Source organism: Planosporangium mesophilum, assembly GCF_016863255.1.
GTDB classification, from domain to species: Bacteria; Actinomycetota; Actinomycetes; order Mycobacteriales; family Micromonosporaceae; genus Planosporangium; species Planosporangium mesophilum.
Genome location: NZ_BOON01000039.1, coordinates 1 through 56,807 on the forward strand (window position 1 = coordinate 1; position 56,807 = coordinate 56,807).

General features: G+C 71.3%; 55 protein-coding genes (1 of these 55 running past the window's edge). 26 read left to right on the forward strand and 29 right to left on the reverse strand.

What is annotated here, in order from left to right:
- Positions 1-392 precede the first annotated feature (392 nt).
- From flgN to csrA, 5 genes are read left to right on the forward strand one after another with little or no spacing between them, the layout of a single operon-like run.
- The gene (gene flgN / locus Pme01_RS20420) at positions 393-875 is read left to right on the forward strand and encodes a flagellar export chaperone FlgN (RefSeq protein WP_168117059.1); all 483 of its coding nucleotides are present in this window, start codon (positions 393-395) and stop codon (positions 873-875) included.
- Positions 876-2,294, forward strand: coding sequence for a flagellar hook-associated protein FlgK (flgK, locus tag Pme01_RS20425; RefSeq protein WP_168117058.1), 1,419 nt, complete (start codon positions 876-878; stop codon positions 2,292-2,294).
- Between the two features lie 9 nt (positions 2,295-2,303).
- Positions 2,304-3,194, forward strand: coding sequence for a flagellar hook-associated protein FlgL (gene flgL, locus Pme01_RS20430; RefSeq protein ID WP_168117057.1), 891 nt, complete (start codon positions 2,304-2,306; stop codon positions 3,192-3,194).
- An 18-nt stretch (positions 3,195-3,212) separates the two neighbouring features.
- Positions 3,213-3,641, forward strand: coding sequence for a flagellar assembly protein FliW (gene fliW, locus Pme01_RS20435; protein WP_168117056.1), 429 nt, complete (start codon positions 3,213-3,215; stop codon positions 3,639-3,641).
- Between the two features lie 51 nt (positions 3,642-3,692).
- Positions 3,693-3,956 carry a carbon storage regulator CsrA gene (gene csrA, locus Pme01_RS20440; RefSeq protein ID WP_168117055.1) on the forward strand — a complete coding sequence of 88 codons (264 nt, stop codon included), beginning with the start codon at positions 3,693-3,695 and terminating at the stop codon, positions 3,954-3,956.
- Here csrA and Pme01_RS20445 read toward each other — a convergent pair.
- The 14 genes from Pme01_RS20445 to Pme01_RS20510 all read right to left on the reverse strand — a co-directional run bounded on the left by Pme01_RS20445 (position 3,910) and on the right by Pme01_RS20510 (position 16,947).
- The gene (locus Pme01_RS20445) at positions 3,910-5,103 is read right to left on the reverse strand and encodes an alpha/beta hydrolase (protein WP_168117054.1); all 1,194 of its coding nucleotides are present in this window, start codon (positions 5,101-5,103) and stop codon (positions 3,910-3,912) included. The two genes, csrA and Pme01_RS20445, sit on opposite strands and share 47 nt — an antisense overlap.
- On the reverse strand, positions 5,100-6,053 hold the full coding sequence (locus Pme01_RS20450; RefSeq protein WP_168117053.1) for a hypothetical protein: 954 nt from the start codon (positions 6,051-6,053) through the stop codon (positions 5,100-5,102). The genes Pme01_RS20445 and Pme01_RS20450 overlap by 4 nt, the downstream gene beginning before the upstream one ends.
- 152 nt (positions 6,054-6,205) lie before the next feature.
- On the reverse strand, positions 6,206-7,225 hold the full coding sequence (locus Pme01_RS20455; protein ID WP_168117052.1) for a ricin-type beta-trefoil lectin domain protein: 1,020 nt from the start codon (positions 7,223-7,225) through the stop codon (positions 6,206-6,208).
- A gap of 1 nt (position 7,226) precedes the next feature.
- Positions 7,227-7,826 carry a prepilin-type N-terminal cleavage/methylation domain-containing protein gene (locus Pme01_RS20460; protein WP_168117051.1) on the reverse strand — a complete coding sequence of 200 codons (600 nt, stop codon included), beginning with the start codon at positions 7,824-7,826 and terminating at the stop codon, positions 7,227-7,229.
- Positions 7,823-8,389: a type IV pilus modification PilV family protein gene (locus tag Pme01_RS20465; protein WP_168117050.1), complete on the reverse strand. Its 567-nt coding sequence runs from the start codon at positions 8,387-8,389 to the stop codon at positions 7,823-7,825. Before Pme01_RS20465 ends, Pme01_RS20460 begins: the two co-directional genes overlap by 4 nt.
- A 2-nt stretch (positions 8,390-8,391) precedes the next feature.
- A complete protein-coding gene (locus Pme01_RS20470) occupies positions 8,392-8,955 on the reverse strand; it encodes a type IV pilus inner membrane component PilO (protein WP_168117049.1) in 564 nt (187 codons plus the stop codon).
- Positions 8,955-9,662 carry a PilN family protein gene (locus Pme01_RS20475; RefSeq protein ID WP_168117048.1) on the reverse strand — a complete coding sequence of 236 codons (708 nt, stop codon included), beginning with the start codon at positions 9,660-9,662 and terminating at the stop codon, positions 8,955-8,957. The genes Pme01_RS20470 and Pme01_RS20475 overlap by 1 nt, the downstream gene beginning before the upstream one ends.
- Positions 9,662-10,684 carry a type IV pilus assembly protein PilM gene (gene pilM, locus Pme01_RS20480; protein WP_168117047.1) on the reverse strand — a complete coding sequence of 341 codons (1,023 nt, stop codon included), beginning with the start codon at positions 10,682-10,684 and terminating at the stop codon, positions 9,662-9,664. The genes Pme01_RS20475 and pilM overlap by 1 nt, the downstream gene beginning before the upstream one ends.
- Positions 10,685-10,704: 20 nt before the next feature.
- Positions 10,705-11,493, reverse strand: a complete 789-nt coding sequence (locus Pme01_RS20485; RefSeq protein ID WP_168117046.1) for a prepilin peptidase — start codon at positions 11,491-11,493, stop codon at positions 10,705-10,707.
- A gap of 71 nt (positions 11,494-11,564) precedes the next feature.
- Positions 11,565-12,035, reverse strand: a complete 471-nt coding sequence (locus tag Pme01_RS31675; RefSeq protein ID WP_168117045.1) for a prepilin-type N-terminal cleavage/methylation domain-containing protein — start codon at positions 12,033-12,035, stop codon at positions 11,565-11,567.
- A gap of 98 nt (positions 12,036-12,133) precedes the next feature.
- Complete coding sequence (locus tag Pme01_RS20495; protein ID WP_168117044.1) at positions 12,134-13,369, reverse strand: type II secretion system F family protein; 1,236 nt, start codon at positions 13,367-13,369, stop codon at positions 12,134-12,136.
- Between the two features lie 5 nt (positions 13,370-13,374).
- Positions 13,375-14,496 carry a type IV pilus twitching motility protein PilT gene (locus tag Pme01_RS20500; RefSeq protein ID WP_239088359.1) on the reverse strand — a complete coding sequence of 374 codons (1,122 nt, stop codon included), beginning with the start codon at positions 14,494-14,496 and terminating at the stop codon, positions 13,375-13,377.
- A gap of 126 nt (positions 14,497-14,622) precedes the next feature.
- Positions 14,623-16,293: a GspE/PulE family protein gene (locus Pme01_RS20505; RefSeq protein WP_168117043.1), complete on the reverse strand. Its 1,671-nt coding sequence runs from the start codon at positions 16,291-16,293 to the stop codon at positions 14,623-14,625.
- Positions 16,294-16,308: 15 nt separating this feature from the next.
- Complete coding sequence (locus Pme01_RS20510) at positions 16,309-16,947, reverse strand: response regulator (RefSeq protein ID WP_168117042.1); 639 nt, start codon at positions 16,945-16,947, stop codon at positions 16,309-16,311.
- 204 nt (positions 16,948-17,151) lie between these two features.
- Between Pme01_RS20510 and Pme01_RS20515 the strand changes: the two genes are divergently transcribed.
- Complete coding sequence (locus Pme01_RS20515) at positions 17,152-17,784, forward strand: LysE family translocator (protein WP_168117041.1); 633 nt, start codon at positions 17,152-17,154, stop codon at positions 17,782-17,784.
- A 34-nt stretch (positions 17,785-17,818) separates the two neighbouring features.
- Here Pme01_RS20515 and Pme01_RS20520 read toward each other — a convergent pair whose 3' ends face one another.
- Positions 17,819-18,661, reverse strand: a complete 843-nt coding sequence (locus tag Pme01_RS20520; RefSeq protein ID WP_168117040.1) for a peptidoglycan DD-metalloendopeptidase family protein — start codon at positions 18,659-18,661, stop codon at positions 17,819-17,821.
- A 159-nt stretch (positions 18,662-18,820) separates the two neighbouring features.
- Positions 18,821-20,743, reverse strand: a complete 1,923-nt coding sequence (locus Pme01_RS20525; protein ID WP_275408546.1) for a PAS domain S-box protein — start codon at positions 20,741-20,743, stop codon at positions 18,821-18,823.
- A gap of 209 nt (positions 20,744-20,952) precedes the next feature.
- Here Pme01_RS20525 and Pme01_RS20530 point away from each other — a divergent pair, with 209 nt between their 5' ends.
- The 4 genes from Pme01_RS20530 (at position 20,953) to Pme01_RS20545 (ending at position 24,738) form a co-directional block, all read left to right on the forward strand.
- Entirely contained in the window at positions 20,953-22,449 is a 1,497-nt protein-coding gene (locus Pme01_RS20530) for a PAS domain-containing sensor histidine kinase (protein ID WP_168117038.1), read from the forward strand.
- Entirely contained in the window at positions 22,427-23,131 is a 705-nt protein-coding gene (locus Pme01_RS20535) for a response regulator transcription factor (RefSeq protein WP_168117037.1), read from the forward strand. Before Pme01_RS20530 ends, Pme01_RS20535 begins: the two co-directional genes overlap by 23 nt.
- A gap of 191 nt (positions 23,132-23,322) precedes the next feature.
- A complete protein-coding gene (locus tag Pme01_RS20540) occupies positions 23,323-24,042 on the forward strand; it encodes a hydrolase (protein ID WP_168117036.1) in 720 nt (239 codons plus the stop codon).
- 156 nt (positions 24,043-24,198) lie between these two features.
- Entirely contained in the window at positions 24,199-24,738 is a 540-nt protein-coding gene (locus Pme01_RS20545; protein WP_168117035.1) for a prolipoprotein diacylglyceryl transferase, read from the forward strand.
- A gap of 91 nt (positions 24,739-24,829) precedes the next feature.
- Here the strand turns inward: Pme01_RS20545 and Pme01_RS20550 are convergent, their stop codons facing one another.
- The 5 genes from Pme01_RS20550 to Pme01_RS20570 all read right to left on the reverse strand — a co-directional run bounded on the left by Pme01_RS20550 (position 24,830) and on the right by Pme01_RS20570 (position 31,927).
- Positions 24,830-26,701, reverse strand: coding sequence for a sensor histidine kinase (locus Pme01_RS20550; RefSeq protein ID WP_203935762.1), 1,872 nt, complete (start codon positions 26,699-26,701; stop codon positions 24,830-24,832).
- Entirely contained in the window at positions 26,701-28,137 is a 1,437-nt protein-coding gene (locus tag Pme01_RS20555) for a glycosyltransferase family 2 protein (RefSeq protein WP_168117033.1), read from the reverse strand. Before Pme01_RS20555 ends, Pme01_RS20550 begins: the two co-directional genes overlap by 1 nt.
- 14 nt (positions 28,138-28,151) lie before the next feature.
- A complete protein-coding gene (locus Pme01_RS20560; RefSeq protein ID WP_168117032.1) occupies positions 28,152-29,315 on the reverse strand; it encodes a HEAT repeat domain-containing protein in 1,164 nt (387 codons plus the stop codon).
- A 2-nt stretch (positions 29,316-29,317) separates the two neighbouring features.
- Positions 29,318-29,692: a response regulator transcription factor gene (locus Pme01_RS20565; RefSeq protein ID WP_168117031.1), complete on the reverse strand. Its 375-nt coding sequence runs from the start codon at positions 29,690-29,692 to the stop codon at positions 29,318-29,320.
- 540 nt (positions 29,693-30,232) lie between these two features.
- A complete protein-coding gene (locus Pme01_RS20570; RefSeq protein ID WP_239088360.1) occupies positions 30,233-31,927 on the reverse strand; it encodes a CBM96 family carbohydrate-binding protein in 1,695 nt (564 codons plus the stop codon).
- A 295-nt stretch (positions 31,928-32,222) separates the two neighbouring features.
- Between Pme01_RS20570 and Pme01_RS20575 the strand changes: the two genes are divergently transcribed.
- Positions 32,223-32,483, forward strand: a complete 261-nt coding sequence (locus tag Pme01_RS20575; RefSeq protein ID WP_168117030.1) for a DUF7455 domain-containing protein — start codon at positions 32,223-32,225, stop codon at positions 32,481-32,483.
- A 100-nt stretch (positions 32,484-32,583) separates the two neighbouring features.
- On the forward strand, positions 32,584-34,119 hold the full coding sequence (locus Pme01_RS20580; RefSeq protein ID WP_168117029.1) for an ATP-dependent DNA ligase: 1,536 nt from the start codon (positions 32,584-32,586) through the stop codon (positions 34,117-34,119).
- A gap of 22 nt (positions 34,120-34,141) precedes the next feature.
- On the opposite strand, the gene Pme01_RS20585 is transcribed toward Pme01_RS20580, so the two are convergent.
- Together Pme01_RS20585 and Pme01_RS20590 are read right to left on the reverse strand one after the other, a co-directional pair.
- On the reverse strand, positions 34,142-34,588 hold the full coding sequence (locus Pme01_RS20585; protein WP_168117028.1) for a hypothetical protein: 447 nt from the start codon (positions 34,586-34,588) through the stop codon (positions 34,142-34,144).
- A complete protein-coding gene (locus Pme01_RS20590; protein WP_168117027.1) occupies positions 34,585-35,352 on the reverse strand; it encodes an SURF1 family cytochrome oxidase biogenesis protein in 768 nt (255 codons plus the stop codon). Before Pme01_RS20590 ends, Pme01_RS20585 begins: the two co-directional genes overlap by 4 nt.
- Before the next feature lie 115 nt (positions 35,353-35,467).
- Between Pme01_RS20590 and Pme01_RS20595 the strand changes: the two genes are divergently transcribed.
- On the forward strand, positions 35,468-36,058 hold the full coding sequence (locus tag Pme01_RS20595) for a GNAT family N-acetyltransferase (protein WP_168117026.1): 591 nt from the start codon (positions 35,468-35,470) through the stop codon (positions 36,056-36,058).
- Between the two features lie 3 nt (positions 36,059-36,061).
- Here the strand turns inward: Pme01_RS20595 and Pme01_RS20600 are convergent, their stop codons facing one another.
- Positions 36,062-38,305 (reverse strand): transglycosylase domain-containing protein, encoded by a 2,244-nt coding sequence (locus Pme01_RS20600; RefSeq protein WP_168117025.1) that lies wholly within the window; start codon positions 38,303-38,305, stop codon positions 36,062-36,064.
- A gap of 79 nt (positions 38,306-38,384) precedes the next feature.
- Here Pme01_RS20600 and cobC point away from each other — a divergent pair, with 79 nt between their 5' ends.
- Entirely contained in the window at positions 38,385-39,434 is a 1,050-nt protein-coding gene (cobC, locus tag Pme01_RS20605; protein ID WP_168117024.1) for an Rv2231c family histidinol phosphate aminotransferase CobC, read from the forward strand.
- Between the two features lie 49 nt (positions 39,435-39,483).
- Positions 39,484-40,695, forward strand: a complete 1,212-nt coding sequence (gene cobA, locus Pme01_RS20610) for a uroporphyrinogen-III C-methyltransferase (protein WP_168117023.1) — start codon at positions 39,484-39,486, stop codon at positions 40,693-40,695.
- 66 nt (positions 40,696-40,761) lie between these two features.
- Here cobA and otsB read toward each other — a convergent pair whose 3' ends face one another.
- Together otsB and Pme01_RS20620 are read right to left on the reverse strand one after the other, a co-directional pair.
- On the reverse strand, positions 40,762-43,413 hold the full coding sequence (gene otsB / locus Pme01_RS20615; RefSeq protein WP_168117022.1) for a trehalose-phosphatase: 2,652 nt from the start codon (positions 43,411-43,413) through the stop codon (positions 40,762-40,764).
- Positions 43,410-44,849, reverse strand: coding sequence for an alpha,alpha-trehalose-phosphate synthase (UDP-forming) (locus tag Pme01_RS20620; RefSeq protein ID WP_168117021.1), 1,440 nt, complete (start codon positions 44,847-44,849; stop codon positions 43,410-43,412). Before Pme01_RS20620 ends, otsB begins: the two co-directional genes overlap by 4 nt.
- 265 nt (positions 44,850-45,114) lie before the next feature.
- Here Pme01_RS20620 and ettA point away from each other — a divergent pair, with 265 nt between their 5' ends.
- The 8 genes from ettA (at position 45,115) to Pme01_RS20660 (ending at position 51,972) form a co-directional block, all read left to right on the forward strand.
- The gene (gene ettA / locus Pme01_RS20625) at positions 45,115-46,791 is read left to right on the forward strand and encodes an energy-dependent translational throttle protein EttA (RefSeq protein WP_168117020.1); all 1,677 of its coding nucleotides are present in this window, start codon (positions 45,115-45,117) and stop codon (positions 46,789-46,791) included.
- Positions 46,784-47,245 (forward strand): acyl-CoA thioesterase, encoded by a 462-nt coding sequence (locus Pme01_RS20630; RefSeq protein ID WP_168117019.1) that lies wholly within the window; start codon positions 46,784-46,786, stop codon positions 47,243-47,245. The genes ettA and Pme01_RS20630 overlap by 8 nt, the downstream gene beginning before the upstream one ends.
- Positions 47,246-47,248: 3 nt before the next feature.
- The gene (locus tag Pme01_RS20635) at positions 47,249-47,656 is read left to right on the forward strand and encodes an acyl-CoA thioesterase (protein ID WP_168117018.1); all 408 of its coding nucleotides are present in this window, start codon (positions 47,249-47,251) and stop codon (positions 47,654-47,656) included.
- Positions 47,653-48,318, forward strand: coding sequence for a DUF8185 domain-containing protein (locus Pme01_RS20640; RefSeq protein WP_168117017.1), 666 nt, complete (start codon positions 47,653-47,655; stop codon positions 48,316-48,318). Before Pme01_RS20635 ends, Pme01_RS20640 begins: the two co-directional genes overlap by 4 nt.
- Before the next feature lie 251 nt (positions 48,319-48,569).
- A complete protein-coding gene (locus Pme01_RS20645) occupies positions 48,570-49,091 on the forward strand; it encodes a type III secretion system chaperone family protein (RefSeq protein WP_168117016.1) in 522 nt (173 codons plus the stop codon).
- 179 nt (positions 49,092-49,270) lie between these two features.
- Positions 49,271-51,139, forward strand: a complete 1,869-nt coding sequence (lepA, locus tag Pme01_RS20650; RefSeq protein WP_168117015.1) for a translation elongation factor 4 — start codon at positions 49,271-49,273, stop codon at positions 51,137-51,139.
- Positions 51,140-51,216: 77 nt separating this feature from the next.
- Positions 51,217-51,636, forward strand: coding sequence for an NUDIX hydrolase (locus Pme01_RS20655; RefSeq protein WP_275408548.1), 420 nt, complete (start codon positions 51,217-51,219; stop codon positions 51,634-51,636).
- A 60-nt stretch (positions 51,637-51,696) separates the two neighbouring features.
- Positions 51,697-51,972 (forward strand): GlsB/YeaQ/YmgE family stress response membrane protein, encoded by a 276-nt coding sequence (locus Pme01_RS20660; protein WP_168117013.1) that lies wholly within the window; start codon positions 51,697-51,699, stop codon positions 51,970-51,972.
- 65 nt (positions 51,973-52,037) lie between these two features.
- Here Pme01_RS20660 and Pme01_RS20665 read toward each other — a convergent pair whose 3' ends face one another.
- Positions 52,038-52,913, reverse strand: coding sequence for a hypothetical protein (locus tag Pme01_RS20665; protein WP_168117012.1), 876 nt, complete (start codon positions 52,911-52,913; stop codon positions 52,038-52,040).
- 60 nt (positions 52,914-52,973) lie between these two features.
- The gene (locus tag Pme01_RS20670) at positions 52,974-53,756 is read right to left on the reverse strand and encodes an enoyl-CoA hydratase-related protein (protein ID WP_168117011.1); all 783 of its coding nucleotides are present in this window, start codon (positions 53,754-53,756) and stop codon (positions 52,974-52,976) included.
- 18 nt (positions 53,757-53,774) lie between these two features.
- Here Pme01_RS20670 and hemW point away from each other — a divergent pair, with 18 nt between their 5' ends.
- Positions 53,775-54,983, forward strand: coding sequence for a radical SAM family heme chaperone HemW (gene hemW / locus Pme01_RS20675; protein WP_168117010.1), 1,209 nt, complete (start codon positions 53,775-53,777; stop codon positions 54,981-54,983).
- A gap of 21 nt (positions 54,984-55,004) precedes the next feature.
- Here hemW and Pme01_RS20680 read toward each other — a convergent pair whose 3' ends face one another.
- A complete protein-coding gene (locus Pme01_RS20680) occupies positions 55,005-55,499 on the reverse strand; it encodes a DUF4870 domain-containing protein (RefSeq protein WP_168117009.1) in 495 nt (164 codons plus the stop codon).
- Positions 55,500-55,719: 220 nt separating this feature from the next.
- Here Pme01_RS20680 and hrcA point away from each other — a divergent pair, with 220 nt between their 5' ends.
- Together hrcA and dnaJ are read left to right on the forward strand one after the other, a co-directional pair.
- A complete protein-coding gene (gene hrcA / locus Pme01_RS20685; protein WP_168117008.1) occupies positions 55,720-56,739 on the forward strand; it encodes a heat-inducible transcriptional repressor HrcA in 1,020 nt (339 codons plus the stop codon).
- Between the two features lie 39 nt (positions 56,740-56,778).
- Positions 56,779-56,807, forward strand: the beginning of a protein-coding gene (gene dnaJ / locus Pme01_RS20690; protein ID WP_168117007.1) for a molecular chaperone DnaJ. Its footprint extends 1,102 nt past the window's final position; the window shows 29 of its 1,131 coding nt (coding positions 1-29); it begins with the start codon at positions 56,779-56,781; its stop codon lies beyond the right edge, outside the window.

Genomic DNA, 56,807 nt, shown 5'->3' on the forward strand with positions numbered 1-56,807 from the left:
TGGCTGGCGGTGGTGACAGACACGGTGACCTCTTCGTGGCGACTGTTGATCCGGTTGCACCCCGGTCGACCTGCCGGTACGGCCGGGCAGGAGTAACAGTCGGTTGCCTGGGGTGTATGAACCGGTCACGAAGAGTTGCGATGTGGTTGCCGTGAGAACCGCCACGACGGGTTGTCCTCAACTCTGCGGGAAGCTGCCGATCCCACCTGTTCCGATCGGCCGTAGCCGATGCCGGGGCGGTTCGTCGCCGACCGGTGGCGGGCCGGGTGCGAGAAAGTTGCCGCCACGCCGTCCCGATCCCACGAAAGTCCTCAGGCCCCCGGCCAACCTGCCGACGTGTCGGGTACCAGGCGCGCTGAGAGGAGCGGGCCGACGGCGGAAGGGCGACGAGGATGGGCCTGGCGGACCTGTCGAGCATCCTGTGGCGGGAGCGCGAGATGCTCGAACTGCTTCTCTTCAAGCTGGAAGAGGAGCAGCTGGTGCTTGCCGCGGGCCGCACTCGCTGGCTGGCGCATGCGACCCGGGAGGTCGAGATGGTTCTCGACCAGATCCGCAGCACCGAGGTCCTGCGCGCGGCCGAGGTCGCGGCCATCGGCGTCGAACTGGGCCTCGGGCCCAACCCGAGCCTCGCGCAGCTGTCCGACCTGGTCGAGGCGCCGTGGTCGGACCTGCTCCGGGACCACCGCAAGACCTTCCTGGCGCTCACCGCCGAGATCAGCGCACTGGCCGAGGCCAATCGGGACCTGCTGACCACCGGCCAGCGCGCCGTCCGCGAGACCATGCTGGCCGTCGCCGGCTCGGTCGAGACCTATGGCCGCCGCGGCGAGACCGTCGGGGCCGCGCCACGAGCCCGACTGATAGATGAGGCAATGTAGATGAGTACCTTTTCCGGCCTGTCTGGCGCCCTCAGCTCGCTGTACGCCCAGCGGCGCGGGATGGACGTCACCGGGCAGAACATCGCGAACGCGAACACCGAGGGGTACTCGCGGCAGCGCATCGACATGCAGGCGGTGGGCGGCTCAGCGGTTCCCGCGATGTACTCGGTCTCCGACGGCACGAGCGGCGGCGTGACCGTCTCCGCCGTGGCGCGGGTACAGGACACGTTCCTGGAGACGCGCGGGCGGATCGAGCACGCGCAGAACAGCTACCTCGCAGACCAGAACCTCGTCTACACCAAGGTGCAGCAGGCGTTCGGTGCGCTGAGCACGACCGGCCTGCAGACGCAGATGTCCGAGATGTGGTCGTCCTGGCACGACCTCGCCAACCATCCGGGTGACGGGGCCACGCGCGCCCAGGTGCTCGCCCGCTCGGCGACGGTCGCCGACACCCTGCACATGACCCACGACGCGCTCGGTTCGCTGTTCACGACGAGCCGGGAGCAGCTGGACGCGATCGCCACGGACATCAACAGCACCGCGGCGCAGGTGGCTCAGCTCAACCAGGCGGTCGTCCGGGGTACCCAGGCCGGCCTCCCGGTCAACGAGCTCGCCGACCAGCGCGACCGGCTGGTCATGCACCTGACGGAGCTGACCGGTGCGACCGCGCAGCTGCGCGAGAACGGCTCGCTGGACGTTACCCTCGGCGGGTCCGGTCTGGTCAACGGCGACGTGGCGCGCCAGCTGACGGTGGGCGGCGCGCGCCGTCTCGAGGACGTGGCGGGCGCTCCGGTGACGCTGACCTGGACCGACAACAACGCGCAGGTGATCGTGCCGAGCGGCCAGGTCGCGTCGTCGCTGGAGGCGCTGAACAGCATCATCCCCGACTACTCCGCCCGGCTCGACGGCGTGGCGAAGACGCTCGCCGACACGGTCAACGCGCTGCACGTCGGGCCGCCCGCCGGCACCGCCCAGGCATACGACCGAAGCGGCGCAGCCGGCGGCGCGTTCTTCGGCGCGCCCAGCGGCGCCACGGTGACCGCCTCGAACATCAGCGTCCTGATCACCGACCCGAACAAGGTCGCGGCCTCCGGGACGACCGCCACCGGGGGAACGCTGGACGGCACCAACGCCGACCTCATCGCGGGCATCGGCGTCTCCGTCGGCAGCCCGGACAAGGCGTTCCGCAACCTGGTTTCCAACCTCGGCGTCGCCGCCCAGCGGGCCGACCGGCGGGCGGCCGTGCAGGACACCCTCACCAAGGACGTGGACTCGTCCCGGCAGGCGCAGGCCGGCGTCAACCTCGACGAGGAGATGACCAACCTGATCGCGTACCAGCGGGCCTACCAGGCCGCGTCGAAGGTGATCAGCACGCTCGACTCCACGTTCGACTCACTCATCAACATGGTCCGAGGCTGAAGGTAGATCATGACCGCGTACCGCGTCACCGAACGTTCCATCTCCACCAACATCCTCGTCGGGCTGCAGGGCAACCTGAAGCGACTGGGTGACATCCAGCAGCAGCTCGCCAGCGGTAAGCAGCTCTCGCAGCCGTCGGACTCGCCGACCGGCACCGTCGCCGCGCTGCAGTACCGCGGTGAGATCGCCACCACCAAGCAGTACTCGCGTAACGCCGACGACGCCCTGGGCTGGCTCGGCACGATCGACACCTCGGTGAGCAGCGTCATCTCACAGGTCCAGCGCACCCGCGAGCTGGTGCTGACCGGCATGTCCAACGGCGTCGGCGGGTCGTCGGACGCCCGCGCCGCGCTCGCCGCGGAGGTCGACCAGCTCCGCGCTTCGACGATCGGGATCGCCAACACCCGGTACCTCGACCGCCCGGTCTTCGGCGGCACCACCGCCGGCGGCACCGCGTTCAACTCGGCCGGCGCCTACGTCGGTGACACCGGCGTCGTTCAGCGCACCATCGGCGACAACGCCAAGGTTTCGGTGGGCACGCCGGGGACGGACTTCTTCGGTACCGGCTCCAACCAGCTCTTCGCGGTGCTCTCGGACATCTCCACGCACCTCACCACCAATCCCAGCGCACTCAGCACCGACCTGGACCGGCTCGACAAGGCGATGCAGACACTGCAGACGGCCCAGTCCACGGTGGGGGCCCGATACAACCAGGTGACGCAGATGCAGCAGGCCGCAAACAATCGGATCGACGACCTGACGGCTCAGCTGTCGGACGTCGAGGACATCGACCTGCCCAAGACGATCAGCGACATGGCCCTGCAACAGGCCGCCTACCAGGCCGCGCTCGGTGCCGCCGCCAAGGTCGTCCAGCCGTCCCTCGTTGACTTCCTGCGATAACGCGACCAGAGGAGACTCATGACCGCTCAAGTACTCGACGTCATCGCCCCCGTCGACGCCGCCGAACCGCCCGTTCTCGAGTTCGTCACCCCGCTGCCCGGCTTCCCGGACGAGCACCGCTTCGTCCTGGTCGCGGTGGACGACGCCGGGATGCTGTACTCGCTCAGGTCGGTGGACCGCCCGGAGCTGCGGTTTCTCGTGGCGCCACCGGCTCCGTTCTTCCCGGACTACTCGGTCGACGTCGACGATGCGTCGCTGGCGAAGCTCGGCTGGCCCGACCCGGAGGAGTTGCTGGTCCTGCTGGTGATCAACGCCGGCGACCGCCCCGGTGACGCCAGCGCCAACCTGATGGCGCCGATCGTGGTCGACCAGCGCAGCCTCCGCGCCGTGCAGGTGATCCTCGGCCGTACGGGACTTCCCGTGCGCGCGCCACTCTTTATCGGATAAATCGGGTATTGTGCTCTCACCGGGCCTACCGGTCATCTGAAGGAGGAGCGTGTGCTCGTTCTGACCCGCCGTCCCGGTGAGAGCGTCATGATCGGCGACGACGTCGTCATCACCGTCCTCGACGTGCGGGGCGACGTCGTACGCCTCGGCATCAAGGCACCGCGCAGCGTCCAGGTGCACCGCGAAGAGGTGTACCTGGAACTGCAGAAGGTGAACCAGGAGGCGGCGTCGCCCAGCGACGTCGCCGTGGAGGCGCTCAGCCGGATGCTCAGACCCGACGGTGAGAAGCCGCCGGCGTCGGGCGACGGTTCCTAGGCGGGAGCGGCGGGTGGACGCCGGTGGCCGGTGCCAGCCCGCTCCTGCCCTCCGCAGCCGGATTGCCGGCCGGGCCGTGGTCCGCAGGCGCGTCGACGGCCGGGCCGCCCAACTGCGCGGACAACCAGTCGAGCGCCGCCGGCGTCATCGCCTTCCAGGCCGCGCCCGTGTGGCCGCCGTCGGGTACCACCGCGGTGGTCAGCTTCAGCGGTGACCGCGCCGCCGCCGCCATCGCCTGGAGTTGGGCGAAGCCCTTCACGTCGTCGCGGGCGCAGGCGAGGTACAGCGCGAGCGCTGGTACCGGCAGGTTCTCGATCCGCCACAACGGGCTGTTCTCATCCCGCAGGCGGCTGTCGCCCCGGTACAGGTCCCCGGTCGTACCGTCGGTGATGGCGGTGAAGTAGCCGGCCATGCTGACCGCCGCCGCGTACCGGTCGGGGTGGCGCAGCGCCAGGTTTGCCGCGCAGAACCCGCCGGTCGAGAAGCCGATCAGGCCCCAGCCGGCCCTGTCGGTACGGACCCGGAAATGCGCGCCGATGTAGTCCTGCACGTCCAGGCTCAGGTACGTGGCGAACTGCGCCCCGCCGGCCGCGTCCACGCACTCGCTGTCCCGGGTGGGGCTGGCGTGCTGTACCGGGAAGACGACGACGGTGGGCGGCATCCGTCCGGCCTTGATCTCCCGCTCCACGACCTCGCGCGGATCGGCCACGTCGAACCAGGTCTGCGGGGTACCCGGGAAGCCGGCGAACGCCTCGAGTACCGGCAGCCGCGCGGTCGACGAGTCGTACGAGGGTGGCAGGTACACGTACGCGGGCAGTTCGATGCCGCTGCGGCGGCCGGTGATCGTCACCGTCACCAGCCGGCCGGCCGACGAACCGCCACCCGCGGTTTCGAAGACCGGCTGGGGGTCGGCAGGCGCGCGGTTGTCCCCGGCGAACTGCCCCCATGCGGTGTACATGTGCAGCTTGCGGTTGACCGCCACCCCCGCCACGGAGAACGCCGTCACCACACAGCACAGCAGCGCGAGGAACCGGGTCGGCCAGCGCCACCAGCCGCGCGCCCGCTCCCATCCCAACCCGGTCGCGACGGCGAGGGTGACGGCGAGAACGACCGTCGTCACCTGCAGGGACAGGCTGGTCGGGCTCATCGGGCACCTCCGGGGACCGGTGCGGTCGGATCGACCAGGGGCGGCGCGAGCGGCGGCGGGGTGTGCTGGCCGACCCAGCGCAGCGCGGCCGTCAGCCGGGTGGTGGCGTGAGGGGCGGCGGTGGAGACCAGCCCGGCCCCGGGCGGTGCCGCCGCGACGACGACCACGTTCAGGCCGACCGGCAGGTGCCGGACGCGATCGAGGAGCGGACCGGCCGGTCCGCGGTCACCGTCGTTGACCAGGGCGGCCGTCTGGTACCTCGGCGCGCGCAGCAGATCCAGCGCGAGCGGCTGGGCCGGGCCCACCCCGGTCACCGCCCAGTTGCCGGGCTGGACCCGCAGGTCGCGGTCGAGCTGTTCGGGCAGGGACGTCGAGAGTACGGGCAGCGCGCCGGCCGGGTCGTCCAGCCGGACGAACACCACGACGGCGGACCCGCCGGACCGGGCGGTCTGCAGTACCCGGTGGTCGTCCCAGCCCGCCGCCGGTGGCCCGGCGTGCCGCGGCGCGACCACCACGATGACCGGGAACCGGGCCGCGCTGTCGCGGAAGTACGCCGCCGGCACAGCGACGACCGGCGGGGTCGGTAACCGCCAGTCGGGCGCCTGGGCCGGCTTCCAGGCGAACGCCAGGCCGTTGTCGTGGCCCTGGGTGGCCTGGCCGTGCAGCCACTCCTCGAGCCCGGCGCTGGGCGCCGTGGCGGTCTTCTCGACGGTGCGGACGCCGCCCACGAGTACCGACCAGGAGGGGTAGATCTCGAGGGCCCGGTTGGCGCCGATCGCGACGGTGGTGACGGCCACGGCCTCGGTGAGCAGCAGCGCGAGCGGGCGCAGGACCGCCCGGACGACCAGCCGGTGCCGCCCGAACCGCCACCACAGCAGACCGGTCGCCACGCCGAGGAGCAGCGTCAGGACGACGCCGGTGACCAGCAGCGGCAAGCCGGTGAGCGCCACGTCCGCGATTTCCCTTCCCGATGCACGGTCCGAAGGCCCAGGGTACGACCGAGGGGCGGCCTAGCCTCGTGCGGTCGGTCACCCGTTGGGGGCGGACCTCCCTGGCCGAACGGCTCTCTTCGTGGTCGTGGAAAACTTTTCGGCGTTCGGCCCTACCGCTCGCGGATGTCCCGGAAGGGGCGGCCGTCGGGCGGTGCGTGCCAGCCCAGGGACACGCCGCCACAGGCACCGACGCTGAGGACGACGAGGCTGCCGGCCAGGTCGAAGCAGAGCCCGGTGGGTCTCAGCCCATTTGTGACGCCCTCGAAGGCGCCCTTGTCGTTGAGCGTCCACTGCTGCCCGGGGCCCGGCGGCGAGGTACACGGTTGGAAGGTGACGTTGCTTCCCGCCTGGCCGGCCGTCAGGCACATGCCGGGCGAGCCGTCCAGTCTGATGGTGAGGTCCTCGTTGTACGAGAACGTCTGCCTGGCGTTGCCCGCGGCGCAGTTTGCCATTCGCAACAGAGCACCGGGCCCCGGGGCGTTGGATGGGGCAGCCATGCACTGGGCGTTGTTGAGGACGCTGACATCGATCAGGCCACCGGAGTCGCTGTTCCGGTGAGGCGTCTCGAACATGTACGTGGCCTCCAGGGTCCGGCTGCGGCCCTGGTCGGTCCCTTGCGACTTGACCAGCGCGTAGGCGACGGAGACGGAGCTGTCCCTGGTCTTGCACCAGTCGTTCTGCTGGATCCAGGCGTCGTCGTGCCGCCGCGGATCGTCGGGGAGGTAGCGGATGGTCGCGCTGTAGGTGGCCGTGCTCCCGGGCCCCACGCTGCCCGAGACGGGGGAGCAGGGCAGCCCGTTGGGCTTGTTGAAGACCACGAGGTCGATGCCGATGCCGAGCAGGCCGACACCGATGAGGCTGCACCCGCCGACCGTGATGAGGCCGAGCAGGTTGATGATGGGCTTGCACTCGGTACGCTCGGGGACGTCGCGGATCTGCCCGAGCGCGGCCTGCAGGCCGGCGTGGGCCGCGTTGAGCGCGTTGACCCGCCGGGTGTCGAACCGGGTGGCGTTGACCTGGGTGACCACCATCGGCAGCAGCAGAGCGGCCAGCGACACCCCGACCAGTGTCAACAGCAGGGCCATGGGGAGCGAGCCCCGGTCATCGCCCCGCCGGAATCGGATCCTCATGTCACGGCCTCCCCTCGCCGCATACGTCCTCCGGATGCGGGGTCACGGTGTTCACCGCGGTGAACGTGATGTCCGACTCCGTCTTCTTGCCCCCCTGGCTGGCCACGAGGCGTAGCCGCAGGCGGTCGTACGGGGAGCCGGAGATCGGATCCAACGCGAACGGCGGCTGGTTGGCGTCCGCGCCCACCCCCGACGCGATCGGGCGCCACGTGGTCGCCTGGGCCGGCGACTCCTGCGGCCAGGTACGCATCTGGAGCTGCTGCGCCGCCGTGTTCAGGCGCAACTGGGTACAGGTCCGGCTGCCCGGACTCGTGGTCAGGTACTCGACGTAGTAACCGGCGCCGGTCGACCCCGGCCTGCTGATGGCGGTCGCGTACCGGATCTCGTCGTCCAGCCGGATGAAGACGGTGTTGAGCTGGGACGCGGCCGTGGACAGCGACTCGGTGTGGTTGGCCGAGCGGTACAGCTGCACGATACCGACGGTGAAGATGGCCATCAGAAACGACATGATCGACATCGAGACGACGACCTCGATCAGCGTGATGCCGCTGTCGTCCGTCCCGCGATATCCGGCGGTCCCACGACCGCGCCGGCCGGTCACGGCGTCCCCGGGTAGAGAGGCTCCCCGGCCGCGGTGCTGACCAGCGTCGCCGTGGTGTACGAGCACTCGCGGCCCTTGCAGTGGCTGTCAGCCCACGTCACGGCGATGATGGCGCGGAAGAACTCGACCTCGTCGGTCGAGTTGTTGCCGCAGGTGCCGTTGTTCGCGGCCTGCCAGCATTTCATCAGGTACCAGTACCGCTGGTACGTGACGCCGTTGACCTGCGGCGAGTCCGAGAGCGGCAACAGGCGCGGCTTGGTGTTCGTCGGGGCGTCCCACCTCCGATTGAGGGGCAGGGTGAGTCCGGCGTTCGGATTGCTGCACGTGGTGGCGGTGCACTGGCCGCGACCGTTCCCCAGTTCGTTGCCCTTGATGGCGCGTACCCGCTCGCTGCCGTCGGCGGCGAGCTGGACCGCGACCTGCATCGCGCGCTGTTGGTTGGTGACCGCGGTGGTCCTGATGAAGAACGCGGTCAGCGCCGTCATCACGACGCTGAGTACCGCGACCGACACCATCACCTCGATCAGGGTGAAGCCCTCCTCCCTGAGGGGACGGCGCGTCACGATCAGCCTCCCGCCGGCGGGGCGACGAAGATCTGCAGGCTGAGCCCGAGCTCGACCGCGCCGCCCTGGTCCTTGGCCGCCAGGTTCGCGTTGCCGATCAGGACCGCCCGGCGCTGCTCCTGCTGGAGCTGGGTCAGGAACCGCTCCACGTTCGCGACGGCGCCCGTCACCGTGAGCGTGACCGGCAGCGAGTACACCTTCGTGTTGGCGGCGGTGAGCTGCGTGGCGGCGCCGACCGAGAGCAGCTTCACGGACACGCCCGTGCCGTCGCCGGCGCTCTGCACCCCGCGCAGGAAGTCCGGCAGGTCCGACTCGGTGGGCAGCGCCGCGCGGTCGGTCTCCAACCGCGCCCGGTACTGCGGCAGGTCATCGTTCTGCTTGCGCAGTTCGCTCAGCCGCCGCTGCAGGACGGCCGCGCGGGTCTGGGCGGTCGCGGTCTCGTCCTGGAGGCCGGCCGTGCGGGCGTACTGCGGGCTGATGAGGAAGAACCAGCCCATGGCGAGCAGTGCGACGGCGCACAGCACGCCGCCGAGCGCCCACAGCCGGTTGACGGATCGGGTTCGCATCATCGCCCCTTCGACGCGCTGGGGGAGGGGGTGGTGTAGCGGCCACCGAGGGCGGCGGCGGTGATGTCCACCCGCAGCGTGAAGGTGACCCCTTTACCGTTCTCGGTCACCGTCTCCAGCATCGGGTTGCCCAGACCATGGACCTTCGCCAGGGCGTCGACGTACCCGGCCACCGCCGGCTTGCCCGGGGCGGAGCCGTTGAGGGTCAGGCTGCCGATCAGCTTCTGGCCCGACGTGTCGGGCAGCCGGGGCGTGCCGGCCGACGACCCGGAGGTCGTGGTCAGACCGCCGATCACCGACGTGACCTGTACCCCGGCCGGAGCCGCGCCGCGCAGGGACGACAGCAGTTGCGCCCATTGGAGGTCGTTGGCGAGCAGGGCGGAGAGCTGACCGCCGATCGCCTTCGACTCGTTCTGCGCTTTGATCAGCTCGCCGAAGGGCCGCTGCTGGCGGGTCAGCCGGTCGACGTCGCCCTGGGCGCCGCCCAGCTCGCCGCGGGCCAGCGAGGTCTGGTAGGTCGCCACCCCGAACCACCCTCCCAACAGGACGGTGAACAGGGCGACGGCGGAGATCACGATCCGCCGGACCACCCGGCCGCGGCGGGCCTCGACGATCTCCGGCGGCAGCAGGTCGGCCGCGATGGTCAGCATCCGGGGCGCGCGTTCGCCGGCCGCCGGTGGCTCGGGGGGCAGCACGGTCGTGGCCATCAGGCTGCTCCCAACGCGAGGCCGATCGAGACGGCGGCCGAGGAACGGGACGGTTCGACGGCGTCCTTGCGGGACCGGCGCCAGCCGCCGAGCCGGATCGTCGGGTCCGCGGGTACGACGTCGACGCCGAGTTGGGTGGCGAGGGTCTCGGACAGCCCGGGCAGCAGGCAGCCACCGCCGGACAGGGCCAGCCGGGTGACCCGCGCTTGCCGGTCGCCGGTGCTCAGGTACGCGAACGAGCTGCGGATCTCGTTGACGATCGGCCAGACGGCTTCCCGGATGACCTCCGCCGTACCGGGGTCGACGTCACTGCGCAGGCCGACGTGGCACTTGATCGACTCCGCTTCGGGTACGGCCACCCCGAGCCGTCCGGCGACGTGCTCGGTGATCTCGGCGCCGCCGCGGGGGATCGTACGGACGATCAGCGGCTCGCCGTCGGCGTGGATCACCACGCTGGTCGCCTGGGCGCCGATGTCGACGATCGCCTCGACCTGGCCGTCGGTCCGCGACACCGCCCGCAGCAGCGCGAACGAGGCGAGGTCCACCGAGACGACGTGCAGGCCGGCCCGCTCGATCGCGGACACCACCGTCACCACGGCGTCCTTGGGTGCGGCTATCAGCAGTCCACGCACGGTCTCGCTGCGGCCCGGCTCCTCCAGTGGGTGGAAGTCGAGCAGCGAGCGCTCAACCGGCAGCGGCAGCGAGTCGCGGACCTGGAACGGCAGCGAGGCGCGCAGTTCCCGTTCGGGCAGGTTCGCCACCGACAGTTCGCGGACCACGACCTGAGGGTTGGTCACGCCGAGGACGACCTTGCGGCTGCGGAACTTGGTGCTGGACCACAGTTGCTTGAGCGCGAGCGTGACGGCCTTGTCGTCCTGCACGATGCCGCCCCGCACCGCGCCCTGCGGCAGCGGGGTCTGGCCGAACTTCGTGACGACCGGACCGTCCTTGCCGCGACCGGTCTCGACGGCACGGATCGACATCGATCCGATGTCGAGTCCTATCGGGGCTGTGGCGGCCATGGATGCTCCTTGGTTGGGTGTCAGACGGTCGGGACGAGCAGGGAGCCGTACCAGTGCCCGACGGGACCGGCGGCGAAGACGGCGAGCAGGGCGCCGGCGAGCATGGCCGGGCCGAACGGCATGGCGGTCTTGGCGCCCGCCCGGCGGGTGACCAGGAGCGCCGCGCCGGCCAGTCCGCCGAGCAGGAAGCCGGCGAACGCGCCGACCAGTACCGAGCTCCAGCCGAGCCAGCCGAGGTAGAGGCCGAGCAGGCCGGCCAGCTTCACGTCACCGAAGCCCATCCCGCCCGGGTACAGGAACGCGATCGCGAAGTAGAACGCCCACAGGGCGGCCATGCCGATCAGGCCACGGACGGCCGCGGACCAGTCCTGGTTCGCCACCACCGTGGGTACCAGCAGCAGCGCGCCGACGAGGTACGACGGCAGCACGATCGCGTCCGGCAGGCGCCGCACGTCGAGGTCGATCATCGCCAGGGCGACCGCGACCGCCGCCAGGTACAGGTACGCGGGCAGGACCAGGCTCGGCCCGAACCGCGCGGTCACCGCGACGAACAGCGCCGCGGTGCAGAGCTCGACCAGCGGGTACCGGGCGGCGATGCGCTGCCGGCAGGCGGCGCACCGGCCGCGCAGGGCCAGCCAGCTCAGGACCGGTACGTTGTGCCGGGCTCTGATGGCTGTCTGGCAGTGCGGGCAGTGCGAGCCGGGCCGCAGCAGCGACTCGGCCCGCGGCACCCGGTGGATCACCACGTTGAGGAAAGAGCCCACGGCGAGGCCCAGCACGCCCGCGATCGCGAGCAGGGCTGTCGTCATGGGCTTCTCCTTCAGGTCCGGAGTGGACGGTGTGGCGGCACGCCCCGTGACGCGCCGCCACACCGACTCGATCAGCTACCGCTGCCGCTTGCCAGGCAGGCGGTGATGTCGCCGGCGAACTCCTTCACGGAGCCACCCTGAAGGCTGTTGTAGATGTAGACCTTGCCGCCGCTCGAGGTACCGCAGAGGACGTAGCTGGAGCCGTTGTTCTTGTACTTGAGCGTGTTGCCCGAGGACACGGGCGCCTTCTGGTCGGTGGTGCCGAGGCTGAGGGGTGCGTCGTTGGTCCCACCGGTCACGGCGCTGTCGACCGGGTACTTGTTGCCGTTCTCGGTGTAGTACTGCTCGATGGCCGAGACGGCGCCGCGCACGTCGGACTGGGCGGTCTTGTTCGCCGCGCCCTTGGTGTAGTTCAGGTACAGCGGGATCGCGATGGCGACCAGCACGCCGATGATGACGACGACCACGAGCAGTTCGATGAGGGTGAAGCCGCGGTCGTCGGTCGCACGCTTCTCCCGCATCCGGCGGAGCGTTTCCTGCATGGTGAGCCTCCTATGACTCCGAAAGGGATGGAACGGGAGCCGGGCCGGCGGCCCGACGCGTGACCCGGTGGACGCACCGGTCACTGTGGACGGCGCTTTCACTGCGCCCCCTGGATGTTCTGGTAGATCGTGAACATCGGCAGGTACAGGCAGACGACCATCGAGCCGACGACGGTCCCCATGACGACGACCATGATCGGTTCGATGGACGCGGTCAGGGACTCGGCGGCGCTGTCGACCTCGCGGTCGTAGAAGTCGGCGACCTTGTCGAGCATCTGGCTGAGCTGGCCGCTCTCCTCGCCGACCTCGATCATCTGGGTGACCATCCGCGGGAAGACGGGGTGCCGGCCCAGCGACGCGGACATCGGCTGGCCGTCGCGTACCGAGGACTGCAGGTCGGCCATGGCCGCGGTGATGACGGCGTTGCCGGTCGTCGCGCCGACGACGTCGAGGGCCTGCATCATCGGTACCCCGACGCCGAGCAGCGTGCCGAGGTTGCGGGCGAACCGGCTGACCGCGATCTTGGTGAAGAGCGGGCCGAACACCGGCATCCGCAGCTTCAGCCGGTCGAAGGCCAGCCGCACCGTGGGGCGGGTCCGCAGCGCCCGCCGCAGCGCGACGACGCCGACCACGGCGACGGCCAGCAGGAGCGGCCCGGACCAGACGAGGCTGTGGCTGGCGGTGACCAGGATGCGGGTCGGGAGGGGAAGTTCGCCTCCCAGCTTGCTGAACATCCCCTCGAAGATCGGGACGATGAAGACCAGGACACCGGTGATCATCAGCGCGGTGAACGCGAGGACGATCACCGGGTACGTGAGCGCGCTCTTGATCTTGCCGCGGAGCGTGGCGTCCTTCTCGAACGTGACGGCGAGGCGCTCGAGGGCGCTGTCGAGGAAGCCGCCGGTCTCGCCGGCGCGGATCATCGCCACCATCAGCGTGGGGAAGACGGTGTCGTGGCGGGCCATGGCCGCGGACAGCGAGACGCCGCTCTCGATGTCCGCGCGGACCTCGCCGACCGCCTTCTTCAGCGACGCCTTCGCCGCCTGGTCCTCCAGGACCGCGAGCGCGCGCAGCAGCGACATCCCGGACGCCGTCATGGTGGCGAACTGGCGGGCGAAGACGGCGAGGTCCTTGAGCGTGGTACGGCCGCTCAGGCCGGGGATCGACAGCTCCCGGTGCAGCAGCGATCCCGCCGACGAGACCGACACCGGTACCAGGCCCTGCTGGCGCAGGAGCTGGACGGCGGCCGCCTCGCTGGCGGCCTCCACCTTGCCCCTGCTGCGCTTCCCGGTGAGGTCGACGCTCTCGTAGTCGAAGGTCTGGGTGCTCGGCATCGCGATCACATCCGCCTGGCGAGGCGCTTGAACTCGTCCACCGAGTGGCACAGTTCGAGCGCGTGCTCGTACGAGACGATCTGCTGGCGGACCCGCTCGGCCAGGTGCTGGTCGAACGAGAGCATCCCCTCGTTGGCGCCCGACTGCATGAACGACGGGATCTGGTGGGTCTTGCCCTCGCGGATGAGACTGCGGATCGCCGGGGTGACGAACATGATCTCGGTGACGATCGCCCGGCCCATGCCGTCGGCCCGCGGGCAGAGCGCCTGCGTCACCACGCCCTGCAACGCCGTGGACAGCTGCGATCGGATCTGCGGCTGCTGGTGCGGCGGGAAGATGTCGATGATCCGGTCGATCGTCTGCGCCGCGCTCTGCGTGTGCATGGTCGCGAGTACGAGGTGGCCGGTCTCGGCCGCCGCGATCGCGGTGGCGGTCGTCTCCAGGTCGCGCAGCTCGCCGACCAGGATGATGTCCGGGTCCTGACGGAGCGCGTGCTTGAGCGCCGCCCCGAACGTCATCGTGTCCGCCCCGACCTCGCGCTGGTTGACGATGCAGCCGCGGTGCGAGTGCAGGAACTCGATCGGGTCCTCGATGGTGACGATGTGCGCCGACCGGCTGCGGTTGGCCAGGTCGAGCAGGGACGCCAGGGTGGTGGTCTTGCCCGAGCCGGTGGGGCCGGTCACCAGTACCAGGCCGCGCGGCAGGCCGGCGAACCTGGCCACCGACTCCGGTACGCCCAGCTCGTCGAGGGCCTTGATCTCGTGCGGGATGGCGCGGAAGACCGCGCCGTGCGAGCCGCGCTGGAGGTACAGGTTCGCGCGGAACCGCGACACCCGTTCGATGCTGTACGCCACGTCCAGCTCGTGGTCGCGCTCGAACTGGCGCCAGTGCTCGTCGCCCACGGCGGCCCGGGCCAGCGCCCAGGTGTCGACCGGGCTCATTCGGTCGTAGCCCGGTAGGGCGTACAGGCGGCCGTTGAGCCGGATCGTCGGCGGCGCGCCCACGGTCAGGTGCAGGTCGGAGCCTTGCGCCTGGACCAGGGCCACGAGCATGGCGTCCAGCGAGTCCCGGGCCCGGGCAAGGTCGACCGGCGGGGCCGTATGGTCGGGCGACTGCGCTGTCTCCACCGAGAGCCTCCTTCGCCGTTCGGGTGTCCGCTACAGGTCTGTCAAGAGTTCGGCAGGGTGTGGCTCTGGTTTAGGAAGGGTTCGCGGGAAACTGCACGAAATGCAGCTCGACGGGCGGCAGGGCGCTCAGACCGCGACGCGCAGGACCTCCGCCAGGGAGGTCTGACCGTCGGCCGCCTTGGCCAGGCCGTCCACCCGCAGCTCGCGCATGCCCTGGGCCATCGCCACCCGCTGGAGGTCGTGCGCTGACGCGCGCCGGATGGTCAGCTCCTCGATCTCCTCGGTCATGGCCATGACCTCGTGCAGCGCGATCCGCCCCCGGTAACCCGTACCCGCACACGAGCGGCACCCGGCGGGCTTCCAGAGCGCGGCCGGCGCCGGCAGCAGGTCGACGGGCCATCGCGCGGCCGCGAGTTCCGCTTCGGTGGGGGAGTACTCCCGCTTGCACCAGTCGCACAGCCGTCGCGCGAGCCGCTGCGCCAGGACGCAGTCGATGGACGAGCCGACCAGGAACGGTTCGATGCCCATCTCGACCAGTCGGGTCACCGCGCTGGGCGCGTCGTTGGTGTGCAGCGTGGAGAGGACGAGGTGACCGGTGAGCGCCGCCTCGACGGCCAACTGGGCGGTGACGCGGTCGCGGATCTCGCCGATCAGTACCACGTCCGGGTCGGAGCGCAGGATCGCCGGGAGCACCGCGGCGAACGTCAGGCCGGCCTTGTGGTCGACCTGCACCTGGTTCACGCCGGCCAGCCGGTACTCGACCGGGTCCTCGACGGTGATGATGTTGACCGTCGGCTTGCTGATCTCCGCCAGGGTCGCGTAGAGCGTGGTGGACTTGCCGGAGCCGGTCGGCCCGGTGACCAGGAGCATGCCGTGCGGCTTGGTGAACGACGCCGCGTACCGCTGGTGGTTGGCGTCCGTGAATCCCAGGGAGTCCAGCGCGAGGTTGATCCCGCTGGTGTCCAGGACCCGCAGGACGACCTTCTCGCCCCATACCGTCGGCAGCGTCGCGGTACGCAGGTCGACCGAGCGGTGGTTGACCTCGACCGTCATCCGGCCGTTCTGCGGTACCCGGCGCTCGGTGATGTCGATGTTCGACATGATCTTGATCCGGGAGACCAGCGCCGACTGTACGTGCCTGGGCACGGTGTCCACCTCGTGCAGGACGCCGTCGATGCGGCAGCGCACCCGCATGTCGTGCTCGGTCGGTTCGAGGTGCAGGTCGGACGCGCGGCTGACGATCGCCTGCTCGATCATCGAGTTCACGTACCGCACGATCGGCGCGTCGTCGTTGGCCGAGGTCAGCGCGGCCGCGGCCGGCGCCTGCTCGGTGCGCAGGCTGTCGGCGATGTCGGCGAGGTCGTTCTCCTCGCGGCGCAGCCGGTCGATGATTTTGCGCAGCTCGGTACGGGCCACCACGACCGGCCGTACCGTCAGCCCGGTCGCCGCGCGCACGTCGTCGAGGGCCACGACGTCGCCGGGGTCGGTGATGCCCACGACGATCTCGTGGTCGTTCATGGACAGACCGAGGACCCGGTGCCGCAGGACGAGCGCCAGCGGGATCTTCGCCATCGCGGCCGACTCGATCGGGTAACCGACCAGGTCGACGAACTTGATCCCGTCCGCGTCCGCGGACGCCTCGGTGAGCTGCGTCTCGGTGACGATGTGGTCGTTGATGAGAACGGCGCGGATGGACCGCCCGGTACGGGTCGCCTCCTCGGCCGCCCGCTCGAGCGCGCGCGGATCGGCGCCCCGGCGGGCCAGGGCGTCGAGGAGGGGACGGAACGTCTGGTACATGGGACCGGTGCGCGCCTACGCCGCGTCGGACGTCGGCAGCAGGCCCTGGTTGACCGCGACCATCAGCGCCTGGGCCCGGTTGTTGACGCGCAGCTTGCTGTACAGCCGCGACACGTACGTCTTGACCGTCGCCTCGGAGACCTGCAACTGGAGGGCGATCGCGGGCAGGCTGGTGCCGTCGCGCATGAGCAGGAGCACCTGGCGCTCGCGCGGGCTGAGCAGGCTGCTCTGCGCCTGCCGCCGGGTGAGCGCGGTCTGCAGCCCGGGCGCGGTGAACGAGGTGGGGGCCGCCGCGGCGTGCCGGAGCGCGGTCAGCACCGCCGACACCGGCGACGACTTCGTCACGTACGCCGACAGGCCGGCGTCCAGCGCGCGGTACAGCAGCGCGTCGTCGTTGGACGCGGTGAGCAGCACGATGCCCAGGTCCGGGCGTTTCGCCCGGAGCTTGCTGGCGGTCGTGATGCCGTCGCCGCCGGGCAGGACGAGTTCGAGCGTGACGACGTGCGGATTGGTCTCCTCGACCACGCGCTCGGCCTCGGCGGCGCTCGCCGCCTCGCCTACCAGCGCGATGTCCGACGAGCCGGCCAGGACGCTGGCGAGGCCAAGGCGTAACAGCACGTGTTCGTCGACGGCTACCAGCCTGATGCTGCTCATCGGTCCTCCATGACGGGTCCTCTCGTGCCCGCGATACACGAGGGCTCAGCCAGGTTGGCAGTGCAGTCCGGTGGGGACCGGAGCCGAAAGGGTGCGATCCGGTAGCGGACATTCCGGGCGGGATGAACCGGTGGGCGCGGCCGGCCCCGGACAGCGAACGGGACGCGGCCCGCCGGGCCCGGTGACCTGTGGCACCCTCACCTGATGCCGATCGACCACCATCTGCTCGCGGTCTTCACCGTCACCACGATCATCGCCATGGTCACTCCCGGGCCGGACATGCTGTTCGTCCTGGGGTGCGGGATGCGGGGCGGTCCGCGCGCGGGTCTGCTCGCCACGGCCGGGGTGGCGACGAGCGAGGCGGTCCACATCGCCGTGGCGGCGGCGGGACTGGTCGCCCTCTTCGCGGCGGTGCCGATCGCCTTCACGGTGGTACGGGTCGTCGGCGCCGCCTACCTGATCTACCTGGGCGTCCAGATGATCCGTCACCGCAAGGCCGATCCGGACGAGGTGCCGGCGGCAGGCGGTGGGGTTTCCTGCCGCCGGGCGTACCTCAACGGATTGCTGACCAACCTGCTGAACCCGAAGATGGTCACCTTCACGATCGCCTTCCTGCCCCAGTTCATCAACCCGCAGCTGGGCCGGGTCTGGGTACAGTTCGCGATCCTCGGCACCATCATGATCGCTTTGGAGTTCCTCGTCGACGGTACGGTCGGCGTGCTCGCGGGACGGATCGGCGGATGGCTGCGCCGCCGCCGGGCCGTACGTCGTCGGGTCGACGTCGCGACCGGCGGCATCTTCATCGGGCTCGGAGTGCGGCTCGCCGCCGAGCGCTGAGGTGCCGCTCCGCCGAGCTTGACGAGCGGGATCCCTAGCGGCGCGTGGCGGCCAGGACGCCCAGCGGCGCACCCGCCTTCTGCATGAATCCGACGGGGTCGACGGCGTTGGCGCGGGTGGCGTAGCCGGGGCCGACATGCACCTCGAAGTGCAGGTGGGGACCGCTCGAGTTACCGGACGTACCCACGTACCCGATGGTCTGTCCCATCGCGACCTGCTGGCCCTCGCTGACGAGCGGCTTGCGGACCAGGTGGCAGTACCGGGTGATCACCTGGTTCGCGTGCTGGATCTCCATGTACCAGCCGCAACCGCGCACGCTCGGGCTGCCGTCGACGTCACAGGTCGACCCCGACGTGTTGCACTCCACCGTGACGACCCGGCCCGCGCTCGCCGCGACGATCGGGGTGTTGCGGGGCTGCATGATGTCCACGCCGTCGTGGGTGGGATTGGACACCGGACGGAACAGCTGGACGGGACTGCCGGGCACCGGGATCACCCAACCGCTGTTGCTCGGGTTGGGCTGCGGGACCGTCGCGGCAGGACAGGAAGGGAGCCAGGGCCGCCGGATGTACGCGTTGGAGACGTAGTTGCCGTTGCCGGTACGGTCCCACACGTTCGTCGAGCGGACGTCACCGTTGATCCACGGGCCGGTGGTCTGGCAGGTGAGGATGACCCTGTTTCCGGTACGCAGTTGGGTGGCCACGCGCGCCGACGTGCTCGGGGCGACGCGGACGTTCAGCGGAACACCGCCGCTGAAGACCGTACCGATGGTCGTGGTGGCGGCCGCTGCGGTGGCGTTGCCGCCGACCGCCGCCGCTGCCGCGGCGCCCGCGGCGATGACCACCGCGCACAGGACCCGTGTGAGTGGTCGAGCCATGACTTCCTCCCCGAGAACGGCGCGCGGTCGGTTGACCACGCGTCCTTTCGAGGCTCGGCGGCGACGGAGGCCAGCCGGGTGCCGCGGGGATGCGGGGAGGTTGCGGTGTAATCCCTGTCGGCGCGTCGGGGGACAGGGGCCCCGGGATGTGGTGCGCGGTTACGGTCGGATCGGCAGATCGACCGTCAGCTCCACGCCGGGTTCCCGTACCGCGATCGCCAGGCCGCCACCGTGCCGGCTGGCGATCGCCCGGGCGAGCATCACGGCCAGCGCGCCGGTGCGGCGTTCGTTGACGGCGTCCGGGTGCGGCAGTCGGGTGGAGAGCAGCCGCTCGGCGGTGGCGGTGTCGGCGGCCGACGTCCTCACGGTCACCCGCCACCCGTCGGCCTTCGGCTCAGCGGAGCCGGCAGGCTCGACGCAGCCGGTCGTCTCGGCATGGACGACCGGCCCGGCGGAGACGACGACCTCGGCGCCGGGTGAGCTGCCGACGACCAGGACCCCGATCGCCGTGTCCAGGAGCTGGGCCAGCAGCCCACCGTCGCCGGTCAGCTCGGGCCCGTCGTGCAGGTCGAGCCGCAGGTCCACGTGCCGGCTCTCGCTGGCCCCGGCGGCGGCGCGGACGAGGGCGGGTACCCCCACCGTGGACTCCTCGAGGACCAGCTCCCCGGACTCCAGCTTGGCCAGCAGGATGAGGTCGGCGACGAGGCCGAGCATCCGATCGGTGTTGCGCCGGATCGCCGTCATGGCGGCCGTCCGCTCGTCGGCCGACAGCGTCTCCGCGTCCTCCTCCAGGAGGGTGGCGAACGTGTTGATCGAGGTCAGCGGCGTACGCAGCTCGTGCGAGACGACCCCGACGAACTCGGTCTTCAGCGTCGCCAGGTCGGACAGGATCCTGGCCCGCTCCTCCAGTCCGCGGCGTATCTCGGCCTGAGCGGTGATGTCCCGGAAGACCCACAGGAACCCGAGCGTCGAGCCGTCCAACATGATCGGTACGTAGTCGCGCTCGAGGACCCGCCCGTCGATCAGCGGGATCTCCTCACCGCGCAGCGCCCGCCCGCGGCGGATCGCGGCCTCGGTACGCCGCTCCACGTCCTCGGCGTCGGCGTACAGGGCGGCCAGCGGCGAACTGCTGGCCCCGCCGCCGGTGCCGCGTAGCCGCTCGGGGGTGACACCGAGCGAGAACATCTCGACGAAGGCGGCGTTGGCGAGCACGACACGCCTCTGCTCGTCCTGGAGCAGGATCGCGACGTTGAGCGACTCGATGAGCGTCATCAGCCGGGCGGCCTCGACCTGCGCCTGCCGCTCCGCGGCCCGGGCGCGGGTGATGTCGGTGACGTACAGCGCGGTCCCGTGCACGGCGGGGTGTGCCAGCAGGTTACGGGCCAGCAGGGAGACGGCCCGCCAGGAGCCGTCGGCGTTGACCCGCAGCTCGACCGCGTCGTCCAGGCCCTCGTGGACCGCGCGCCCCAACGCCGCCCGGGCCTTCTGGAGGTCGGCCGGGTGGACGATGTCGACGAGCTGGTCGGACAGGGTCCGGCCGTCGCCGGAGAACACGCCGCCGGCGTCCGAGGAGTGCCAGGTCGGTACCCCGTCGTCGTCGAGCACGGCGACGATGATCGGGGACTGCTCGACGAGCGCGCGGTAGAAGTCCGCGCGCAGGTGCAGCTCCGCCGGTACGGACGCGGGCCGGCGCAGTGGCCGGAGGCGCCCGGCGAAGGCGGGGCGTCCCTCGTGCACGGTCCGGTTGATGAACAGTTCGACCGGGATCTCGGTACCGTCATGGCACCGCGCGGGAACCTCGAACCGGTTGGCCAGCAACGGAGCCTGGCCGGTCTCCCGGTAGCGACGCAGGCCGGCCTCGTGCGCGGCGCGCAGCCGGGCCGGGATGAGGACCTCGCTCATCGGCCGGCCCAGTACCTCTTCGGGGTGATGCCCGAGGAGTTGTCGCGCCGCGTCGTTGAAGTCGACGACGACGCCGTCGATGTCCATGACGACGCAGGCGGTCCGAGGCCGCCGGGCGGTATCTCCGGCGGGCGGTTGCGCGGTGTCTGGAGCTGGCCGTGCCGTGGCCGCGTTCGTCACGGGGGAGTCGCCTTCCCCCGACGCGCGCGCAACCAAGCTCAGCCTCCGACAAAATCATGACATCTAGTACTAAAGTCAAACTTTAGCGCATAACGACTCACAATGCGTAGACTAGAGCAATACTTTCAGTAGGGACTCTCGGCCTGGTACGTCCAATGCGTACCTGCCGACCGGTGAGGAGGACCGTGCGTGGCTATACGGGCGATCGCGTGGCAGCAGAGCTGACCCCGCCCGCTGCCCGCGCCCTGGTCGCCCGTGCGGAGCGGGCGACCAGCCTGGCCGAGGTTCAGCGCCTGCTCACCGAGTTGCGTGCGATCCCAGGGGTACGCGAGGTGGCCCTGGAGACCGCCGCCGGGTCGGGACCGTCGGCCGGGATCCCGGTCGGGCCGGCGCGCTGGCGGCTCGCGCTGCGGATACGCGCCACCGACGCGCTCGCGTACAACCGGGTACTGCCGGCGGCCGAGGAGATCGCCGCGGCCGCCGGGCGCTGCCTGACCCGTCCCTGTCACGCGCTCCCGGCCGACCGGGCGATGCCGGTCGACCCGCTCGGGCGCTCGCTGATCGCGTCCGACCGGTCCGTCGTGGTCCTGGTCGACCCGCCGGCCGGCTGGGTCGCGCTGTCGGACGAGTTCACCCTGCTGCTCGGGTACGACCGGCAGTCCCCGCCGGCCGTCTCGCTGCTGGACCTGATCCACCCGGACGACCATGCCGTCGCCATCGCGTCGCTCGTGGACGCGTGCGCCGGTCGCGGCACGGACGACCCGTTCGACCTACGGGTACGCACGGCGAGCGGGAAGTGGCGCACGTTCGAGGTGGTGGCGCGGGGCCTGCTGGACGATCCGCAGGTCGGCGCCGTCGCGTACTTCGGCGTCGACGTCACCGCCCAGCGGGCGACCGAACGGGTCCTGCGCGAGGAGCTGGCGCGACTGCGGGCGAGCCGGCCCACGGAGGCGGCGGACCCCGGTGCCGCGCGGGAGTCCTCCTTCGTCCCGACCGTGGCGCACGAACTGCGCGGGCCGCTGTCGGCGGTGGTCGCGTTCGCGCACCTGCTCGGCGACGCCGGCAGCGGCAACCTCAGCGAGGAGCAGCGGACCTACCTCGACGTGATCGACCGCAACGCCAACCGGCTGCTGCGGCTCATCGAGGAGCTGTTGACGCTGTCGCGGCTGGAAGCGGGCACCCTGCCGCTGAAGATGGGGGCGGTGCGGGTGCCGGCGCTGCTGGACGAGGTGGTGACCGAGCGCCGGCTGGCGGCCGAGGCCGCCGAGATCGAACTCTGCCTCGACACCGTCGACGGGCCGGAGCTGGTGTGCGACGAGGCCCGGGTACAGCAGGTGATCGGCAACCTGCTTGCCAACGCGCTCGCGTTCACCCGGCCCGGCGGGCGGATCAGTGTCTCGGCCCGCCCCACCGAGAACGGGTGGCGGCTGGTGGTCGGCGACACCGGCATCGGGATTCCCGCGGCGGAGCAGTCGAGACTGTTCAGCCCGTTCTTCCGCGCCTCGAACGTCGGGGCGGCGGCGTGGGCGGGCACCTCTGGTGCGGGGCTCGGCCTGGTGATCAGCCGGGCCATCGTGGAACTGCATGGCGGCGTCATCGACGTCGCCAGTACGGAAGGCGTCGGTACGACCGTGACAGTGTCTCTGCCGCCGCGCCCTCGTGTCGAGAATGGAGGTTTTGAGGGTGAGCCGACTGTTGGTGGTTGAGGACGATCCGGACATCGCGCTGGCGCTACGCCTGCTGCTGACCCGGGCAGGGCACCAGGTCGCCCACGCCAAGGACGGGCGGGCAGGTCTGCGCGACGCGTACACCGACCGCCCCGAACTCGTCATCCTGGACATCGGACTGCCCGGGATGGACGGCTGGCAGGTTCTGGAGCGGCTGCGTGACGTCAGCGACGTGCCCGTCCTGCTGCTGACCGCGCACGGCCAGGAGTCGGACAAGGTGCGTGGCCTGCGTGGCGGCGCCGACGACTACCTCACCAAGCCGTTCACCAACGCGGAGCTGGTGGCGCGGGTGGAGGCGCTGCTGCGCCGCAGTGCCGGCGCGTCGCAGTGGGCCGACGAGGTGTACGACGACGGGGTGATGCGAATCGACCCGGCCGCCCGGCGCACCTACGTCGACGGCGAGGAGGTACGGCTGACGCCGACCGAGTTCCGCCTGCTCAACGTGCTCGTACGGCACGCCGGCGCGGTCCTGTCGCCGAACCAGCTGCTGGCACAGGCCTGGGACGACCCGACCGGTATCGGCCCGGAGCGGGTCAAGTTCGCCGTCCTGCGGCTGCGCCGCAAGCTGGGCTGGACCGACCCCGACGCCTCGCCGATCGAGTCGGTGCGCGGTTTCGGGTACCGCTACCGGCGGCCCGCCATGGACCGGACGCCGGAGTAGCTCATCCCGGTTCGGTTCGCCGGCTCCGCAACGGCATGACAACCGAGCCGCACCGGTGCCGCGTCGAGCGGGTCGCACGATGATGGGACGGCGCGTGGGCTCTCGAGTCCACGCACCGGGTGTCACCAGACCCACGCAGGCCAGCGGGGCTCACAAAGCCCCCGCCGGCACCCGACCCGAAGGCAGCGGCCATGCTCGACCTCACCGTGGACAGCCACGTACACACCGCGTTCTCCGCGGGGCGCGACAGCGTCAGCCTCGTCGTGGCCGCCGCCGAGCGGGCGGGCCTGACCGAGCTGGTCCTCTGCGACGAGGCCGGCCCGGCGACCAGGTGGCTGCCGTCGTACCTGGCCTCGATCCAGCGCGCACAGCAGCGCACCGACGTCGTGCTGCGCGCCGGCATCGAGGTCGAGGCGATCGGTACCGACGGCTGGCTCGCCTTCCCGTCCGACCTCAGCGGGCTCGACGTGGTGTCGGTGGCCGTGGGCGCCCTGCCCATGCCGTCCGGGCTCGCCGGGCCGGAGACCGTACGCGCCCTGATCGACACCGGCGTCCTGACCGCCGCCAACGTGGTCGAGATGCTGTTCACCGTGACCGCCCGGGCCATCGAGCGGGTCAACCGGTACGCCCCGACGCGGCTCGCCCGCCCGCTGGCGTTCCTGAGCCGGGCCGGCTTCGCCGACCCCGACATCGACGACGCGGCCGTCGCCGAGCTCGCCGCCATGTGCCGCCTCACCAACACCCAGGTCGAGGTCAGCGAGCGTCACGTGGCCCCGTCGACGCGGGTCGCCGGCCTCTTCCACGCCAACGGGGCGCGGCTGGTGGCCGCGAGCGACGCCCGCCAGGCGAGCGACGTCGGCCGGTGGCGCCACGTCGAGCGGGTGAGCGGGGATCTCGCGCTGGTCGTCTAGTCCTCTGTCGAGAGTGGACTGCAGAGGTGAAATCGGCGAAGCGTCGGGTTTAGCGGCGCCGGGGCGGGCAGTGCGGTCGCGGTCGGCCACACCACCCCTGGCGCGGTTGCCGCGTCGCGGTCAGCCGCGCCCGCGTCCTCGACAAGGAGATCCGCCTTGACGCTGAATCCCAACCGCCGCCAGCCGAGAGCAATGCACACCCTGCGACTCGTCGCGATCGCGGCCGCCGGTGTCCTGTTCGCGCCGTCCCCGCCTGCTGCTGCCGCCACGGCCGGCGCGCCGCACCCCGCACTCACCACCACCGTCGCCGCCGACGACGACACGACCCAGAACGACGAGGCGACCGACGAGGCCATGGCAGATGAGGCCACGGCCGATGAGGACGCTGCCGACGACGCCATGACCGAGGAGGAGGCGTCGGACGAGGCTACGGCCGATGAGGCTTTGTCCGATGAGGACGTGACCGACGAGGCTATGACCGATGAGGACGCGTCGGATGAGGCTACGGCCGACGAGGACGCGACCGACGAAGCCGCGACCGATGAGGACGCGACCGACGAGGCCGTCGACGAGGACTCGGAGCCTGCCGACTCCCGGGCGATGGACGAGGACAAGGCGAAGGACGAGGAGAAGGCCAAGGTGGCCGAGAAGCCCCAGCCGAACCCCGCCGAGAAGGCCAAGCCCGGCAGGAGGTGACGCGCTCCCCAGAAGCGCCCACCAAACAATGATCGCGGAAACTTCTCCGTCCAGGGAGACGGAGAAGTTTCCGCGATCATGAAAGAGGGGGTTACGAGACCAGGGCGCGCTCCCGGGGCAGCCGCACCGTCACGGTCGTACCCTCGCCCGGCTCGGACCGTACCGTCACCTCACCGTCGTGGTTGGCCACGATGTTGCGGACGATCGTCAGCCCCAGGCCGGTACCCGGAATCGAGGCGGTCCGCGCGTTGGAGGCCCGGAAGAACCGGGTGAACAGTTCCCGCTGCTCCTGCCGGGGGATGCCCATGCCGGTGTCCGACACCGACATCACCAGCTCCTCACCGTCCTCGCGGACCGACACCACGACCTCGCCGCCGTCCGGCGTGAACTTCACCGCGTTGGAGAGCAGGTTGACCAGTACCCGCTCGATCTGGCCCGGGTCCACCTCGGCCATCAACGGCTCGAGCGGGTAATCGGCGTGCACGGTGTGGTCGGTGGTGCACCGCACTGTCGCCACCGCGCGCGCCACCACCACCGACACGTCGGTGAGCTCCCGCTCGCTGCGGAAGGTGCCGTTCTCGATGTGGGACAGCGTGAGCAGATCCTCGATCATGTCGCGCAGCCGGTTGGTGTTGCGCTCCACGATCTCGAGCATGTGCCGCTGGTCGTCGCTCAGCGGCCCGGTGGCCGGGTCGGCGAGCAGCTCCACGAAGCCGCTGATGCTGGTCAGCGGCGTACGCAGCTCGTGCGACACGGTCGACACGAAGTCGTCCTTGGTCCGCTCCAACTGCCGCTGCTGCGCGTCCAGCTCCTGCTCCCGCTCGTACAGCCGGCTCTGGTGCACCCAGCGGGCCACGTCGGCGGCGACCCAGCCGGCCGCCTCGACCTCGGCGGGATCCCACGGCCGCCCACCGGCGTACCGGACGAGCGTGATGGCGCCGTCGGGCTGCGGGCCGGCACCGAACGGTACGGTCAGCGCGCTCACCGCGCCGGCCGCCAGCAGCTCGATGCGCTCGCGCTGGGGCACCCCGTTGGGCTCCCGGCGTACGTCGCCGGTGCGCCACACGTCACCGCGGGCGAGCCGGTCGGCGAGCCAGTTCACCGGCTGCCCGGCGAGCGGGCGGGCGCCGCCCCGCTCGTCCGCGGCCCACGAGGCCGTGCGCTGCCGGTCGTCGTCGGTGGGGGCCAGCCGCACGATGGCCAGGTCGGCGCGGAACTCCGGGCCGAGTACGCGGGCCGCGGCGTCCAGGACCGCCTCGACCGACACGTGGTCGCGTACCCGCTGGCCCGCCTCCCGCATCCGAAGCTGGGCGTGGGAGTGCCGCCGCTCGTCGCGGAGCATCCGGCTGATCCGGCGGGCGGTACGGACCGCGACGAGCATCGCGGCCACGATGCCGAACGTGGCCGTACCCAGCAGCGTGCCGGCCGCGACGACCTGGGCCTCGCGGGTCTGCTGGCGCAGCGCGTCGCCGCGGTGGGTGAGGGTCCGGTCGAGGTGGGCGTTGCTCGACAGGAACGCGTCGAACGCGGGGCCGCCCTGGTGGGCGAAGCACACGTCCTCGTCGCTGCCCGGCTCCACCTCCCGCTGCCGCCCGGCCACGTCGAACCAGGCGTCCGCGCGTTCGAGCTGGGCGGTGACGGCGGCCCGGTCCTCCGGCGCCGTCGCGCGCCGCAGGTTCGCCGCCGCGAACTCGTACTCCCGCTTGGAGTCCTGGTACCCGTCGTCGAACCCGGGCTCGCCGGAGAGCAGGTAGCTGCAGATGCCGCGCTGGGCCTCCATGAGGGTGAGGTACACCCGGGAGTTGGCCTGCCGCTCCGGCAGCACCTGCCCCGCGAGGGTGTCCACCGACCGGTACTGGCGCCACGCCGCCGCGGAGGCGACGGAGCCGGTGAGCAGGAGGACTCCGATGACGATGGCGAATGCGCGATACAACTGACGCGCGACGGTGACGGCCCGACTCATTACGATCGCCTCCCGACGAACCCGGTGCGAGTCATTTCGCCCCATACATGCTTGGCGCCGGTCAGTGCCGACCAGGTGCCCTGAACCCGCCAGAAGGCGGTCAACTGCCGATATCCGAGGTTCTCCACGACCGACGCGACGACCGCGGCGCCCAGGTCCCTCCAGCGCGAGTACCGGTGGAAGCTGTACTCCTCGACCGCCAGTGCGATCAGATTGATCAACATCGCGTACCCGTACGCGACGAGCAGGAAGCGCCAGGCGAACCCGAGGTCGACCGCGCCGACCGCGAGGCCGAGCGGTACGAGGACCGGCCCGGCCAGTTCGACCAGCGGGGCGAGGAACTCGAAGACCAGGTAGTAGGGGAGCGCAACCAGACCGATCCGACCGTATCGGGGGTTGCCGATCACCGCCCGGTGTTTGGCCAGGACCTCGGCGAGCCCGCGGTGCCAGCGCCGCCGCTGCCGCGCCAGCACGGCGAGACTGTCGGGGGCTTCGCTCCACGAGACGGGTTCGGCCACGAAAACGATCCGGTAGTCGCGCTTGAGATGGCGCAGGTGCCGGTGCAGCCGGACCACCAGTTCGGCGTCCTCGCCGATGGTGTCGTGGTCCAGGCCGCCGATCTCGACGAGCAGGTCGCGCCGGAAGATCCCGAAGGCGCCGGAGATGACGAGCAGTCCCCCCAGCCTCGACCAGCCGGTGCGGCCGAGCAGGAACGCGCGCAGGTACTCGACAACCTGGATGCGGGGCAGCCAGGTGCGCGGCATCCGGGTGTCGACGATGCGGCCGGCGACGACCGTACAGCCGTTGGCGATGCGGACGACGCCGCCGGCGGCCACCACCCGCAGCGGGTCGTCGGCGAACGGCTTGGCCACCGACAGCAGTGCCTGCGGGTCCAGGATGGAGTCCGCGTCGACCATGCAGACCAGCGGGTGCCGCGCCACGTTGATGCCGACGTTGAGCGCGTCGGTCTTGCCGCCGCCGGCCTTGCGGACCACGACGAGCGGGTCGGGCCGCAGCCGAGGTACGTGTACGGACAGGACGGCGCCCCGGGTCGGCACGCTGTCGGGCACCACCCGCGGCACCTCCACCAGGTCGAACTCGGCGGCGAGCCGGTCGAAGGTGGCGTCGGTGGAGCCGTCGTCGATGATGACGACCTCGAAGACCGGGTACCGGAGGGCCAGCATCGCGTGTACCGACTCGACGATGCCGGCCTCCTCGTTGTGGGCCGGCACCAGGACCGAGGTCGGCTGCGTCAGCGGTGACCGGTACGTCTCCTCGAAGCCCGACAGCGGGACACGCCGCAGGTGGTGCACGAACTCGACGGTCGCCAGCACGATGAGGACCAGGTAGCTGGTGTTGATGAACAGGAAGTAGACGAGGATGGCGGTGTCCGTCACGTGCAGGACTTCGCGTACCCAATCGAGCACTGTGGACATCGACGGGTGCGGGATCATCGGCCGACCGCCGTCGGCTGCTCGGAACGGGCCGGCGCGCCGTCGCGACGCCGCTCGTCCACTTCGGCCACGGCGAGCGCCTCCCAGGCGTACCGGGCCGCCCGCTCGGCGGCGACGCTGAGCCCATCGGTACGGGCGGCGGCGTGGCGGCCGGGCGACGGGTCCGGCCCGGTGGCGACGGCCTGCTCCAGGACCTCGCGCCCGGCCGGGCCGAGGCGCAGCAGCGCGTGGGCCGTGGCGTGCGCGACCTCGTGCTGCGGGTCCGCCAGCAGGGCGTCGAGCGCGGGCGCGGCGGCCACCGCACCGAGGTCGCCCAGCGCGTGGGCGGCCCGGGCACGCAGGCCGGGCGGGTTCTCCGGTGCGACGGCCGCCAGCAGCGGGGCCAGCGCCGAGCGGGTACCGAGCCGGCCCAGCGCCGCCGCGGCCCGTTCGCGTACCTCCGGCGACGGGTCGGTATCCAGGGTGTCGATGACGCGGGCGGCCGCGGTGATCGCGCCGATGAGGCCGAGCACCTCGACGGAGGTCGCGCGGACGAGTTCGGCGTCGTGGTCGAGGGCGGCGGTCAGCGCCTCCAGGGTGCCGGCACCCATCCGCATCACGGCGTCCGCGACGACCTGCGGGGGTATCGGGCGCCGGCCGGCCAGACTGTCCAGCAGCGCGGCCGCGGCGGCCGGGTCGGCGATGCGGCCGAGGGCCCGGGCGGCGACGGCGCGCACGTCCGGGTCCCGATCGCCGAGCAGCGAGACGAGCAGCGGTACGGCGTCGCGCCGCCCCAGGTTGCCCAGTACCTCGGCGGCGCGGGCGCGCCGCATCGCGCCCCGGCCGCGTACGTCGTCGAGCGCCCGTTCGCCCATGCCCCGCTGTTCGAACACGGAGACGAGGGCGGCGTGCGACTCACCGCGTACCTTTCCCAGCAGGGCCACGGCGGTGGGCTCGATGGCGCGCCAGGCGGCGGGCTCCAGGCGTACCAGAGTCTGTTGGTTTTCCGGCTCGTCGTCCCCGGCGGCGAGGGAGAGCAGGACGCGGCGGCCGGGGGCGGCGAGGCGGGCCTGCCTGGCCTCGCGGGTACGGCGCACCGCCCGGCCGAGGACGATCACCGCTCCGAGGGCGAGGGCGGCGCCGGCGAGGACGAGCAGGACGGCGGTGGCGAGGCCCGCCACTGTCAGGCCCGCGTCCGCGCCAGTACCGCCTCGACCCGGCTGACCAGTTCGCGCGGGCTGAACGGTTTGACCACGTAGTCGTCGGCACCGGCCCCGAAGCCGACCTCCACGTCGCCCTCCTGGGCGCGGGCGGTCAGCAGGATGATGGGCAGCGTGGCGGTGGGGGCGTTGCCGCGCAGCTCCCGGCAGACGTCGATGCCGGACATCCCGGGCATCATGACGTCGAGTACGGCCAGGTCGGGCGGTGTCTCGCGGGCTGCCGAGAGGGCGGCGAGGCCGTTGTCGACGGCGATCACGTCGTAGCCGGCCTGTTCGAGCTTGAAGGCGATGAGATCGCGGATGTCCGGATCGTCATCGGCGATCAGGATCGCTGTCATGTCTCCCCCTGGGGTACCGACTGGCCGCCAGCCCGTTGCGGCTTACCTGCAAGATAGTCCGAATTTACACGTTTTTGTCGGATCCTTGTGGTCCGCCGCGCTGCCCGACGCTGGATGTAACGCCGTGAATCCGCCACGGGATGCGGCACTGAACGGGTGGCCGTACGACCCCGAACGGTTGACCCGGCCGCCGAACGTGGCGCACCGGCGCCCGGATCTCGGAGAGCTCGACATCGATATGGGTGCCGAAGTGTCCAAGATCTATGAGGACCGACTACGACCCGGGCCGCGCCGGGGCTGACGGTCATCAGGACCATCGGCGGGTACGACCACGACGGCACCCGCTACACGACCGGGGAGCGACAAACCCGGTGTCTGCACTGGTAGACCCGTAAATGGAAAGCGCCGCCGGGCAGGGACTCGAGGTCTCCTACCCGGCGACGCCAATCTGGGGAGCCGCGCCTCGGCGGCGTGCCCATAACGTTCCGCCGCTGGCGGAGCGCCGACGGTACGGCGCGGTTGCGGATTAGTTGTCGCGGTTCACTTGACCGTGACGTTGAAGATCGGGTCAGCCGCGATCTTCTTGAACTCGGTCAGCGACTGCGGCGAGCTGTTGACCCGGAGGTCGCCGGGGGCACCCGGCGCGTTCTGCGCGTCGAAGTACATCAGGCCCTTGATCGCGGGGAGCGCCTTGAGCTGCTGGAGCACCTTGGCGTAGATCGCCGCCTTCTGGGTCGGGTCGGCGGCGTAGTCGAACACGCCCCACTCCGAAACCATGAACGGCTTGTTCGGGTGCTGGCTGGTCACCCAGGAGTAGTAGCCCGGGAACGCCGCCTTGTTGGTGGTGCGGTTGACCAGGTAGTTGAAGTCGCCGTAGTGGAAGCCGCCGGGCTGGGCGTTGACGTACGCGTCCAGCGTGATCCAGTCGACCCACGCGTCACCCGGGTACAGGTCGTACCACCAGGGCATGTTGTTCCACTTCTCGTACGACATGTACGTCAGGGTCGCCACCGCGTTGGTCACGCCGTTGCTGCGGAGCCGGTCGACCACATGGCGGAACATCGCGGCGTAGTCCTTGGCGGTCATGCCCGAGCCGGCCGTCGCGTTGACGTCGTTCTCCGGCTCGTGGTGGATGACCAGGAAGAACGGCTTCGTGTAGTTCGCCTTCAGGTAACTGGCCTCGAGGTCGATCCGGGCGTCCGCCGCACCGGCGGCGACCTGGGCCCAGGTGTACCCGTCGGCCACCTTCCAGTTCGGCATCAGCAGCCGCGGCCGGGCCGGGTCACTGGCCATCGCGATCTCGGTCTTCGTCGGGAAGAGTTGATCACCGGTGTGGTACGTGTGGTAGATCGACGCGGTCCGGCCGGTGACCGCCTCCCAGTCCTTGAGCGCCTGGTCGCGCGGGGTCGTGGAGAAGCCGCCCGCGGCCGCGCCCCAGAGCACGCCGCAGCTCGGTACGAGCTTGGCGTCCACGGTGCACTCCGCCGGCTTGGCGGTGGTAGGGCTCGGCGACGGGGTGGCCGGGTTGCTCACCGTCGGGCTCGGCGACGGGGTGGCCGGCTTGCTCGCCGTCGGGCTCGGCGACGGCGTGACGGACTTGGTCGGAGTCGGCGACGGAGCCGAGACCGTGTTCTGCATCGTCAGCTTGAGCTGCGGGCCGGTGGCGCCGTACTCGGCGGAGCGGAACCGGGCGACGTCGTTGGTGACCGACGAGGTGATCGCGAACGCGTACGCGCCGGCGCCCGTGATCACCTTGCTGACGTCGAACGTCACGGTCGCCGCCGAGGCGCTCGGGTTGACGGTCGCCACGACCGAGCCGAGAGCCGGAGCGTTGTTCCTGGTCAGCGCGGCCTCGGTCCAACCGGTACCGGGCACCACGGACAGGGTGACCGTGGCCGGCAGCTTGTGCTCGTCGCGGCTGAGCGTCACGGTGGCGCCGGTGACGGTCGAGCCGGCCGCGAGCGTACCGACCTTGAACTTCAGGTACGTGACCATGCGGTCGCCGTTGAGGGTGCCTGCGACCAGCTTGTCGGCCGCGCCGGTGTTGAGGTTCACGCGCGCGCCGGAGATGTACGCGTCGTCGGTCGGGCTGTAGCTCAACGTGCTCGTGGCCGCGAACGCGCCGGTACCGAGTGCGAGCGGGCCCGCGACCGCGATGGCGATCGCGGCGACCGGAAGCAGCCGGCCGAAGCGTGAGCGTGCGGATCCCTCATGGGGAGTGACGGACTGCGTCACGGTTACGTCTCCTCGAAGTCGTCCTGAGTGGACGTCTTCGAGAGTTCGTCGCCGTCGGTTCGGTGCCGGTCGCTCGCGGTTGCACCTGGGTAGCGGAGGCCGGAGAGGGCGATCCAGCAGACCACGGTGGACGGGGTGCTCCGCGTCCACCGATCGAGCGGTCTTCGGTGGAGGGAGCGTCGGCAACCGGGCTGCCCCTCAACGCGAACCGGCGTGAACTGGACGCGACCGTACCGTCGAGAAGGTATCCGGCGAAGGGTTGCTTCGCCGTCAAACTACGAGCGAGGAGACCGGGATGGCCCAGACCCTGATGGTGTCGTCGGCGGCGTACGAGGCGTCCGGGTCGACCGAGCGCTGTGACCGGTGTGGCGCGGCCGCCAAGCTCGGCCTCGTCCTGGCAGGCGGCGGCGAGCTGACATTCTGCGGGCACCACGCGAACGCGTACGCCGACACGATTCTGCAGGAGGCGGAGAGCGTGTTCCTGGAGTCGGGCTTCGACTGGCGGGGCGTGCCGTACAACGGTGCCCACCGGGCGACCGCCCAGCAGGCCGCCTGAGCACCCGAGGCCGCCACAGCCTCCCCGACGTTGTGGCCCCGGAGGTGCTCCATGACCACGACCTCGGGGAGGTCGTGCCGATCAAGGGCACTATGAATGGATGCGCTTTGTTGACCTCGCGGCCACCTCGACCGCGGTAGCGGACACGTCGGGCCGCCGGGCGAAGATCGAGTTGCTGGCCGACGCACTGCGCCGGCTCGCCGCCGGGGGCTCCGACGAAACCATCACGGCCGGCGCGGCCTACCTTGCGGGGGAGGTGCGCCAGCGCCAGACCGGGGTCGGCTGGGCCAGCCTGCGCGAGCTACCGCCGCCCGCACCGGTCGCCACCCTCACCGTCGAGCAGGTCGACGCGGCGCTGCAGCGGTTCTCCGAACTCGCCGGGCCCGGCTCGCAGGCCGAGCGGCGGCGCGGCGTATCCGCGCTGTTCGCCGCGGCCACCGCGGACGAGCAGCGGGTACTCGTCGGGCTGCTGACCGGGGAACTGCGCCAGGGCGCGCAGGCCGGGCTGCTCGCCGACGCAGTCGCGAAGGCCGCCGGCGTCGAGATCGGAGAGGTCCGCCGGGCCCTGCTGCTGGCCGGCGACCTCAGGGCGGTCGCCGCTGCCGCGCTCACCGGCGGCCCGGGCGCACTCGCCACGTTCCACCTCTCCGTCGGGCGGCCCCTCGCGCCCATGCTGGCCCAGAGCGCGCCGTCGGTGGCCGAGGCGCTCGCCGCCACCGGCGCGCCGGCCGCCGCCGACGTCAAGCTCGACGGGGTACGCATCCAGGTGCACCGCGACGGCTCCGACGTGGCCGTGTTCAGCCGCAGCCTGGACGACCTCACCGCCCGCCTGCCCGGCGTCGTGGCGGCGGTACGCGCGCTGCCCGCCCATACCCTCGTCCTCGACGGCGAGGCGATGGGCCACGACGAGGCCGGCCGCCCGCTGCCGTTCCAGGAGATCTCCGGCCGGGCCGCCCGGCGCGGCGAGCCGGCCCAGCTCACGCCGTTCTTCTTCGACCTGTTGCACCTCGACGGCGCTGACCTGCTCGACGCGCCGGCCCGGGACCGGTGGGCCGCGCTCACCGGGGCGGTCCCCGGGGAGCTGCTGGTGACCCGTACCGAGATCGCGGACGTCGCGGACGCGGAGCGCGCCTTCGCTGCGGCCGTCGACGCGGGCCAGGAGGGTCTCGTGATCAAGTCTTTGGACGCGCCGTACGACGTGGGCCGCCGGGGCGCGGCCTGGGTCAAGGTCAAGCCGCGGCACACCCTCGACCTGGTCGTCCTGGCCGCCGAGTGGGGGCACGGCCGACGTCGCGGCTGGCTGTCCAACCTGCACCTGGGCGCCCGCGACCCGGAGACGGGCGGTTTCGTCATGCTCGGCAAGACCTTCAAGGGCCTCACCGACGAGCTGTTGCGCTGGCAGACCGAGCGGCTACAGGCGCTCGCCGTCGAGCGGAACGACTGGGTCGTGAAGGTACGCCCGGAGCTCGTGGTGGAGATCGCCTTCGACGGGGTGCAGACCTCGCCGCGCTACCCGGGCGGGGTGGCACTGCGCTTCGCCAGGGTCCTGCGGTACCGCGAGGACAAGAGCGCGGCCGAGGCGGACACCATCGGCGACGTCCGGGCCATCCACGCGGGGCGGCTCGCAGGCGGCTGACTCGCGCCGTGAGCTCGCGCGGCTAGCTCTCGGCGAGCGACCGGGCCAGTTCGATCTCGGCGGGGTCGGAGACCACCGTCTCGTGGCCGACCCCGACGCCGGTCACCCGTACCAGCGTCGGGCCCACCTCGGCGGTCTCCTTGACCAGCAGGAACAGCAGGTTCACCAGGGGTATCACGAAGAAGCCGACGATCGCGCAGAGCACCGCCCAGGTCGGGGTACGGACCACCTGCTCACGGCTCACCTCCACGGTGGCGTCGGCGAGCGGGACCGCGCCGACCGGCGTGCGCAGGGTATCCGCCGTCACCTCGACGTCCCCGATGCGGGCGACGACGTCCGTCGTGCGCGCCGAGTCGGAGACCGAGGGGTACGACAGGGCGGAGTAGATCCCGGAGGGATACGGGTCGGGGTTGATCGCCCGCCGGGTCGGCTCGCCGTCGCCCACCCAGCCGTCATGATCGCCGCTCATACCGGCACTGTAACCTCGCGCTCCGCCGGGGCGGTACCACGCGCTTCCCGTCGTGCCAGGTATCCGTACCCGAAGATGGTGAGCGCGGCGAACGCCCACCACTGCACCACGTACCCGGCGTTCTGCCAGGCGTTCTCGTGGCTGGCCGGCACCGGGGTGAACCTCGGGTCGGCCTTCGGGGTCTGCTCGTCGAGCATCACGTACCCGCCGTAGGACGGGTAGGGCAGGCGCAGCGTCGCCGGGGAGATGCGCCGGACCGTGCCGTCCACCGGCCGGTCCGCACCGCTCTCCGGGCGCCGGATCGGGCCGACCACCGTGACCTCGCCGGCCGGTGGCGCCGGCACCTCCGGCTTGGCCAGCGCACCGCCCGGCGGGGGCGCCAGCCACCCACGGTCCACGATCACCGCCGAGCCGTCGGGCAGCACCAGGGGCGTGAGCACCTCGAACCCGACCGCGCCCTCCACGGTGCGCCCGCGGACCAGGGTCTGCTTGCTGACGTCGTACCGTCCGGTCAGCTGGACCCGCGTCCACTCGGTAGCGGCCGACGGCGCGGGACCGGCGCGTCCGGCGGCGCCCGGGGGGGACAGGACGTTGGTGATCGGCACGGCGGGGCCGCTGCTGCCGGCGTCGATGCGCGCGTTGATCGCGGCGCGCTCGTGATAGCGATGCAACTGCCAGTTGCCGAGGCCGACCATCACCGTGGCGAGGACCAACGCCAGCAGGGCCAGCCCCAGCCAGCGGGGGGTGGCAAGGAACCGGTACACGCCACAACGCTACCGGGTCGCCAACAGTGCGCCCGGCCGGCGCGGACCCGGTATCGTCCGCAGTGGCCATCACGATCAATGGTTCGCAGCATTTCGTGGCACCGGGGGGTCGGCGATGAGAACCTTTGCGAAGGCGCCGTACTGGCAGGTGACGGTCAAGCGGTTCCCGCCGCTGACCGTCGCGACGCCCCGGCTGTACGTCCGTCAGCTCATGGCCGGCGACGCCGAGCACGTCGCGGAGATCTTCGCCGACCGGCAGACCCGGCGCTGGCTGCCGTTCCCGACCGGGGACGGGCCGCTCGACGGTCGGGCCTGGTGCGCCGAGATCGCCGAGCAGGCCCGTGATCACGGCGACGGCGACCACTACGGCGTGGTGCGGCGCGAGGACGACCGGGTCGTGGGCTGCCTGTGGACCCGGCGCACGGACTGGACGGCCCGCTCGACCGAGGTGTCGTACGCGATAGCGGCCGAGGCCCGGGGCTTCGGGGTGGCCGCGGAGGCGGTCGACGCGGTTGCGATCGCGCTGATTCTGGAGCACGGCTTCCAGCGCGTGGAGATGCGGGTGGCGCCCGGCAACCTGGCCTCGCGGCGGGTGGCGGAGAAGGCCGGCTTCACGTACGAGGGGCTGCTACGCAACGCGGGCCACGTCGACGGCGCGCGGGTCGACGTCGAGGTCTGGTCCCTGGTCGCCGCCGACCTCCGCTGACGGTCAGGGATTCGTGCTGACCTTGGGGCCGGGGCGGGTGCTCTTGCCGCGCGTCGGCGAGCCCTTCGGCCCGTACGCGGTCGCCTCGGCCGGAGGCGTGAAGTTACGGACGGGACCGCCGGACACGGCGTCGCGCAGCGTCTCGGCGGCGGACTGGATCGGCTTGTTGTGGTTGGCCGCGCCCACCGCGTGCAGCGGGTTGTCCGGGTCCGCGATGAAGCTCGCCACCGCCAGCGACGGCGTGATCCCCACGAACCACGCCGCCTGGTTGTTGTCGGTGGTGCCGGTCTTGCCCGCGACGGGTCGCTTGACCAGCGGGTACACGGTGGGAGCGGTGGACCAGCCGCCGCAGGCGCTCTTGTTCGCCGCGCCGTAGCCGGTGGTGCACCGGGCCGCGTCGACCGCGGCCCGCGCCACCTCCGGCCGCAGGGCCTGGCGGCAGCGCGGCGCGGCCACCTCGACGCGCTTGTCGCCGGCCTTCGCGCCGGGCATGGTCACCGGCTTGCCGTCGGGGCCGGTGATGCTCAGCACCGGCAGGGGCTCGCAGTACGAGCCGTCGGCGGCGATCGTCGCGTACGCGTTGGCCATCTCCAGCGGCGTGGTGTCGGCCACGCCGAGCGTGAACGCGCCCCAGCCGGCCGCCTTGTCCTTGGAGGCCTGCGTGGAGTCGATGGAGGTACGCCAGCGCAGGCCCAGCCGCTCGGCCATGGCCACCGCCCTGTCGGCGCCGACCTGCTGCTCCAGTTGCACGAAGTACGTGTTGACGGACTTGCCGAAGCCCGACCACATGGTGTGCTGCCCGGTCATCGCCGCGGTGGCGTTCGACGGGCACCAGCGGGTACCGCACGACGCCGGGCCGCCCGGGGCGCTGGGGTACTGCGACCGGTACCGCTGCGGCGAGTAGATCGAGGTCGAGAGCGGCAGGTTGCGGTCGAGCGCCGCCAGCATGGTGAACAGCTTGAACGTCGAGCCGGCCTGGAACCCGGGCAGGTCACCGCCGCCCAGCAGCGGGTTGACGGTGTTGGGGTAGTTGCCGACGGCCTTGGTGGGGCGACCCTTCTGGTCGGCCACGCGACCGTTGCCGGACTGGTCGGTGGAGTACACCCGGTTGACGGCCATCGCCTTGACCCGCCCGGTGCCGGGCTCGATCGCGACCAGCCCGTGGGCGAACGGGCTGCTGGTCGGCTCCTTCGCGGTCACGTGCCGCTCGGCGCCCGCCTGGAGGCCCGCGTCGAGCGACGTGACGACGTTGTACCCGCCGCGGCGCAGCCGGTTCAGCCGCTCCTGCGGGCTCGCCCCGAACGCCGACTGCTCGGACCACCACGTCTTGAACAGGTCGCAGAAGAAGCCCCAGTTGCCGTGGGCGGCGGCGCAGTCGCTCGGCGGCTCCGACAGCCGCAGCGTGATCGGCTGGGCCTTGGCCTCGTCGGCGACGGGTCGGGACACGTAGTTCAGCTCGGCCATCCGGTCGAGGATGTAGTTGCGCCGGGTGGTGGCAGCGGTCTGGTCGCCGGCCGGGTCGTACGCGGACGGCGCCTGTACCAGGCCGGCCACCATGGCCGCCTCGCCCAGGCTGAGGTCCGCCGGGCTCTTGGAGAAGTAGACCTGCGCGGCGGCGGCGATCCCGTACGCCTGGTGGCCGAAGTACACCACGTTGAGGTACCGCTCGAGGATCTCGCTCTTGCCCATCTTCTGCTCGACCGAGACGGCCAGTTGGATCTCGCGCAGCTTGCGGACGCCGGTCTGCTCGGTGGCGGCGCGGACCTCCTCCGGCGTACGGGCCGAGTCGCGCAGCACGTTGCGGACGTACTGCATGGTCAGCGTCGACGCGCCCTGGGACACCTCGCCCGACCGGCGGTTCGCGACGAACGCGCGGGCGACGCCCTTGACGTCGACACCGTGGTGGTCGTAGAACCGGGCGTCCTCGGCCGCGACGATCGCGCGCGTCATGTTGGGCGAGATCGCCGACAGGGGCGTCTGTACCCGGTTCTCGTCGTAGAACTGGCTGATCAGCGTCGTGCCGTCGGCCGCGAACACCCGGCTGGTCTGTGCCGGGGCCGCGTCGGGCAGGCGCTCGGCCTGGCTGTCGATCCGGTCCACGCTGGCCTTGAGACCCAGGCCCGCCACGGCGGCGAGCGGGAAGGACAGCGCGGCCACGACGACGCCCATGATCAGCCCGGTTCGGGCGAGCACGGCGACCCGACCGACCAGGCTCAGCGGGTACTCCTTCTCGCCATCCACGCTCATAAGATAGGACAATTACCCCGGCAGCTGAGGGAATCTTCACGCTTCTGCACTGTCGTGTTCGCGTCGTCCGCCAGGCAAGATGCTCATCATGCCGAGCCAGCCCCCGCCCGTGCCCCTGCGCTTCCACGGCGACGAGGAGCTGGCGGCCGGGCTGGTCGACCTCGCGGTGAACGTACGGGCCGACCCCATGCCGGCCTGGCTGGCCGAGCCGATCGCGGCCGCGCTCACCGACCTGGCCCGGTACCCCGACGCCGGCCCGGCCCGCGCGGCCGTCGCGGCCCGGCACGGCCGCCCGCCCGCGGAGGTCCTGCTGACCGCCGGCGCCGCGCAGGCGTTCAGCCTGCTCGCCCACGCGCTCCGGCCGGTCCGGGCGGTGGTGGTGCACCCGCAGTTCACCGAGCCCGAGGCGGCGCTGCGCGCGGCCGGCCACGCCGTCGACCGGGTGATCCTCGCCCCGGACTTCATGCTCGACCCGGCGGCCGTACCCGACGACGCCGACCTGGTCGTCCTCGGCAACCCGACCAACCCGACGTCGGTGCTGCACCCCGCTGCCATGATCGCGGCGCTGGCCCGGCCCGGGCGGGTACTGGTCGTGGACGAGGCGTTCGCCGACACGGTGCCCGGCGAGCCGGAGTCGCTGGCCGGCTGCCGCGACCTGCCCGGCCTGGTCGTGATCCGCAGCTTCACCAAGACCTGGGGGCTGGCCGGTCTGCGGGTGGGTTACCTGCTGGCCGACGCCGCGCTGGTCGACCGGCTCGCGGCCGTCGCGCCGCTGTGGCCGGTCTCCACCCCGGCCCTGGCCGCGGCCGCCGCGTGCGCCTCACCGACCGCCGTGGCCGCCGAGCGTGCCATCGCGCACCGGCTCGCCGACGACCGGGCGCACCTGGTCCGCCGCCTCGGGGCCGTGCCGGGCGTTAGGGTCGCAGGTACGCCGGCCAGCTCGTTCGTGCTCGTCGAGGTGCCCGACGGGCCGGCCGTCCGGGACCGGCTCCGCGAGCGCGGGTACGCGGTGCGCCGCGGCGACACCTTCCCCGGGCTCGGCCCGGACTGGCTGCGCCTGGCGGTACGCGACGCCGCCACCACCGACGCTTTCGTCGCCGACCTGGCCGGCGTGCTGTCAGATTGCTGACAACGGCCCGCGCCGTGCCAGGATCGTGGAGAACTACCGGAGGAGTTGCGTGAGCGAGCTGTACCCGATCGGGCTGCGCCTGGAGGGGCTGCGGGTTCTCGTCGTGGGCGGCGGGGCGGTGGCGACCCGGCGGGTGCCGGCGCTGCTGGCGGCCGGCGCCGAGGTGGTGCTGGTGGCGCCGGAGCTCACCCCGGCCCTGCACGACCTCGCCACCGCCGGCCGGATCGAGTGGCAGGCCCGCACGTTCGAGCCCGGCGACGTGGACGGCGTCTGGCTGGTACAGGTCGCCGTGGACGACCCGACGGCGGCCGAGTCCGTGAGCGAGGCGGCGCGCGAGCGGCGGGTGTTCTGCGTACGCGCCGACGACCGCCACGCCGCGACGGCCTGGACCCCGGCGGTGACCCGGCACGGTCCGGTCACCGTGGCGGTGCTCGGCGGCGGGGACCCGCGCCGGGCGATGGCGATCCGGGACGGAATCCGGGCCGGTTTGGCTGACGGCACGCTGGATCCCGCTGTGCCGGCGACGACCGGCTCCGTCGCGCTGGTGGGGAGCGGCCCCGGCGACCCCGAGCTGATCACCGTACGGGGCCGGCGCCTGCTCGCCGCCGCCGACGTCGTGGTCGCCGACCGGCTGGTACCGGGCCTGCTCCTGGACGAGCTGCGCCCCGAGGTCGAGCTGGTCGACGCGTCGAAGATCCCGTACGGGCCGTCGCGTACCCAGGAGGAGATCAACCGGGTCCTGGTCGAGCGGGCCAAGGAGGGGAAGTTCGTCGTCCGGCTCAAGGGCGGCGACCCGTACCTGTTCGGTCGCGGCGGCGAGGAGCTGATCGCCTGCGCGGACGCGGGCATCCCGGTGACCGTGGTACCCGGCGTGACCAGCGCCCTGGCCGCCCCGGCGGCAGCCGGCATCCCGGTGACCCATCGGGGAGTGGCCCACGAGCTGGTCGTCGTCTCCGGGCACGTACCGCCGGATCATCCGCAGTCGCTGGTCGACTGGCCGGCGCTGGCCCGGCTGCGCGGCACGGTCTGTGTGCTGATGGGCCTGAAGAACCTACCGGCGATCGTGGAGACCCTGCTTGCGCACGGCAAGCCGGCGGCCACGCCCGCGGCGGTGGTGCAGGAGGGTACGACCGGGACCCAGCGGGTGGTGCGGGGTCGCCTGGACACGATCGCCGGGCAGGTGGCCGAGGCGGGGCTGCGGCCCCCCGCGATCGTGGTCCTCGGCGACGTCGTGGAGGCGTTGCCACCCCTTTCCGTGTGATCACGGAGAGTTCATGTCGCCGTAGCAGCACGAACTCTCCGTGATCATGGGAAGCGGGGCCAGGCGCTAACGCGCCTGGTCCAGCAGCAGGGCGCAGCGGATCAGGCCCAGGTGGCTGTACGCCTGGGGGTGGTTGCCCAGGCCACGCTCGGCCTCCGGGTCGTACTGCTCCGGCAGCAGCCCGGTCGGCCCGGCGCAGTCGAGCATCTGCTCGAACAGCTCCTCGGCCTCGGTGGTGCGCCCGGTGCGCAGGTACGCCTCGATCAGCCAGGCGGTGCAGATGTGGAAGCCGCCCTCCCGGCCGGGCAGGCCGTCGTCCCACAGGTACCGGTAGACCGTCGCGCCGCTGCGCAGCTCGGCCTCGATCGCCAGGACGGTCGACAGGAACCGCGGGTCGTCGTCGGCGAGCAGCCCGGACAGGCCGATCCACAGCGACGAGGCGTCCAGGTCCCGGTCGCCGTAGGCCACCGTGTACGCGCCGACCTCGTCGTGCCAGCCGTGGGCGAGCACGTTCTGCGCGATCGTGTCGCGCAGCTCGCGCCACCCGGGCTTGATCGGCATGCCGTGCTTCTCGCCCAGGTGGATCGCCCGGTCGACGGTCAGCCAACACATGACCTTGGAGTACACGTGGTGGCGAGGTGGCAGCCGGGCCTCCCACAGGCCGTGGTCGGGCTCGTGCCAGCGCCGCTCGACGGCCTCGACCATGGCGCCCATGACCGCGATGTCGTCGGCCCGCAGCCCCCGGTGGTCGACGACGGCCGCGATCAGGTCGGCGACCGGCCCGAACACGTCGAGCTGGACCTGCCGGTTGGCGGCGTTGCCGACGCGTACCGGGCGGGAGCCGGCGTAGCCGGGCAGCGTGTCGATGACCGCCTCGGCGCCCAGTTCGTTGCCGTCGACGGCGTACAGCGGGTGCAGTCGCTCCGGGTGCCCGCCGGTGGACTCGATCACGCGCATCGTCCAGCCGAGCAGCTTGTCGGCCTCCTCGACCGAGCCGAGGTCGACCAGGACCCGCGCGGTCATCGCCGCGTCGCGCAGCCAGCAGTACCGGTAGTCCCAGTTGCGGACGCCACCCAGCTCCTCGGGCAGCGACGAGGTCGCGGCCGCCAGGATCGCGCCGGTCGGCTGGTGGCACAGGCCACGCAGGGTCAGCGCGCTGCGCAGGACCGCCTCGCGGGCCCGGATGGGTAACCGCAGCTCGCTCGCCCACTCCTGGGAGTCCTGCTCGGCGATCACCTGGCGCTTGTCGGCGTCGACCGGGTGCGGGTCCAGGTTGGCCGTGCCCAGCCGCAGCTCCAGTACGGTCGAGCCGCCGATCGCGGACAGGTCCACGGTCGCCCGGGCCACCTCGTTGCCGCCGTCGGCCACGATGTCCCACTCGATGCCGGGGGAGTACAGCGCGATCGGCTCGCTGGAGCCGAGGACGAGCAGCCCGTCGCCGAGCGGCTGCAGCCGGATCGGCAGCTGACCGAACTCGGGCCGCGGGGCGAACTCGACCTTGGCGCGGGCGGTGCCGGTCAGCACCCGGATCAGCGCGGTGCCCTGGTTGTCGGACACGTTCAGCGCGTGCCCGTCGACGTCCCCGTCGGTCGGGTGGGTGTCCAGCCAGTCCGTGATCGTCAGCCCCGACCAGCGGGTCTCGACCGTCATGGTGCCGGGCAGGTACCGCTGGCCCAGCGGCAGGCCGCCGCGCTCCGGCGTGACCGTGAAGTGCCCGGCGGTCGGGCCGCCGAGCAGGTCCGCGAAGAGCGCCGACGAGTCCGGCCGCGGGTGGCACAGCCAGCTCACCCGGGCGTCCGGGGTCACCAGCGCCACGGTGCGCCCGTTGGCCAGCATCGAGTGGCGCTCGATCGGCACCGACCGCTCGCCGAACAGCCACTGCCGGCGGTAGTGCAGGAGCAGCCCCAACAGCCGGACCGCGTCGACCGGGCCGGAGACGTGGTGGTGCGCCCGACTCTCGCCCGCCCCGACCTTGATGCCCAGGTCCGGGCCGTGGAGCTGGGCGAACGCGAACTCGTCGGTCACGTCGTCGCCGAGGAACACCACCGCGCTGGCCGACAGTTGGGTGCGCAGCGCGTCGACCGCGAGGCCCTTGTTGGTCGTGATCACCGAGAGTTCGATGACCTCCTTGCCCTGGGTCACGTTGACCCCGGGCCAGGTCGCCGGGCCGGTCCGGATCGACTCCAGTACGAGCCGGCTGACCTCGGGCTCCGCGCTGCGCAAGTGCACCGCCACGCTGGCCGGCTTGACCTCCAGGCGGACGCCGGGTCGGCGACGGACCAGGCCGGAGAGCGTCTCGACCAGTTCGCCGCGTAACTGCTGAAGGTCCGGGGCGAGCGCGTCGACGAAGCCGACGTCGAACTCGGAGCCGTGGCTGCCGACGAGGTGGACCTCGCTGGGCAGGCGGGAGAGGGCGGCCAGGTCGCGCAGGGCCCGACCGGAGATCACCGCGACGGTCGTCTGCGGCAGGGCGGCGAGCGCCCGCAGCGCGGCCACCGCCTCCGGCAGGGGTACGGCGCGGGTCGGGTCCTCCACGATCGGGGCGAGGGTCCCGTCGTAGTCGCAGGCGACCAGCAGCGTCGGTACCCGGGCCACCCGCGCGCACGCCGCGCGTAGCTCCGCGTCGAGTGCTTCGGCCGGGCCGGCCGGGTCGCCCGGCCCGGCCGGGTGGTTTGCGACTGACGTGCCAGCACCGTCGCCGTCGGTAGGAGCGTTCATGTCGTCATCGTGTCCAGTACGCCGAGGGAGGTCAGGAACGAGCGAGCCCACGCGCGGACGTCGTGGGTCCGGAGGTGACGCCGCATCGCCCGCATCCGCCTGTTGGCCTCAATCGGGTCGACGTTGATGGCGCGTACCAGCGCGTCCTTGAGCCCGTCGAGGTCGTGTGGGTTGACCAGAAACGCCTGGCGCAGCTCGGCGGACGCGCCGGCGAACTCGGAGAGTACCAACGCTCCGCCGAGATCGGCCCGTGCAGCCACGTACTCTTTTGCCACCAGGTTCATCCCGTCGCGAAGTGGCGTCACCATCATGACATCGGCCGCGCAGTAGAGCGCGGCCAACTCACTGCGACTGTACGACTGGTGCAGGTAGTGGACCGCGGGCACACCCACCCGGCCGTAGTCGCCGTTGATCCGACCCACCTCGCGCTCGACCTTGACCCGCAGGGCCTGGTAGTGCTCGACGCGCTCCCGGCTCGGGGTGGCGACCTGGACCATGACCGCGTCCGGGACGCTCACCGTACCGTCGGCGAGCAGTTCCTGGAAGGCCGTGAGCCGTTGCTCGATGCCCTTCGTGTAGTCGAGCCGGTCGACACCGAGCAGGATGGTCTTCGGGTCGCCCAGCTCGTGGCGGATCTCGGCGGCGCGCTGCCGGATGTGCGGCGTGGCGACCAGATTCTCGATCTCGGCCACGTCGATGGAGATCGGGAACGCCGAGGCGGTGACCTGGCGCCCGTCCACCTCGACGCTGTCGCCGCGGGGTCGCAGCCCGAGCAGGTGGCGGGTCAGCCGGAGGAAGTTCTGGGCGGCGAGGGGTTGCTGGAAGCCGACGAGGTCGGCGCCGAGCAGCCCGCGCAGCACCTCGGTCCGGCGCGGCAACTGGGCGAACAGCTCGATCGGCGGGAATGGGATGTGGAGGAAGAAGCCGATGCGCAGGTCCGGGCGGCGGGCGCGGAGCATCGCGGGTACGAGCTGGAGCTGGTAGTCCTGTACCCACACCACCCCGCCCTCGGCGGCCTCCTCGGCGGCGGCGTCCGCGAAGCGCTCGTTGACCCGCCGGTACGCCTCCCACCAGCTGCGCTGGTAGACCGGGGTCTCCACGGCGTCGTGGTAGAGCGGCCACAGGCTGGAGTTGCAGAATCCCTCGTAGTACAGCTCGATCTCCTCGGGCGACAGCGGCACCGCCCGCAGGATCATGTCCTCGATCTCGAAGGGCTCGATCGGAGGCTCACCCGGCTTGGAGGCCGCCCCGGTCCAGCCGATCCAGGTGCCCCGCCGGGCGGCGAGTACCGGCTGCAGCGCGGTCACCAGACCGCCGGGGCTGCGCCGCCACTGGCGCCCCTGCGGTGTGTTGACCTGGTCGACCGGCAGCCGGTTGGCCACCACGACGAAGGAGCTTCGGCCCACGGTCGATCCCCTTCCCACGGACGAGCCCATCTCGACCAACCAGCCTACTGAAGACGAGATCTTCTCCGGGTGCAGGTGCGTCCCGGCGGGGCGCGGGGCCGAAATAACGCCGGTGCGGGCCCGGTTGAACAATGCAGAAGCCCGGTAAGCCCGCCGCCCACCCCCGCGAAGCAGGGTGATGTGCGCGGCGCCCGAACCGCCTGGAAAGATTGGGCGCGACGGTGGCCGGGGCTAAACGTCATCATTGCGCGGTACGTCCGCGACAACCACGATCTCTACGGAGGTAGGGCGCACTGTGGCCCAGTTCATCTACGTGCTGGAAAAGGCACGCAAGGCGCACGGCGACAAGGTCGTGCTCGACAACGTGACCCTCAATTTCCTGCCCGGCGCGAAGATCGGTGTGGTGGGTCCGAACGGCGCCGGCAAGTCCAGTCTGCTGCGGATCATGGCAGGCGAGGACACCCTCAGCAACGGCGAGGCCCGCCTGATGCCCGGCTACACCAGCGGGATGCTCGCCCAGGAGCCCAAGCTCGACGACTCCAAGACCGTGCTCGAGAACATCGAGCTGGCGGTCGCGGAGACCAAGGCGAAGCTGAACCGCTTCAACCAGATCGCCGAGCAGATGGCCACCGACTACTCCGACGAGCTGATGGACGAGATGGGCCGCCTCCAGGAGGAGCTGGACCACGCCGACGCGTGGGACATCGACTCCAAGCTCGAGCTGGCGATGGACGCCCTGCGCTGCCCGCCGCCGGACGCCCCCGTCAACGTGCTCTCCGGCGGCGAGCGCCGTCGGGTCGCGCTCTGCAAGCTGCTGCTGGAGCAGCCCGACCTGCTGCTGCTCGACGAGCCCACCAACCACCTCGACGCCGAGAGCGTGCTCTGGCTGGAGCAGCACCTGGCCAAGTACCCGGGCACCATCCTGGCGGTCACCCACGACCGGTACTTCCTCGACCACGTCGCCGACTGGATCGCCGAGGTCGACCGTGGTCGCGTGCACGGCTACGAGGGCAACTACTCCACGTACCTGGAGAAGAAGGCCGCCCGGCTGGCCGTCGAGGGGCGCAAGGACGCCAAGATGAAGAAGCGCCTCGAGGACGAGCTCCAGTGGGTGCGCTCCAACGCCAAGGCCCGCCAGACCAAGTCCCGGGCCCGGCTCGACCGGTACGAGGAGATGGCCGCCGAGGCGGAGAACACCCGCAAGCTGGACTTCGAGGAGATCCAGATCCCGCCGGGCCCGCGCCTGGGCAACCTGGTCATCGAGTCCGACAAGCTCACGAAGGGCTTCGGCGACCGGATCCTGATCGACGGCCTGTCGTTCTCGCTGCCGCGCAACGGCATCGTCGGCATCATCGGCCCGAACGGTGTCGGAAAGACGACTCTGTTCAAGACCCTGGTCGGGCTGGAGCAGCCCACCGACGGCGAGGTCCGCGTCGGCGAGACCGTGAACATCTCGTACGTCGACCAGAACCGGTCCGGCCTGGACCCCAAGAAGACGGTCTGGGAGGTCGTCTCCGACGGCCTGGACCACCTGATGGTGGGCAAGGTCGAGATGCCCTCGCGCGCCTACGTCGCGGCGTTCGGCTTCAAGGGGCCCGACCAGCAGAAGCCGACCGGCGTGCTGTCCGGCGGTGAGCGCAACCGGCTCAACCTGGCGCTGACCCTGAAGATGGGCGGCAACCTGCTGCTGCTCGACGAGCCGACCAACGACCTCGACGTCGAGACGCTGTCGTCGCTGGAGAACGCGCTGCTGGACTTCCCCGGCTGCGCCGTGGTCATCTCCCACGACCGGATGTTCCTCGACCGCGTCGCCACCCACATCCTGGCGTGGGAGGGCGACGAGGAGAGCCCGTCCAAGTGGTACTGGTTCGAGGGCAACTTCGAGGCGTACGAGAAGAACAAGATCGAGCGCCTCGGGGCGGACGCCGCCCGTCCGCACCGGGTCACCTACCGCAAGCTCACCCGTGACTGAGCGGGCCGAGCTGGCTCCGCCCTCCCGACCGGCGCCGCCGGCCGGGAGGGCGGAGTTCCTCGCGCAGGTGCGCTGGTCCGACCCGGACCAGTTGGGGCACGTCAACCACGCCCGCTACCTGTCGTACTTCGAGGACGCCCGGATGATGCTGCTGGCCGGGGCGCCCACCGGCGTGCCCGGCTCGGCCGGCGACCGGGGCTGCATCGCCGCGCGGGTCGCGGTCGACTACGCCGCCCCGGTCGTGTTCCGGCCGGGGCTCGTGCTGCGGGTGGAGACCTCGGTGACGGCCATCGGCCGGTCGTCGTGGACGCTGAGCCAGCGGATGTACGACGGGGACGTGGTCGTCGCGCACTGCGAGTGCGTCCTGGTTGCCTACTCCTACGCCGGCAACAAGGCCCGCCCGCTCGACGACGACGAGCGGGCGTACTGGCAGCGCTTCACCGACGGCGGGTAGACGATGGCGCGGTTCACGTACCACTGCGCGCTCCGCTGGTCGGACATGGACGCGTTCGGGCACGTCAACAACGCCCGCTTCCTCACCCTGTACGAGGAGGCCCGGGTCGAGCTGATGTTCAAGGGCGCCCGCGAGGCCGGCCTCACCTCGCTGGAGGCGGGGGTCGTCATCTCCCGGCACGAGGTCGACTACCTGCGGCCGGTGGACTATGGACGCCCGGTCCGCATCGACATGTGGCTCGAAGAGATCCGGCCCAGCCGCTTCGTCGTCGCGTACGAGCTGTTCGACGATGATGTGGTGGCGAGTCGGGCGCGGTCGGTGTGCGTACCGTTCGACCTCTCCGCCGGCCGCCCGCGGCGGCTCTCGGAGGCCGAACGCGCGTACCTCACGCCCTGGCTGGAGAGGCCGTGAGCTGGCTGGACCCGGCGAGCGTCCCGGACGCCGGCGCCTACCTCGCGCGCCTGGTCCGGCTGGATGCGGCGGCCCTGGTCCGGCTGCGCCCGGCGGGGGCCGGGGCGCTGGCGCTGTGGGCCCGGCTGCCGTTCGAGGTCCTGGTGACCCGCCAGGTCGCCGCCGACCTCGCCGGCGACGTGACGGTACGCGCGGCGGACCTGCTCCGGGCGTTCGATGCCGACAGCGCCGAGCTGCCGGTCCGCTACGACTCGCAGTGGCTCTGGCCGCTGCCTCCGGGGGCGGGGCGGGTCGTCGAGCGGTTGCCCGTGGCGGAGGTGCACCGGATCGGGGCGGCGGCGGCGACTACGCTCCGCGAGGCAGCTGCCGAGGGTGTCCGCGGTAGGGCCGTCGGTGAACGGGCGTTGCGCGAGGCGCTGCTCGATCATGTGCCGGTGGTGGTGACCGCCGACGACGGCAGTCGGGTGGAGGTGCCGCAGCGACTCGTTCAGGCCGTCGTGCGGATGGGGTTCCTCGGACCGGACCCTGCCGTCGGCGACGTCCGGGTCCGGACCGCCGGCGGATGGGTAGGCCTTGCGGGTGAGTACGGCACCGGTTGGTACCGACCATCTCGGGGACTTCAGGTGCGTCGTACCGATGAGCGATCTGTTACGTCATCATGACGACGCATTTCAATAAACGCTGGATACATGAGCAGCACGAAAATTCTGTGTAACGGATCGTTACAATTCACGTATCCAAAAGTATGAGGTTCCAACCCTCCGATCATCCGTACCGGCGCAGTTCGGGGCTGCCGAAACTCGTCCGAACGGGTACCGTCTTGGCTCGGGTCCACCACTGTTGCGGGTGTTGACAAAACGGTGGTGGATTCGCAGGGGAGCGAGGCGCACGGGGAGCAGGGAGCACGGAATCGATGCCGTGGTGGCAGAAGCGTGCTGGTCACACCGGCACGCGGACAGAGGATTCGGCCGAAGTCGGCACGGCGGGTAACACGGCCACGGCCGACCGGCCCGCAACGGTGTCAACGGTGACATTGGCGCGCGTTGCCGAGACGCTCGACAAGCTGGAGATTCGCTACCTCACCGACGGTAGTGGCACGTTGATAGCTCTCTGGGAGCGGCACGCGGTGCTGTTCGCTCTGGAAGGGCCGGACGACGAGATCCTGGTCATCCGGGCGCGCCCGCACATGACGGTCCCGCCGGACTGGGCGGACCGGTCGTACCGGGTGGTCAACGAGTGGAACCACAGCCGGCGGTTCTGCAAGGCCTATGTCGGGGACCCGACCGATCGCAGCCAGTTGCCGATCTACGCCGAGATGCAGGTGCCCCTCGGCTCCGGGGCCCACGACGCGCTGCTCGTCGAGTTGGTCGACTGCGCCGCCGCGGTGGCGCTCGGCTTCGTGGACTGGCTGCACGACGAGGGCGCGCTGCTGTAACCGTCATCACGATCTTGGACGCATCACGCTGATGTGTCCAAGATCGTCGCGTATGGGGCGGGCCCCGGCGGCGAGCACCGGGCATCGCGGGCGGCGTGGGACGATGGAGTACGCCCGACCCCTCCGAGCGAGGAGTCGGCCGACGACAGACGCGCCCGACTACCCATGAACGGACGACAGTGCCACCGACCGGTGCCCTCCTGCCCGGGGCGACACCCCCGGACCTCATCCGCAACTTCTGCATCATCGCCCACATCGACCACGGCAAGTCGACGCTTGCCGACCGGATGCTGCAGCTCACCGAGGTGGTCGATGCCCGGCAGATGCGCGCCCAGTACCTGGACCGCATGGACATCGAGCGCGAGCGCGGCATCACGATCAAGAGCCAGGCCGTGCGGATGCCGTGGCAGGTGCGCGAGGGTGAGCAGGCCGGCGAGATGGTCGTCCTGAACATGATCGACACCCCGGGCCACGTCGACTTCACGTACGAGGTGTCCCGGTCCCTGGCCGCCTGTGAGGGTGCCGTCCTGCTGGTCGACGCGGCACAGGGCATCGAGGCCCAGACGCTGGCGAACCTGTACCTCGCGCTCGAGAACGACCTGCACGTCATCCCGGTGCTGAACAAGATCGACCTGCCGGCGGCACAGCCCGAGAAGTACGCCGAGGAGCTGGCGCACCTGATCGGCTGCGACCCGAGCGACGTCCTGCGGGTCTCCGGCAAGACCGGCGAGGGCGTGGCGCACCTCCTCGACGAGATCGTCCGGCAGATCCCGGCGCCGAAGGGCGACGCGGACGCCCCGGCCCGGGCCATGATCTTCGACTCCGTCTACGACGTCTACCGTGGCGTGATCACCTACATCAGGGTGATCGACGGCCGGATCGAGGCCCGCGAGCGGATCAAGATGATGTCCACCGGCGCCGTGCACGAGCTGCTCGAACTCGGCGTCATCTCGCCCGAGCCGATCAAGTCGGCGGCGCTGGGCGTCGGCGAGGTGGGCTACCTGATCACCGGTGTGAAGGACGTCCGGCAGTCCCGCGTCGGCGACACCGTCACGATCAACGCCAGGCCGGCCACGGAGGCGCTGGGCGGGTACTCCGACCCCAAGCCGATGGTCTACTCCGGGCTGTACCCGATCGACGGCTCGGACTACCCGCTGCTGCGCGACGCCCTCGACAAGCTCAAGCTCAACGACGCCGCCCTGGTCTACGAGCCGGAGACCTCCGCCGCGCTGGGCTTCGGCTTCCGCTGCGGGTTCCTGGGCCTGCTGCACCTGGAGATCATCCGGGAGCGGCTGGAGCGGGAGTTCGGCCTCGACCTCATCTCCACCGCGCCGAACGTGGTCTACCGGGTCGACATGGAGGACGGCGCCGAGCGCGTCGTCACCAACCCGAGCGAGTACCCCGCCGGCAAGATCGGCACCGTGTACGAGCCGGTGGTGCGGGCCACCGTGCTGACCCCCAACGACTACGTCGGCGCCGTCATGGAGCTGTGCCAGGGCCGGCGCGGGCAGCTCCAGGGCATGGACTACCTGTCGGCCGACCGCGTCGAGCTGCGCTACACCCTGCCGCTGGCCGAGATCATCTTCGACTTCTTCGACCAGCTCAAGAGCCGCACCAAGGGGTACGCCTCGCTGGACTACGAGCCCAGCGGCGAGCAGGAGTCCGATCTGGTGAAGGTGGACATCCTCCTGCACGGCGAACCGGTCGACGCGTTCAGCGCGATCGTGCACAAGGACAAGGCGTACAACTACGGCGTCACCATCGCCTCGAAGCTGCAGAAGCTGATCCCTCGGCAGCAGTTCGAGGTGCCGATCCAGGCCGCGATCGGCAGCCGGGTCATCGCCCGCGAGACGATCCGGGCGATCCGCAAGGACGTGCTCTCCAAGTGCTACGGCGGTGACATCACCCGTAAGCGCAAGCTGCTGGAAAAGCAGAAGGAAGGCAAGAAGCGGATGAAGATGGTCGGCCGGGTCGAAGTGCCCCAGGAGGCCTTCATCGCGGCGCTGTCGACCTCTGACGCACCCGCTGACAAGGGCGCCAAGAAATAGCCGTCCGGTTCTGTCCCCGCTGTGGCGGCCCGCTGGCCGGGCCGCCACCGACGGCGTGCGGCTCCTGCGGGTACGAGCTGTACCTCAACCCGCGCCCGACGGGCGGGGTCGTCGTGGTCGACGCGGACCGCTTCCTGGCCCTGCGTCGGGCGCGGGAGCCGAAGGCCGGGCAGTGGGAGCTGCCGAGCGGCTTCTGCGACGGCTGGGAGCACCCGGTCGACGCGGCGGTACGGGAGGCGCGCGAGGAGCTCGGCGTCACGGTCGAGCTGGGCGCCTTCCTGGGCATGTACCTGGACCGGTACGACCACCAGGGCGAGGCGCTGCCCGTACTGGACTGCTTCTGGCTCGCCCGGGTGGTCGACGGACCGATCGTGATCAATCCGGTCGAAGCGCTGGAATTCGCCTGGTTACCGCTGCGGGATCCACCGGCGTTGGCCTTCTCGTCGATGGACCGTGCGATCCGGGCCGCCGTCTGTTCACGTTTTCCGGGAGTTTGATCCTCCTCGAGGCGGGGCATTACTTGCGCGACAGCGCAATAACACCCCCCGGAGGTAAAAGTGGCTATCACCGGCATTATCACCGCCCTCATCGTCGGCCTTGTCATCGGCGCGCTGGGCCGTCTCGTCGTACCGGGCCGTCAGAACATCCCGATCTGGCTGACCATGGTCATCGGTGTCATCGCCGCGTTCATCGGCACGGCGATCGCCAACGCCATCGGCGTCGGCAACACCAAGGGCATCGACTGGATCGAGCTGCTGATCCAGGTCGTCCTCGCCGCCGTCGGTGTTGCCCTGGTCGTCGGCATCGCCGGTCGCCGCCGCACCACCGTCTGACCGCCGCCATCTGCTAGCAAAAGACCCCGCCGGGACTCCCGGCGGGGTCTTTTCGCAGGTGACCGTCACGGGGAGCCGTAGACCTCGGCAAGGACCCGGGCGCCGTCGGACGGGTCGGCGGTGATCTTCGACCAGGAACCGCCCTTCGCCGTCCATTCCCGATCCGTGAAGCGGACCCGCTTGACCCCCAGATCCCTGGCGTACGCGACGAGCCAGTGCGCGTACTGCCAGCCCGCGCGCGACTCCGTGACGGGCAGCGCGAGGCCGGGCAGGTCGCCGGCGGTGACCGGGTTGGTCCGGTTACCCCAGTCCAGCCGCAGCTCGGCCGCGAGGGCGTCGGTGGCGGTCGGTCCACGCTTCACCGGCTCGCCGGTGACGGTACAGGCGACCGCGCCGGCCGCGTCCCCGGTCAGCGCCTTGGCCAGCCCTTCGGCCCGGTCGGCCCACTTCTCGTACGCCTCCGGGTGGGCGCTGCGCTGCACCGCCTGGGCCGCGTCCGTGACCCGCATGGTCTCCCAGCCGTCCACCTTGAGCAGCTCGTCGTAGAACGTGCGCGAGGCGTACCTCGGGTCGCTGATCTGCGCCGGGGTACCCCAGCCCTGACTCGGGCGCTGCTGGAACAGCCCGATCGAGTCGCGGTCGCCGCCGCTGAGGTTGCGCAGCTTGGACTCCTGCCAGACGGTGGCGAGCGCGACGGTGATCGCTCGCTGCGGTACCTGCCGGCTGAGCCCGACGGCGGCGACGGTCGCGGCGTTCGCCATCTGGTCGGCGTCGAGCAGGATCTCGCCGCTGCCACCGCTGTCGACCACACAGGCCCGGGAGTTCGGTAACCGCAGGGTCAGGTGTTTGCCGACCCGGTCGAGGAACAGGAGAACTCCAGCCGTGACGGCAACGGCGAGCACCATTACGGCCGCAAGCGCGCTCCGAATACGCACAGTCACCCCCACCGATGTGATGCGCCCAGCCTACGGGGCGCGGGATGTACCCGCTGATGGTGCGAGCTAACCGACCGGGACCCATCCGGGGTCGCGCTTCTCGCGGAAGGCCTGTACGCCCTCCAGGCCCTCGGGGGAGCCGAAGTAGCGGACCGAGAGCGCGGTCAGCTCCTCGACGTCGGCGCGGAGGTCACCGCCCCGGCGCAGCAGCCCCTTGGCCCCGGCGAGCGCGCCGGGCGCCCCGCGGACGAGCGCGTCGGTGTAGCCGGCCACCGTGGCGTCCAGGTCGGCAGCGGGTACCGCCGTGGTGACCAGGCCGATCTCGGCGGCCCGTACGCCGTCGAAGGTGTTGCCCGTCAGGTACAGCTCGGCCGCGGCCCGGGGCGCGAGCCGCGGCAGCACCGTGGCAGAGATGACCGCGGGGATCACTCCGATGCGTACCTCCGAGAACGCGAACGTGGCGTCGGCCGCGCAGACCGCGATGTCCGTGGCCGCGATCAGCCCGAGGCCGCCCGCGCGGGCCGGCCCGGCCACCCGGGCCACCACCGGCTTGGCGCTCTCCCAGATCGCCGCGAGGACCTCGCCCAGCCGGCCGGCGGGGGGCGTGGCTCGATCACCGCCGCTGGCCGCCAGGGCGGCCGCGGTCTCCTTCAGGTCGGCCCCGGAGCAGAAGACCGGGCCGGTGTGGCTCAGCACGACGGCCCGTACGTCGGGGTCGTCCTCGGCGGCCCGCAGCGCGGACAGCAGCTGCTCGATGAGCGCGGACGAGAGCGCGTTGCGGTTGGAGGGGCTGTCGAGCGTGAGGGTGGCGACCCCCCGGGCGATGTCGGACCGGACCAACTGAGGCATGCGGGCACACTAGTTGGCATGCCAGGGGTACTTCCACACGGCGAGCCGGTGCCGGTTGACGGCACTTTGCCCGATTTTGCACTGAAGGCCGAGAAGCGTGCTGGCTTCGGCGTGTACGTCCACGTCCCGTTCTGCGCCAGCCGGTGCGGCTACTGCGACTTCAACACGTACGCCCCCGGCGAAGGGGTGGTCCGCGACGGGTACGTCGACGCGGTCCTCGCCGAGTTGGCGCTCGCCGACCGGGTCCTCGGTGAGCGCCGCACGGTCGACACGGTCTTCGTCGGCGGCGGTACCCCGACCCTGTTGGACACCGGAGAACTCGCCCGGGTGCTGGAGTCGATCGACAAGACCTGGGGGCTGGCCGCCGACGCGGAGATCACGACCGAGGCGAACCCCGAGTCGGTCGACCCGGCGTCGCTGCGGGCGCTCCGCGCGGCCGGCTACAACCGGATCTCGCTCGGGATGCAGTCGGCGGCTCCGCACGTACTGCGGATCCTGGACCGCAGGCACACGCCGGGCCGGGCGGCGGCCGCCGCGATCGAGGCGCGCGAGGCCGGCTTCGACCACGTCAACCTGGACCTGATCTACAGCACGCCGGGGGAGACGGCCGAGGACTTCGACGCGTCGCTCCGGGCCGTGGTGGACGCCGGGGTGGACCACGTCAGCGCGTACGCCCTGATCGTGGAGGACGGCACCCGGCTGGCCGCCCGGATGCGCCGGGGCGAGGTGCCGTACCCGGACGAGGACGTGGCCGCCGACCGGTACCTGGCGGCCGAGGCGGCGCTGTCCGCGGCCGGCTTCGGCTGGTACGAGGTGTCGAACTGGGCCCGGAGCGAGGCCGCCCGGTGCCGGCACAACCTCCTGTACTGGACCGGCGGCGACTGGTGGGGGCTCGGCCCCGGCGCGCACAGCCACGTGGGCGGAGTGCGCTGGTGGAACGTGAAGCACCCGGCCGCGTACGCCGATCGCCTCGCCAGGGGCGGGTCCCCGGCCCAGGCCCGGGAACTGCTGACCCCCGATGAGCGCCACACCGAGGACGTGATGCTGCGGGTGCGCCTGTCGTCCGGGCTCCCCCTGGACGCGCTGGACGACTCCGGCCGGGCGGCGGCGCGGCGGGCGGCCGACGACGGGCTGCTGGAGGCTCCCGCGTTCGAGGCCGGCCGGGCGGTGCTCACCCTGCGCGGACGGCTCCTCGCCGACGCCGTCGTGCGGGATCTCCTTCCGTGATCCTTTACGACCGCGGGGGAGTCAGCGCCTGATGATCGTGGTGGACAGCGGGTAGGTGTAGAACTCGCCCTCGGCGGCCTTGATCCCGGCGATGACCCCGAAGATGGTGCCGACAGCGGTCGCGACGAGGGGCACGCCGTAGAAGATCGCGCCGAGCACGAAGATCGAACCGCAGGCGCCGAGGAACCAGCCGGCGACGCTGATCATCGACCAGAGCAGGAAGAAGTTCAGCGCGGTCAGCGAGTGCGCCCGTACCGTGGGGGACTCGCGCCCCTTGGCCAGGTAGGCGATCAACGGCGGTACCCAGCCGAGGGTGGCGCCGCTGACGAAGGTGAGGAGCGCGCCGCCGAAGTGTGCGACGAGAGCCCAGATCCGGTCCTCGTCGCCGGACGACCCGTGGTGGCGGCCCCCGGGTCCGGGACCACCGGGCGGCGGGCGTTCCCAGGGCGGCGGACGGTCCGGGGGCTCCCGGTCCCGGGGCGGTGGCCGGTCCCCGGGCGGGGGTGGCTCTGTCATGTTCCCCACGCTAGGACCGGCGTTGCGGCCCTGCCACCGGCGGTGGGGACGGGTGGCGTGACGCTGACCGGCCGGCTAATGGTAAAACGCTCTATTGGCCCTTTATTGGTATAAAAGAGCCATCGCAATCGAGTCATCGGCGGCGCTAGACTGGCACTCACTTATGCGGAGTGCCAGCCGGCCCGTCGGGGCGGCGACGAGTCCGACGGGAGGTGCGGCCTTGGCTCTTGACGATCGTAAGTTGGATGTTCTCCGCGCCATCGTCGAGGACTACGTCGCGACCCAGGAGCCGGTGGGCAGCAAGGCGCTCGTCGAGCGGCACAACCTCAGGGTCTCGCCGGCCACCGTCCGCAACGACATGGCCGTGCTGGAGGAGGAGGGGTACATCCGGCAGCCGCACACGAGTGCCGGCCGGGTGCCCACCGACCGGGGGTACCGGCTGTTCGTCGATCGACTCAGCCGGGTCAAGCCGCTGTCGCCGGCCGAGCGCCGCGCCATCGAACGCTTCATGGACCACGCCGTCGACCTCGACGACGTGGTCCACCGCACGGTGCGACTGCTGGCCCAGCTCACCCGCCAGGTCGCCATCGTGCAGTACCCGAGCCTGTCCCGCTCGACGGTGCGCCACCTGGAGCTGGTGCCACTGTCGACCACCCGACTGATGTTGGTGATGATCGCCGACACCGGCCGTGTCGACCAGCGTCTCGTCGACCTACCCGGTACGCTCGACGCCGACGACGTGGCAGACCTGCGCCGTCTGATCAACGAGAAGCTCGCCGGGTGCGCGCTTACCGACACTCCGCCGCTGGTCGAGGCGTTGCTCGACGAGGTGGCACCGGTGCACCGGCCGGCGATGTCCGCCCTGTCCACCGTGCTGCTGGAGACGCTCGTGGAGCGCAAGGAGGAGCGCATCGCGCTCGCCGGCACCGCTAACCTGGCGCGCGGGCTGCTGGACTTCCAGGGCACGCTGCGGCCCATCCTCGAGGCGCTCGAGGAGGAGGTCGTGCTGCTCAAGCTGTTCGGCGAGGTGGAGCCGAGCATGACGCGGGTCCTGATCGGCGACGAGAACGAGATCGAGGACCTGCGGACCACCTCGGTCGTGAGCACCGGATACGGGCCGGGCACGATTGTGGTGGGCGGCATGGGCGTGCTGGGACCGACGCGCATGGACTATCCCGGAACGATCGCGACCGTGCGTGCCGTGGCACGCTACGTAGGCGATCTGCTCGCACAGAGCTGATACAACAGGGCGCAACAGAGCGAGGGCAAAAGGACGCACGTGGCCAACAAGGACTACTACGGGATCCT

Excerpts from the sequence above, each read along its gene's own strand:
- Pme01_RS20595 (WP_168117026.1), top strand. The coding sequence starts at position 35,468 with ATGAGAACCTTTGCGAAGGCGCCGTACTGGCAGGTGACGGTCAAGCGG.
- Pme01_RS20555 (WP_168117033.1), bottom strand. The coding sequence starts at position 28,137 with ATGTCCACAGTGCTCGATTGGGTACGCGAAGTCCTGCACGTGACGGAC.
- Pme01_RS20505 (WP_168117043.1), bottom strand. The coding sequence starts at position 16,293 with ATGTACCAGACGTTCCGTCCCCTCCTCGACGCCCTGGCCCGCCGGGGC.
- flgL (WP_168117057.1), top strand. The coding sequence starts at position 2,304 with ATGACCGCGTACCGCGTCACCGAACGTTCCATCTCCACCAACATCCTC.
- fliW (WP_168117056.1), top strand. The coding sequence starts at position 3,213 with ATGACCGCTCAAGTACTCGACGTCATCGCCCCCGTCGACGCCGCCGAA.
- Pme01_RS20540 (WP_168117036.1), top strand. The coding sequence starts at position 23,323 with ATGCTCGACCTCACCGTGGACAGCCACGTACACACCGCGTTCTCCGCG.
- otsB (WP_168117022.1), bottom strand. The coding sequence starts at position 43,413 with ATGAACGCTCCTACCGACGGCGACGGTGCTGGCACGTCAGTCGCAAAC.
- Pme01_RS20620 (WP_168117021.1), bottom strand. The coding sequence starts at position 44,849 with ATGGGCTCGTCCGTGGGAAGGGGATCGACCGTGGGCCGAAGCTCCTTC.
- Pme01_RS20585 (WP_168117028.1), bottom strand. The coding sequence starts at position 34,588 with ATGAGCGGCGATCATGACGGCTGGGTGGGCGACGGCGAGCCGACCCGG.
- Pme01_RS20550 (WP_203935762.1), bottom strand. The coding sequence starts at position 26,701 with ATGAGTCGGGCCGTCACCGTCGCGCGTCAGTTGTATCGCGCATTCGCC.
- Pme01_RS20485 (WP_168117046.1), bottom strand. The coding sequence starts at position 11,493 with ATGACGACAGCCCTGCTCGCGATCGCGGGCGTGCTGGGCCTCGCCGTG.
- Pme01_RS20445 (WP_168117054.1), bottom strand. The coding sequence starts at position 5,103 with ATGAGCCCGACCAGCCTGTCCCTGCAGGTGACGACGGTCGTTCTCGCC.
- Pme01_RS20580 (WP_168117029.1), top strand. The coding sequence starts at position 32,584 with ATGCGCTTTGTTGACCTCGCGGCCACCTCGACCGCGGTAGCGGACACG.
- Pme01_RS20645 (WP_168117016.1), top strand. The coding sequence starts at position 48,570 with ATGCCGTGGTGGCAGAAGCGTGCTGGTCACACCGGCACGCGGACAGAG.
- Pme01_RS20510 (WP_168117042.1), bottom strand. The coding sequence starts at position 16,947 with ATGAGCAGCATCAGGCTGGTAGCCGTCGACGAACACGTGCTGTTACGC.
- cobC (WP_168117024.1), top strand. The coding sequence starts at position 38,385 with ATGCTCATCATGCCGAGCCAGCCCCCGCCCGTGCCCCTGCGCTTCCAC.
- Pme01_RS20565 (WP_168117031.1), bottom strand. The coding sequence starts at position 29,692 with ATGACAGCGATCCTGATCGCCGATGACGATCCGGACATCCGCGATCTC.
- flgN (WP_168117059.1), top strand. The coding sequence starts at position 393 with ATGGGCCTGGCGGACCTGTCGAGCATCCTGTGGCGGGAGCGCGAGATG.
- Pme01_RS31675 (WP_168117045.1), bottom strand. The coding sequence starts at position 12,035 with ATGCAGGAAACGCTCCGCCGGATGCGGGAGAAGCGTGCGACCGACGAC.
- Pme01_RS20670 (WP_168117011.1), bottom strand. The coding sequence starts at position 53,756 with ATGCCTCAGTTGGTCCGGTCCGACATCGCCCGGGGGGTCGCCACCCTC.
- Pme01_RS20495 (WP_168117044.1), bottom strand. The coding sequence starts at position 13,369 with ATGCCGAGCACCCAGACCTTCGACTACGAGAGCGTCGACCTCACCGGG.
- Pme01_RS20455 (WP_168117052.1), bottom strand. The coding sequence starts at position 7,225 with ATGAGGATCCGATTCCGGCGGGGCGATGACCGGGGCTCGCTCCCCATG.
- Pme01_RS20680 (WP_168117009.1), bottom strand. The coding sequence starts at position 55,499 with ATGACAGAGCCACCCCCGCCCGGGGACCGGCCACCGCCCCGGGACCGG.
- flgK (WP_168117058.1), top strand. The coding sequence starts at position 876 with ATGAGTACCTTTTCCGGCCTGTCTGGCGCCCTCAGCTCGCTGTACGCC.
- Pme01_RS20600 (WP_168117025.1), bottom strand. The coding sequence starts at position 38,305 with ATGAGCGTGGATGGCGAGAAGGAGTACCCGCTGAGCCTGGTCGGTCGG.
- Pme01_RS20475 (WP_168117048.1), bottom strand. The coding sequence starts at position 9,662 with ATGGCCACGACCGTGCTGCCCCCCGAGCCACCGGCGGCCGGCGAACGC.
- Pme01_RS20470 (WP_168117049.1), bottom strand. The coding sequence starts at position 8,955 with ATGCGAACCCGATCCGTCAACCGGCTGTGGGCGCTCGGCGGCGTGCTG.
- Pme01_RS20520 (WP_168117040.1), bottom strand. The coding sequence starts at position 18,661 with ATGGCTCGACCACTCACACGGGTCCTGTGCGCGGTGGTCATCGCCGCG.
- pilM (WP_168117047.1), bottom strand. The coding sequence starts at position 10,684 with ATGGCCGCCACAGCCCCGATAGGACTCGACATCGGATCGATGTCGATC.
- Pme01_RS20515 (WP_168117041.1), top strand. The coding sequence starts at position 17,152 with ATGCCGATCGACCACCATCTGCTCGCGGTCTTCACCGTCACCACGATC.
- hemW (WP_168117010.1), top strand. The coding sequence starts at position 53,775 with ATGCCAGGGGTACTTCCACACGGCGAGCCGGTGCCGGTTGACGGCACT.
- Pme01_RS20575 (WP_168117030.1), top strand. The coding sequence starts at position 32,223 with ATGGCCCAGACCCTGATGGTGTCGTCGGCGGCGTACGAGGCGTCCGGG.
- Pme01_RS20635 (WP_168117018.1), top strand. The coding sequence starts at position 47,249 with ATGGCGCGGTTCACGTACCACTGCGCGCTCCGCTGGTCGGACATGGAC.